44 protein-coding genes and 1 pseudogene are annotated in these 48,039 nt (G+C 72.8%); 23 read left to right on the forward strand and 22 right to left on the reverse strand.

What is annotated here, in order from left to right; genetic code table 11:
• Positions 1–129: 129 nt before the first annotated feature.
• The gene (locus ACWFR1_RS31995) at positions 130–741 is read right to left on the reverse strand and encodes a DNA-binding protein (RefSeq protein ID WP_453557396.1); all 612 of its coding nucleotides are present in this window, start codon (positions 739–741) and stop codon (positions 130–132) included.
• A gap of 108 nt (positions 742–849) precedes the next feature.
• Between ACWFR1_RS31995 and ACWFR1_RS32000 the strand changes: the two genes are divergently transcribed.
• Both ACWFR1_RS32000 and ACWFR1_RS32005 read left to right on the forward strand, forming a co-directional pair.
• On the forward strand, positions 850–1,293 hold the full coding sequence (locus tag ACWFR1_RS32000) for a hypothetical protein (protein WP_453557398.1): 444 nt from the start codon (positions 850–852) through the stop codon (positions 1,291–1,293).
• Between the two features lie 32 nt (positions 1,294–1,325).
• Positions 1,326–2,471, forward strand: coding sequence for a serine/threonine-protein kinase (locus ACWFR1_RS32005; protein ID WP_453557400.1), 1,146 nt, complete (start codon positions 1,326–1,328; stop codon positions 2,469–2,471).
• Positions 2,472–2,489: 18 nt separating this feature from the next.
• On the opposite strand, the gene ACWFR1_RS32010 is transcribed toward ACWFR1_RS32005, so the two are convergent.
• A complete protein-coding gene (locus ACWFR1_RS32010) occupies positions 2,490–4,655 on the reverse strand; it encodes a putative bifunctional diguanylate cyclase/phosphodiesterase (protein ID WP_453557402.1) in 2,166 nt (721 codons plus the stop codon).
• On the reverse strand, positions 4,652–5,464 hold the full coding sequence (locus ACWFR1_RS32015) for an SAM-dependent methyltransferase (protein ID WP_453557404.1): 813 nt from the start codon (positions 5,462–5,464) through the stop codon (positions 4,652–4,654). The genes ACWFR1_RS32010 and ACWFR1_RS32015 overlap by 4 nt, the downstream gene beginning before the upstream one ends.
• Before the next feature lie 586 nt (positions 5,465–6,050).
• On the opposite strand from ACWFR1_RS32015, the gene ACWFR1_RS32020 reads away from it, so the two are divergent.
• The 3 genes from ACWFR1_RS32020 to ACWFR1_RS32030 all read left to right on the forward strand — a co-directional run bounded on the left by ACWFR1_RS32020 (position 6,051) and on the right by ACWFR1_RS32030 (position 8,180).
• Positions 6,051–6,662, forward strand: coding sequence for a hypothetical protein (locus ACWFR1_RS32020; protein WP_453557406.1), 612 nt, complete (start codon positions 6,051–6,053; stop codon positions 6,660–6,662).
• Positions 6,663–6,684: 22 nt separating this feature from the next.
• Positions 6,685–7,449 carry a bestrophin-like domain gene (locus ACWFR1_RS32025; RefSeq protein ID WP_453557408.1) on the forward strand — a complete coding sequence of 255 codons (765 nt, stop codon included), beginning with the start codon at positions 6,685–6,687 and terminating at the stop codon, positions 7,447–7,449.
• A 167-nt stretch (positions 7,450–7,616) separates the two neighbouring features.
• The gene (locus ACWFR1_RS32030; RefSeq protein WP_453557410.1) at positions 7,617–8,180 is read left to right on the forward strand and encodes a hypothetical protein; all 564 of its coding nucleotides are present in this window, start codon (positions 7,617–7,619) and stop codon (positions 8,178–8,180) included.
• Between the two features lie 107 nt (positions 8,181–8,287).
• Here the strand turns inward: ACWFR1_RS32030 and ACWFR1_RS32035 are convergent, their stop codons facing one another.
• Positions 8,288–8,773: a hypothetical protein gene (locus ACWFR1_RS32035; protein ID WP_453557412.1), complete on the reverse strand. Its 486-nt coding sequence runs from the start codon at positions 8,771–8,773 to the stop codon at positions 8,288–8,290.
• Between the two features lie 417 nt (positions 8,774–9,190).
• On the opposite strand from ACWFR1_RS32035, the gene ACWFR1_RS32040 reads away from it, so the two are divergent.
• Positions 9,191–9,853, forward strand: a complete 663-nt coding sequence (locus ACWFR1_RS32040) for a class F sortase (RefSeq protein ID WP_453557414.1) — start codon at positions 9,191–9,193, stop codon at positions 9,851–9,853.
• Between the two features lie 64 nt (positions 9,854–9,917).
• Here the strand turns inward: ACWFR1_RS32040 and ACWFR1_RS32045 are convergent, their stop codons facing one another.
• Entirely contained in the window at positions 9,918–10,793 is an 876-nt protein-coding gene (locus tag ACWFR1_RS32045; protein ID WP_453557416.1) for a polysaccharide deacetylase family protein, read from the reverse strand.
• A gap of 105 nt (positions 10,794–10,898) precedes the next feature.
• Between ACWFR1_RS32045 and ACWFR1_RS32050 the strand changes: the two genes are divergently transcribed.
• Complete coding sequence (locus ACWFR1_RS32050) at positions 10,899–11,360, forward strand: universal stress protein (RefSeq protein WP_453557418.1); 462 nt, start codon at positions 10,899–10,901, stop codon at positions 11,358–11,360.
• Between the two features lie 30 nt (positions 11,361–11,390).
• Here ACWFR1_RS32050 and ACWFR1_RS32055 read toward each other — a convergent pair whose 3' ends face one another.
• Positions 11,391–12,617, reverse strand: coding sequence for a CapA family protein (locus tag ACWFR1_RS32055; RefSeq protein WP_453557420.1), 1,227 nt, complete (start codon positions 12,615–12,617; stop codon positions 11,391–11,393).
• A 260-nt stretch (positions 12,618–12,877) separates the two neighbouring features.
• Between ACWFR1_RS32055 and ACWFR1_RS32060 the strand changes: the two genes are divergently transcribed.
• The 3 genes from ACWFR1_RS32060 to ACWFR1_RS32070 all read left to right on the forward strand — a co-directional run bounded on the left by ACWFR1_RS32060 (position 12,878) and on the right by ACWFR1_RS32070 (position 14,577).
• Positions 12,878–13,435, forward strand: coding sequence for a sigma-70 family RNA polymerase sigma factor (locus ACWFR1_RS32060; protein ID WP_453557422.1), 558 nt, complete (start codon positions 12,878–12,880; stop codon positions 13,433–13,435).
• Positions 13,436–13,439: 4 nt separating this feature from the next.
• Entirely contained in the window at positions 13,440–13,874 is a 435-nt protein-coding gene (locus ACWFR1_RS32065) for a PaaI family thioesterase (RefSeq protein ID WP_453557424.1), read from the forward strand.
• A gap of 190 nt (positions 13,875–14,064) precedes the next feature.
• The gene (locus ACWFR1_RS32070) at positions 14,065–14,577 is read left to right on the forward strand and encodes a hypothetical protein (RefSeq protein ID WP_453557426.1); all 513 of its coding nucleotides are present in this window, start codon (positions 14,065–14,067) and stop codon (positions 14,575–14,577) included.
• Here the strand turns inward: ACWFR1_RS32070 and ACWFR1_RS32075 are convergent.
• The 8 genes from ACWFR1_RS32075 to ACWFR1_RS32110 form a co-directional block, all read right to left on the reverse strand.
• Positions 14,569–15,774: a sensor histidine kinase gene (locus tag ACWFR1_RS32075; RefSeq protein WP_453557428.1), complete on the reverse strand. Its 1,206-nt coding sequence runs from the start codon at positions 15,772–15,774 to the stop codon at positions 14,569–14,571. The two genes, ACWFR1_RS32070 and ACWFR1_RS32075, sit on opposite strands and share 9 nt — an antisense overlap.
• On the reverse strand, positions 15,771–17,657 hold the full coding sequence (locus ACWFR1_RS32080) for a sodium/solute symporter (RefSeq protein ID WP_453557430.1): 1,887 nt from the start codon (positions 17,655–17,657) through the stop codon (positions 15,771–15,773). Before ACWFR1_RS32080 ends, ACWFR1_RS32075 begins: the two co-directional genes overlap by 4 nt.
• 10 nt (positions 17,658–17,667) lie before the next feature.
• Positions 17,668–18,054, reverse strand: coding sequence for a hypothetical protein (locus ACWFR1_RS32085; RefSeq protein ID WP_453557432.1), 387 nt, complete (start codon positions 18,052–18,054; stop codon positions 17,668–17,670).
• 113 nt (positions 18,055–18,167) lie between these two features.
• Positions 18,168–18,926 (reverse strand): LytR/AlgR family response regulator transcription factor, encoded by a 759-nt coding sequence (locus tag ACWFR1_RS32090; RefSeq protein ID WP_453557434.1) that lies wholly within the window; start codon positions 18,924–18,926, stop codon positions 18,168–18,170.
• A gap of 63 nt (positions 18,927–18,989) precedes the next feature.
• Positions 18,990–19,862 carry an Fpg/Nei family DNA glycosylase gene (locus ACWFR1_RS32095; RefSeq protein WP_453557436.1) on the reverse strand — a complete coding sequence of 291 codons (873 nt, stop codon included), beginning with the start codon at positions 19,860–19,862 and terminating at the stop codon, positions 18,990–18,992.
• Between the two features lie 192 nt (positions 19,863–20,054).
• Complete coding sequence (locus ACWFR1_RS32100) at positions 20,055–21,428, reverse strand: wax ester/triacylglycerol synthase family O-acyltransferase (protein ID WP_453557438.1); 1,374 nt, start codon at positions 21,426–21,428, stop codon at positions 20,055–20,057.
• A gap of 178 nt (positions 21,429–21,606) precedes the next feature.
• Positions 21,607–23,586, reverse strand: coding sequence for a SpoIIE family protein phosphatase (locus tag ACWFR1_RS32105; protein ID WP_453557477.1), 1,980 nt, complete (start codon positions 23,584–23,586; stop codon positions 21,607–21,609).
• A gap of 257 nt (positions 23,587–23,843) precedes the next feature.
• Positions 23,844–25,061 (reverse strand): DUF6777 domain-containing protein, encoded by a 1,218-nt coding sequence (locus ACWFR1_RS32110; RefSeq protein ID WP_453557440.1) that lies wholly within the window; start codon positions 25,059–25,061, stop codon positions 23,844–23,846.
• Between the two features lie 227 nt (positions 25,062–25,288).
• Between ACWFR1_RS32110 and ACWFR1_RS32115 the strand changes: the two genes are divergently transcribed.
• The 3 genes from ACWFR1_RS32115 to ACWFR1_RS32125 are packed head-to-tail and all read left to right on the forward strand — an operon-like array spanning position 25,289 to position 28,177.
• Positions 25,289–26,194, forward strand: a complete 906-nt coding sequence (locus ACWFR1_RS32115; RefSeq protein WP_453557479.1) for a YndJ family protein — start codon at positions 25,289–25,291, stop codon at positions 26,192–26,194.
• Positions 26,191–26,748 carry a DUF1990 family protein gene (locus ACWFR1_RS32120; RefSeq protein ID WP_453557442.1) on the forward strand — a complete coding sequence of 186 codons (558 nt, stop codon included), beginning with the start codon at positions 26,191–26,193 and terminating at the stop codon, positions 26,746–26,748. The genes ACWFR1_RS32115 and ACWFR1_RS32120 overlap by 4 nt, the downstream gene beginning before the upstream one ends.
• Before the next feature lie 22 nt (positions 26,749–26,770).
• Positions 26,771–28,177 (forward strand): lipase maturation factor family protein, encoded by a 1,407-nt coding sequence (locus ACWFR1_RS32125; protein ID WP_453557444.1) that lies wholly within the window; start codon positions 26,771–26,773, stop codon positions 28,175–28,177.
• 67 nt (positions 28,178–28,244) lie between these two features.
• On the opposite strand, the gene ACWFR1_RS32130 is transcribed toward ACWFR1_RS32125, so the two are convergent.
• From ACWFR1_RS32130 to ACWFR1_RS32140, 3 genes are all read right to left on the reverse strand, one after another.
• The gene (locus ACWFR1_RS32130; protein ID WP_453557446.1) at positions 28,245–28,415 is read right to left on the reverse strand and encodes a hypothetical protein; all 171 of its coding nucleotides are present in this window, start codon (positions 28,413–28,415) and stop codon (positions 28,245–28,247) included.
• Positions 28,416–28,762: 347 nt separating this feature from the next.
• A complete protein-coding gene (locus ACWFR1_RS32135) occupies positions 28,763–30,247 on the reverse strand; it encodes an SDR family NAD(P)-dependent oxidoreductase (protein WP_453557448.1) in 1,485 nt (494 codons plus the stop codon).
• A 66-nt stretch (positions 30,248–30,313) separates the two neighbouring features.
• Complete coding sequence (locus ACWFR1_RS32140; protein WP_453557481.1) at positions 30,314–31,027, reverse strand: (2Fe-2S)-binding protein; 714 nt, start codon at positions 31,025–31,027, stop codon at positions 30,314–30,316.
• Between the two features lie 257 nt (positions 31,028–31,284).
• Here ACWFR1_RS32140 and ACWFR1_RS32145 point away from each other — a divergent pair, with 257 nt between their 5' ends.
• Entirely contained in the window at positions 31,285–32,250 is a 966-nt protein-coding gene (locus tag ACWFR1_RS32145; protein ID WP_453557450.1) for a DMT family transporter, read from the forward strand.
• On the opposite strand, the gene ACWFR1_RS32150 is transcribed toward ACWFR1_RS32145, so the two are convergent.
• The 3 genes from ACWFR1_RS32150 to panD all read right to left on the reverse strand — a co-directional run bounded on the left by ACWFR1_RS32150 (position 32,131) and on the right by panD (position 34,727).
• Entirely contained in the window at positions 32,131–33,510 is a 1,380-nt protein-coding gene (locus tag ACWFR1_RS32150) for a transglycosylase family protein (protein ID WP_453557452.1), read from the reverse strand. The genes ACWFR1_RS32145 and ACWFR1_RS32150 overlap by 120 nt on opposite strands.
• A 427-nt stretch (positions 33,511–33,937) precedes the next feature.
• A complete protein-coding gene (locus ACWFR1_RS32155; protein WP_453557454.1) occupies positions 33,938–34,282 on the reverse strand; it encodes a GNAT family N-acetyltransferase in 345 nt (114 codons plus the stop codon).
• A gap of 19 nt (positions 34,283–34,301) precedes the next feature.
• On the reverse strand, positions 34,302–34,727 hold the full coding sequence (panD, locus tag ACWFR1_RS32160) for an aspartate 1-decarboxylase (protein WP_453557456.1): 426 nt from the start codon (positions 34,725–34,727) through the stop codon (positions 34,302–34,304).
• A 931-nt stretch (positions 34,728–35,658) separates the two neighbouring features.
• On the opposite strand from panD, the gene ACWFR1_RS32165 reads away from it, so the two are divergent.
• Both ACWFR1_RS32165 and ACWFR1_RS32170 read left to right on the forward strand, forming a co-directional pair.
• Positions 35,659–36,501, forward strand: a complete 843-nt coding sequence (locus tag ACWFR1_RS32165; protein ID WP_453557458.1) for a PP2C family protein-serine/threonine phosphatase — start codon at positions 35,659–35,661, stop codon at positions 36,499–36,501.
• Between the two features lie 169 nt (positions 36,502–36,670).
• A complete protein-coding gene (locus ACWFR1_RS32170; RefSeq protein WP_453557460.1) occupies positions 36,671–37,636 on the forward strand; it encodes an MASE1 domain-containing protein in 966 nt (321 codons plus the stop codon).
• A gap of 123 nt (positions 37,637–37,759) precedes the next feature.
• Here the strand turns inward: ACWFR1_RS32170 and ACWFR1_RS32175 are convergent.
• Positions 37,760–38,006, reverse strand: a pseudogene (locus ACWFR1_RS32175) (hypothetical protein); the annotation flags it as partial.
• 36 nt (positions 38,007–38,042) lie between these two features.
• Positions 38,043–38,615, reverse strand: coding sequence for a M4 family metallopeptidase (locus ACWFR1_RS32180; RefSeq protein ID WP_453557462.1), 573 nt, complete (start codon positions 38,613–38,615; stop codon positions 38,043–38,045).
• 736 nt (positions 38,616–39,351) lie between these two features.
• Between ACWFR1_RS32180 and rhaI the strand changes: the two genes are divergently transcribed.
• The 7 genes from rhaI (at position 39,352) to ACWFR1_RS32215 (ending at position 47,951) form a co-directional block, all read left to right on the forward strand.
• Positions 39,352–40,518: an L-rhamnose isomerase gene (gene rhaI, locus ACWFR1_RS32185; RefSeq protein WP_453557464.1), complete on the forward strand. Its 1,167-nt coding sequence runs from the start codon at positions 39,352–39,354 to the stop codon at positions 40,516–40,518.
• A gap of 61 nt (positions 40,519–40,579) precedes the next feature.
• A complete protein-coding gene (locus ACWFR1_RS32190; RefSeq protein WP_453557465.1) occupies positions 40,580–42,619 on the forward strand; it encodes a bifunctional aldolase/short-chain dehydrogenase in 2,040 nt (679 codons plus the stop codon).
• Positions 42,620–42,816: 197 nt separating this feature from the next.
• Positions 42,817–44,316: a rhamnulokinase gene (locus ACWFR1_RS32195; RefSeq protein ID WP_453557467.1), complete on the forward strand. Its 1,500-nt coding sequence runs from the start codon at positions 42,817–42,819 to the stop codon at positions 44,314–44,316.
• Complete coding sequence (locus ACWFR1_RS32200) at positions 44,316–45,071, forward strand: (Fe-S)-binding protein (protein WP_453557469.1); 756 nt, start codon at positions 44,316–44,318, stop codon at positions 45,069–45,071. Before ACWFR1_RS32195 ends, ACWFR1_RS32200 begins: the two co-directional genes overlap by 1 nt.
• A complete protein-coding gene (locus ACWFR1_RS32205; protein ID WP_453557471.1) occupies positions 45,068–46,531 on the forward strand; it encodes a LutB/LldF family L-lactate oxidation iron-sulfur protein in 1,464 nt (487 codons plus the stop codon). The genes ACWFR1_RS32200 and ACWFR1_RS32205 overlap by 4 nt, the downstream gene beginning before the upstream one ends.
• Complete coding sequence (locus ACWFR1_RS32210; protein ID WP_453557473.1) at positions 46,528–47,169, forward strand: LutC/YkgG family protein; 642 nt, start codon at positions 46,528–46,530, stop codon at positions 47,167–47,169. The genes ACWFR1_RS32205 and ACWFR1_RS32210 overlap by 4 nt, the downstream gene beginning before the upstream one ends.
• Before the next feature lie 95 nt (positions 47,170–47,264).
• Positions 47,265–47,951 (forward strand): response regulator, encoded by a 687-nt coding sequence (locus ACWFR1_RS32215; protein WP_453557475.1) that lies wholly within the window; start codon positions 47,265–47,267, stop codon positions 47,949–47,951.
• The last annotated feature ends 88 nt before the right edge of the window (positions 47,952–48,039 follow it).

A 48,039-nucleotide genomic window follows, 5' to 3' on the forward strand; every position in this document is an offset into this window, starting at 1 on the left:
AAGGCGCCACATGGTCGTCGATGAACACGTACAGTGCCGCCAGAAGGGCGTCCAGGTTTGTCTTCACACACTGACCAACGGGCGCCCTTCGCCATGGTCGCGACCAGCACGAACATCGGACTCATTCATCTAGTGTCCCGGGCCCGGGCCGTCCGGGCCCCGGACCGGGCCCCGGACCAGTGCGACGGCCTCGTCCGTGCGGCCCGCGCCGCAGACGCGGAGGACTTCGGCGAGGCCCGGGTGGTCCGCGTCGAGGAGCGCGGCAGCGGCGAGGATGTCGACGGCGCTCGCGCGGGTGGTGAGCAGATCGCGCAGGCGCAGGGCGAAGCGCAGGTCGGAGTCGGAGTCGGGGTCGGAGTCAGGGGCGGGGGCGGCCGAGGGGGTGCCACCCGCGCGGGACTGGGTCACGGCGGCGCCCATCGAGTCCTGGCCGGGGGTCCTGCTCGCGCGGATCTCCGCGAGGGCCCGAAGGGCGTCCCCGGCCGGTACGGCTCCGGCGCGCACCTCCTGGGCGAGGTGGAGAACGGCCGAGAGGCGGGCCGCCGCGTCGGGGTTGGCGATCCGGGCGCGCTGACCCCGCATGACGAGGCTGAGCATGGCGGGCGAGATCCCCAGGGTCTCCGCGAGCCCGGACTGATTCATTCCGAATCGGCCACAGAGGTCCCGGCAGAGCTCGCCGAGCGGAGCCCCGTACCACTGGCGCTGGAGCTCCTGGTTTCGGGCGATGGCGGTCGCGTCCATACGAGGACGCTAGGCCGCCGAATTGACACTTGTCAAAGGGAGTTTTCATGTGTCAATCTCCCGTCGTAAGGCACGACCCCACCGCACCCTCACTGATGGGACGTCACCATGCCCTGGAAGCACACCACTTCGCTCGTCGCCGTCGCCGCCGTCGCCGTTCTCGGGCTGACCGCCTGCCAGTCCGAGGGAGCCGACGCCAAGGGCACCCCCTCCGCCACCGCCTCCACCCAGGCTCCGGGCGACGGCGCCGGCTCCGCGACCCCGGACGCCCCCGTCACCGACGGGGTGAAGAAGCCGGACGACCTGCCCGCGGGCCTGCCCCTGCCGTCCGCGGAACTGACGTCCGTCACCGGGAGCACCGGCGCCTACGTCCTGACATTCACCGCCAAGGACCCGCAGGCCGTCGTCGCCGAGTACCGCAAGGCCCTGGAAGGCGCCCAGTACACGGTGGTGGACGTCGCCGGCGTCTTCTCCGCCACCTCGGACAAGACCTCCGTGTCGGTCGCCACCAGCGGTGACACCGTCGTCCTCACGCTGGCCACCCTCTCCTGACCCGCCCGCGTCGCGGAGGTACTGTGCGGCGCATGGAAGCAGGGGGGATGCTCGCCGGGCGGTACCGGCTCGTGGCGCCGGTGGCGCGCGGGGCGCAGGGGACGGTCTGGCGGGCCGTCGACACGCACGGCGGCACGGACGTGGCCGTGAAGGTGTCCGGGGGCGCGGACCTGGAGTCACTGCTGCGGCTCGTCTGCGAGCAGTCGGTACGCCTCGGCCATCCGCACGTCCTGGCCGCCGTCGACTGGTTCGTCCGCGAGGGCGAGGCCTGGCTGGTGCTGCCGCTCGTGCGCGGCGGAACCCTCGCCGGCCTCCTCGCCGACTACGGCGAACTTCCGCCGGAATGCGGTCTGCTGATTGCCCATCAGCTCATGGACGCGCTCGTCGCCGTCCACGGGGCGGGGCTCGTGCACCGCGACGTGAAGCCGTCCAACCTGCTGCTCGCGGCGAGCGGGACGGGTCGCCCGCATCTGTACGTGAGCGACTTCGGCGTGGCCCGGGTGCTGCCCCATCTGCGGCTCACCTCGACCTCGTTCGTCGCGGGCACCCCGGACTACCTGGCTCCGGAGGTCCGGGCCGGAGCGGGGAGCGGTCCGGCGCAGGACGTCTACGCGGCGGGGCTCGTGCTCCGGGAACTCGGGGCGCCTGCGGCGCTCGTGGCCGCGATGACCGCCGGGGCTCCCGGGGACCGGCCCACGGCTGCGGAGGCCCGGGACGAACTGGCCCGCTGCCGGGCCGCCCTGGGGCCGGAGCGATGGCCGGTCCTGTGGGAGGGCGAACCCTTCCTCGTACCGGACCAGTTCACGGACGGTCCGGTGGACCCGGCCCCGGCCCACGCACCGCCCGCGGCGCGCCGCCAGGGGCCGTTGGTCCTCGGGGCGGCCGTCCTGGGCGCCGTGGTGCTCACCGCCGCCGCGATGACCACGCTCTCGGCCCTCGACGCGGACGCCGGCTCCGGAGGCTCTCCGGCCGTCTCCTCCCCGGCCCCGGTCCGTACGGTTCCGGCCCGTGCAGAGGCGGGGCCGCCGGACCCGTCCGGACCCGGCGTCTTCACGCCCTGCACCGCGGACGAGGCGCTGGCGGTCGCCTTCAGCCCCGAGGGATACCTCCTGGTCTGCGACCAGGTCCCCGGTACCCCTCGGTACGAGTGGACCCCGCAGCTCTCCGAGGAGGACTGAGGTCCCACCGGGCCGGGCTCAGACCGCGTCCGCCAGGAGCAGCGAGTGGATGCGGTCCGGGGCGCCCGGGCGGGCGTAGTACCAGCCCTGCGCGGTGTCGCAGCCGAGGTCGCGGAGCTGGCGGGCCTGGGCGCCCGTCTCCACGCCCTCGACCGTGACGGCGAGCTCCAGGCTGTGCGCCAGGGAGACGATCCCCTCGACGATCTTGAGGTCGACCGGGTCCACCGGGTGCTGCTGCATGCCCCGGGTGAAGGACCGGTCGAGCTTCAGGACGCTCACCGGCAGCCGGCGGAGGTTGGCGAGGTTCGAGTAGCCGGTGCCGAAGTCGTCGAGCGCGATGTCGACGCCCATCTCGGCGAGCTGCCGCAGCGGCTTCAGCAGGTCCTCGTCGGCGCCGATCAGGGCCGACTCCGTGACCTCCAGGCAGAGCGCGCCCGGTTCGAGCCCCGACCGCTCCAGGACGTCGACGGTGTCGGCGACGAGGCGCGGGTGGTGCAGCTGGGTCGGGGACAGGTTGACGTTGATCCGCAGCGGGCCGCCGTCGGCATGCCGGGCCTGCCAGAAGCGGGCCTGGCGCACGGCCTCCTGGAGCACCCAGCGGCCGAGCGGCACGATGAGACCGGTGTCCTCGGCGAGCGGGATGAACTGGTCGGGACCGAGCACCCCGTGCTGCGGGTGGCACCAGCGGACCAGTGCCTCCGCGCCGTGCACGCTGCCGTCGCCGAGGTGGACGAGCGGCTGGTACTCGATGAAGAACTCGCCGCGCTCCAGGGCCGCGGGCAGCGCCGTCGTCAGGCCGTGCCGGGTGATGGCGCGGGCGTCGGCCTCGGGGTCGGCGAGCTCGAAGCGGTTGCCGCCCGCGGACTTGGCCCGGTACATGGTGATGTCGGCGCTGCGCAGCACCTCCGCCGGGGTCCGCTCCCCCGCCGGTCCCTCGACCACGCCGAGGCTGCCGCGGACGGTCAGCTCGCGGCCGTCGATGCGCAAGGGGGTGGAGAGGGCGCCGAGGATGCGGTCGGCGAGTTCGGTGACGTCCTGTTCGCCGTGGCACCCGGTGGTGAGGGCGACGAACTCGTCCCCGCCGAGCCGGGCCACCATCTCGCCGGAGCCGGTGACGCAGCTCTGCAGCCGGTCGGCGACCTCGACGAGCAGCCGGTCGCCGGTGGAGTGGCCGAGGCTGTCGTTGATGACCTTGAAGCCGTCGAGGTCGAGGTAGCAGAGGCCGAAGCGGGAGTTGTCGCCGGGCGCGAGCGCCTTCTCCAGGCGTTCGAAGAACAGGGTCCGGTTCGGCAGCCCGGTGAGCGCGTCGTGGGTGGCCTCGTACCGCAGGCGCAGGTGGAGGAGCCGCCGTTCGGTGGTGTCCTCCATCAGGGCGAGCTGGTACTGGGGCCGGCCCTCGGCGTCGCGGAGGAGCGAGACGGTGAGGTTCGTCCAGAGAACCGTTCCGTCGCCGCGGTAGTACGGCTTCTCGACCCGGTAGGACTCCCGCTCGCCCCGGACGAGTTCGTCGTACAGCTTCCAGACGTGCGGGCCGTCCTCCGGGTGGACCCACTCGCTGACGTTCCGGCTGCGGACCTGGCCCTCCATGCCGCCGAACATGCGGGTGAGGGTCTCGTTGACCTCCAGGACGTTGCCGTCGAGGTCGGCGATGCCGATGCCGATGGCCGCCCCGTCGAAGACCGCGCGGAAGCGGCTCTCGGTGGAGTGGAGGGCGATCTCGGCGGCGCTGCGGGCGGCGAGCGCGGAGCGGGCGATCGCCTCCTGTTCGGCGCGGGTCCGCTCGCGCAGGGCCTGCGCGTAGCCGGTGGCCATGGCGTGCTGGAGCCGGGCGCAGCGGGCCCGGAGCTCTTCGGCCGGGACGTCCGACTCAGTACCGCAGTACAGGACCAGGTACGAGTCGACGACGCCGAGGCTGCGCCCGAGCGCGTCGGGGTCCGTGCAGTGGGCGGCGACGAGGGCCGCGCCGGCCCGCTGGGCCGGCGCCGTGTCGAAGGGCCGGGCGTGCAGCGCGTCGCACAGGGTGCGGGCCAGCGGCAGCAGGTGCCCCTCGAACTCGGCGCGGGTCAGCGAGGTGGCCGTCACCGGGAAGATCGCGCGGCTCCAGATGGTGACGAACCGCCTGAGTCTGTCCTCCGGACCGTCCGCCTCGGCGACGGAACCGGTGGGCTGCGACGGGACCTTCACGCCTTGCGCCCCACACCTGCGAAACCGGAGAAGGCGTAGGGATCCTCCTCCTCGACCGGGCTGTCCGGTCGCCAGGCCGGCATCGGGACGAGGCCGGGTTCGACCATCTCGGTGCCGTCGAAGAAGCGCGCGATCTCGGCGCCCGACCGCATCACCAGGGGGTTGCGGATGTTCCGGTAGACACCGACGGCGCCGCCCGACCGCTCCTCCGTGAGCGGGATGCCCTCGTAGGAGGCGTGGGTGACGACGAGGAGGCTGCCGGGCGCGAGGGCGTCGATCAGCTCGGCGACGGCCTCGTACGGCCGGTCCTGGTCCTCCAGGAAGTGGAGGACGGCGACGAGGAGCAGGGCCACCGGCCGGTCCAGGTCGAGGAGTCGCGACACCTCGGGGCTGTGGAGGATGTCGGCGGGCTTGCGCAGGTCCGCGGCGACGACGGCGGCGGCCTCGTCCCCCTTGAGGACGGCGTGACTGTGGGCCACGGCGACCGGGTCGTGGTCGACGTAGACGACGCGCGCGGTGGGGTCGGCGGCCCGGGCGACCTCGTGCACGTTGCCGAAGGTGGGTATGCCGGAGCCGATGTCGAGGAACTGGGTGACGTCGTTGTCAACGGCGTGGCGGACGGCGCGCCTCATGAAGGCACGGTTCGCCTGCATGATCTTGGGAAGGCCAGGCATGAACTCCATGGCCTTGCGCGCCGCTTCCCGGTCCACTTCGAAATTGTGCGAGCCGCCCAGATAGAAGTCGTACATACGGGACACGCTCGGCACCGAAATGTCGATACCCGGCGGAGCCCAGGCGGGACGCTCCATCAATGTCTCCAACAAGTCGCCATGGGGGATGCGGCCATGTGTTCGCGGCCGGTGTTCGAGGTGAGGCTACTGATCGCCCGCCGAGAGAGCGAGTAGAAACGGAAATTAGCGGTCCGTTCTTGGTCACACGTGATTGGCACATGCTCGTGGAGCGCAGAGTTCACGCCTTCAGCGCGTGCAAATTCACGTGCATATGAGTGTGCGTCGACTTCCCGGCCCGACTCCGCCGCACCTTACGGGGGCTCAGGCCCTTGGCGCACCTTGGTCGTCGCCCCTGTCGACGACGCGGGACGCCCTGCCGGGCGACGCCCCGAGAGGGCGACAACCGGCCACTTCTTCCAACGGAACCCCGTCGAAGTCCCGTCGGGGTCCCCACGGGACCCCTCGGGGCCCCTCGGCACCCCGACTACGTCAGGTCGGAGTCCGGCCGAAGCCGAGAGCACTCCCCGCGGCGAATCGCACGGCTCGGCGATACCCGGGCATTGCGCCGAATCCGCCTCCGGACCGGCGAAACGTCAAACCACGCGTCGGGAGAACCCCACCATCCGGCGAATCCCCGCCGTTTCCGCCCCGGTTCACCGCGTCCGTGATCAAGCTCGACGGCGTGTCTCTGCACGGATCACTCCTCGCGCGGTCGCTGGCGGCCCTCGGACTCGTGTGGCTGCTCGCCACGCCCGTCCCCGCCGCCGCCGACTCCTGCGCCTACGCCACGACCGGCCCCGGCGGTTCGCACACCTCGGTGGCGGTCATCGGGCCTGGCGCGTGCTCGCCCACTCCCGCGCCGCCACCGCCACCACCGCCCACGACACCAGCGCCTCGGCCCACGACGCCGAAGCCGCCGCCCCCGACCGTCCCGGCGCCACCACCGCCTCCCGTACGGACGACGACGCCGCCGCCTCCCCCGGTGGCCACTCCCGCACCGCGCCCGGAGCCCGCCTCCCCGCTACCGGCCACCCCGGTCCCACCGGATCGCACTCCGGCGCCCGCGCCCCCGGCGTCACCCGCCGCCCCGGCGCCCGCGCCCCCACCGACGGCGCGGCCCCGGCCCCCGGCCGCCCACGGCCCCGTCGCCCTCCCCCACTACCGCCGCGCCGCGCGGCCCCAGCCGAAGGGCGGCACGTCCGTCGTCACGATGACGCTGGTGATCATCGCCCCCGCAGTACTCGCGACCGCGATCCTGCGCCCCCGATCCCGCTGAGCTCCGCCGGAAGGTATCTCCTATGTCCGAATGGCTCGTCCTCACCCTGGCGATGGCCGCCGCCGTCGCCGTCGTCCTCACCATCGTCGTCATCAACAACCGCCGGATCCCGGAGGACGACGACCCCAGCGAGACCCCCGACGTCATCGAGTACATGACGATGATGATCGGCGTGATCTACGCGATCGTCCTGGGTCTCGCCATCGCCGGCGTCTGGGAGGCCCGGGGCGCCGCCCAGGAGACCGTGCGGCAGGAGGCGCAGGCGATGCACGAGATCTCGGCCCGCGTCGAGGTCTACCCCCTGGAGGTCCGCGACAGGATCCGCGCCGACGTCGACGCGTACGTCGCGTACGTCGTCGACGACGAGTGGACGCACATGTCCGAGGAGGGCGAACTGAGCGAGGAGGGCACCGCCCTCCTGGAGAAGGTGCGCCGGAGCGTCACCGACTACCAGCCCGCCAACGACTTCGAGGGCCAGGCCTACCAGCCGCTGGTCGACCAGGTCGCCGCCGCCGACGACGCCCGGGGGGCGCGCGGGCAGAGCGCGGGGGCGACCATGCCGGGGGTGGTCTGGTTCGGTCTGATCATCGGCGCCCTCGTCACCGTCGGCCTGATCTTCACGCTCCAGATCCGCAGGACGGGACGGGAGTTGCTGCTCGCCGGACTCTTCAGCGTGCTGATCGCGTTCCTGCTGTTCCTGATCTGGGACTTCGACGCGCCGTTCGGCCGCGGCATCTCGGCCACCGCCACGCCGTTCACCGATCTGTTCCCGCAGGTCACGGGGTGAGTCACGGCGTCCGAGTGGGCCGCACGGGGGACATGAGTGCCCCATTCGCACGCCTGGGATCGCGGCTGTGGTAGTGCGCTCCTAGCGTTTCGGGCATCGAGGTGCACGCAGGCCCTTTCGCGGAAATCCCGTTTCGCGGCTGCCCCTCGGAACCCGGAGGATTCACCATGCGCGCGATACGTGCCGCGTCCACTGCCCTGCTGGGGGCGGCCGCCCTCGCCCTGGCCGCCCCCGCCACCGTCGCCCTCGCGGCGGAGGGTGCCCCCGCCACCAATCCGCGGGCACCGGGAGCGAAGGCACCGGGCGATTTCGTCGTGTCGCCCTCGGTCGTCGCCCCGGGCGGCCGGGTGACGTTGAGCGCCCCCGGCTGCGCCAGTACGGCGACGGCCTCGGCCGGCATCTTCGACACCGTCACCATCGCACCGAACTCGGCGGCGACCGCCACCGTGGACTGGGACGCCCGGCGCGGTGCGGTGTACACGGTGTCGTTCAACTGCACCGGTGGTGTGCAGGACACCGTGGATCTGACCATCAGCGGTACGTCCACGGCCACTCCGACCATCAGCGCCACGCTGCTCACCCCTCCGCGCGGTGTCCAGGGCGGTCTGGGCGGCTCGGTGGACGAGGTGGACACCGGAGCGCTCGCGGCCGGTACGGCCCTGGTTCTGGCCGCCGCCACCGGCGTCGTGTACGTGGTCCGTCGCCGCTCCGGCGACTCCCGCCGCCACTGAGCGGGGGCGGGGTGGGACGGGGTGTCCGCGGACGCCCGTCGCCCCCGGGTCCTGGTGGGGACTCGGGGGCGACGGGCGAAGCGGGCCGGACCGGGAGGTTCGACCGGTCAGACTCCCGCGCCGGTCATACGGCGGCGGCGGGCGATGAAGAGTCCGCCGCCGAGCGCGGCGGCGGCGACCAGGCTGCCGCCGACGGCCATCTCGGTGGAGCTGGGTGCGAGCGAGCCGCCGAGACCGCCCTGCGCGCCACGACCCGCGAGGACGCGGAACGGGTGCGTGACCACCCGCGTGTTGTCGCTGCACTTGACGGCCAGGTTGTAGCTGCCCGGGGTGGCGTTGTTGTGGACGCGGGCGATGGCGCTGGAGAGCCCGTTGGAGTTGACGGAGAGGTTGGTCTCCGGGAAAGCGTTGGACGTGACCGTGCCGCCGTGGCCGCAACCCTTGGCGGTGATCGTGATCGTCGACCCCGCGTGGACGTCGAACGGGTTGACCTGGACGTTGCTCGGCCCGTTGGTGGCGGCGGCGAGAGGGGCAGCGAGCCCGACCGCCGCGAACGCGGTGGCGGCCACCGCCAGAGTGCGTGCAGCACGCATGGTTGAACCTCCAGTGGAAGACGCCCCAAAGCGGTGCTCCGGGAAATTCGACGAGTACGCCTTCCATGACGAACCATCACAAGCCGGAGCGAGCCGTGCATGTCGGCACTGGTCCACCCCGGTGAGGCGACACGCCCGGAAATGACCCCGCGCACCGGATGGAACCGCAGGTCACAGCGGTCCAGGGTGGTTATCTGACGAATACTCGGATGGGCCAGCCCCTTGTCACCCGGCTGTCCGCACGGGGAGCTCGGCGACCCCCCGGCGTGCGCTCGGCACTCCGTGACGACCGGTTCCCGGCCGCCCGTCCGCGCCCCCTGCACCCGTCCGGCGGCTGCCCCCACCCGTTCGCCGCGTCCGGGGCGACGGTCCGCCGAGGCGCCCTTACCGTTCTGACGACGCCACGAAGGGAGAACCATGCCTCCGAAGGACTTCCGCGTCTTCGAGCGCAGGAGACGCCAACCCTGGGGCGTCCTGGCCCTCGCCATGCTGTCCGGACTCGCCATGATGCGCAACGGGGTCGACGTCGCCCTCGGACCGCCCCAACCCGCCGCGGCCGCCCGGCCCGTGGCGCGGCCGGTCGTCCCGCCGCCGGCGGAGGCGACCGCCGGTCTGGAGCCGCTGCCCTTCGCGCCGGCCTCACGGATCAGGATCCCCGCGATCCGGGTCGCCGCCCCGATCATGGACGTGGGCCTGGACGCGGACGGCTGGGTGGCGGCCCCGCCCCCGCAGGACGCCAACCTCGCCGGCTGGTACCAGAACGGCATCTCCCCCGGCCAGAGCGGGACTTCGGTCGTCGTCGGCCATGTCGACAACGAGCGGGGCCCGGCCGTCTTCTACGGCCTGGGGTCGCTGGAGAAGGGTCAGCACGTCGAGGTCGAGCGGTACGACGGCCGCGTCGCGGTCTTCGAGATCTACGGGGTCGAGGTCTACGCCAAGAACGACTTCCCCGGTGTGCGGGTCTACGCCGACACCGGGCAGCCCGAACTCCGGGTCATCACCTGCGGCGGCGGCTACACACGGGCACGCGGCTACGACGGGAACGTCGTCGTGTACGCCCGCATGGTCGGCTCCCGCTGACGGTCGCGGTACGCGAAGGGCCCCGGCACCCACCCGTGCCGGGGCCCTTCGCGGACGACCGCCGTCAGCGCCTCGGCACGGTGATGTGGTAGCCGGCGTCGAGGAGTTCGGGCAGATAGCGGCGGAGCGCGGCCACGCTCCGCGAGCGGTCGCCGCCCGCGTCGTGGGAGAGGACGACGGCGCCGGGGGCGGCGCCGTCGAGGACGCGGCGGACGATCGTGTCCGTGCCCGGCTCCTTCCAGTCGAGGGTGTCGACGGTCCAGGCGAGCGGCTCCATGCCCAGCGCGGCGCCGATCTCGAACGAATGCCGGTTCCAGGCCCCGTAGGGGGCGCGGTACCAGAGGGGCGCGGCACCGAGGGTCCGCTCGACGACCTCGCTGGTGGAGCCGAGCTCGTCGCGGATCCGGGAGGGCCGCAGCTTGGGGATGAGGGGGTGGGACCACGAGTGGTTGCCGACGACGTGGCCGTCGGCGGCCATCTCCCGCAGCAGGTCCGGGTTCTCGACGGCCATCTCGCCGCAGACGAAGAACATCGCCCGGCAGTCGTAGCGGCGCAGGGTCTCCAGGATGCCGGGGGTGTAGCGGGGGTCCGGGCCGTCGTCGAAGGACAGCACCATCGACCGGCCGACCCCGGACATGCTGAGGAAGGGCCGCTGGCGCACCGGCGGCACCGCGCGCCGGAAGGCCGGGGGCGCGTACGCCGTCATCGGCTGGAGCCGGTACGAGGTCGGGCGCGGCCCGCCCGCCCGCGCGGCCTGCGGTCCGGCGGCCGGGCCGGCGCCGGGCCCCGTGCGCCCCGGACCCGGAGCTCCCTGGGGCGCGGGGGCGGCGCCCGCGGGCCGTTCGGGGGCGGTGAGCCGGTCGGCCGCGAGGTATCCGACGGTGGCCGTGGCACCGAGGGCCGCGGCGAGGCGCAGCACCGCCCGACGCCCGCTGGGCATCTCATCCTTTTTCATGACCAATAGTTCGTACGGCCGAGGGTCCAGCCGGCTCATCGACACCAGCCACCTGTCCGAAAACACCCGATGAGCCGATAGCCTCGCGAGGTGACCGCACAGCAGCCCACCCGGTTCGAACGGGGCACCGACGGCCCGAAGGTGATCATGGCCGGAGTCGACGGCTCCGCCTCCTCCCTGCGCGCGGCGGCGTACGCGGCCGGGCTCGCCCGGCGGCAGAACGCCCTGCTGGCGCTCGTCTACGTGCAGCCGGTGTACCCGGCGGGCGCCGCCCTCGGCGCACCCGTGGCGGGGACGACCGAGGAGATCGCCGACGACCTCGTCGCGGAGATCCGCGCCTCCGCGGAGAGGGTGCGGGACCTGTGGCAGGTGCGCTGGGAGTTCCGCACCTTCAAGGGCGACGCCTACGCGGGCCTGGTCCGGGCCGCGGAGGAGCTGACGGCGGACGCGGTGGTGGTGGGCGCGTCGGAGTCGGCGGGGCACCGGTTCGTCGGCTCGGTGGCCGTGCGCCTGGTGAAGGCGGGCCGCTGGCCGGTCACCGTCGTGCCGTGACCGGCCGCCGTCCTCGTACCGGAGACCGTCCTACTTCCCCATCGTCAGGCCGTCCTTGTCGGCGCCCCGGCTGAGCACGACCTGCCGGATCGTCTCGCGGATCGAGGTGTGGCGCGGATCGCCGTCGCCCGCCGCGCCGAGGTTGACGACCCGGCCCCGGCCCGTGTCGAACCACTGGGGGACGAACTCGGCCTTGGTGACCTCCCACCGCGCGCCCGGCGCCTTGGGCGGGGCGAAGGTGAAGCGGCCGAGGGTGCCCTGGTTGCCCCGGGGGTCGAAGGCGCCCTCGTGGTTGATCATGTCCCCGGCGATCTGGTCGCCCATCCCGTAGACGACCCAGGTGCCGTTGACCTTCTCGTAGGCCTGCGGAACATGAGCGTGTGTGCCGATGACGAGATCGATGTCGGGGCGTCCGCCGCTGGTGGCGGCGGTGAGCGCGCGGCCGAGGGAGCGCTGCCGCGCGTCGGGGTCGGTCTGCCACTCGGTGCCCCAGTGGACGCTGACGACGACCACGTCGGCGCCGGCCGCGCGGGCGGCGCGCGCGTCGGCGATCACCTTGCCCTCGTCGAGCAGCTGGACCGCCCAGGGCTGCCCCTCGGGCAGCGGGTAGCCGTTGGTGTCGTAGGTGTAGGCGAGCTGGGCGACCGTGGCGCCGCCGGCCTTCATCAGCGTGGGCCGTGCGGCCTCCTCGGCGGTACGGGCGGAGCCGGCGTGCCGGATCCCGGCCTTGTCCAGGGCGTCGAGGGTGCGGCGGAGCCCGGCGGCGCCGTCGTCGAGGGTGTGGTTCGAGGCGGTGGAGCAGGAGTCGTAGCCGGTGGCCTTGAGGGCGGCGGCGACCTCGGGCGGCGACTTGAAGGCGGGGTAGCCGGTGTAGGGACCGCCCTCCTTCCCGTACACGGTCTCCATGTGGCAGATGGCCAGGTCGGCGGGGGCGACGACGCTCTTCGCCCCGGCGAGCATGGGGGCGAAGTCGTAGCCGTCGCCGCCGGCGTCCTGGGCCGCGCGGCGGATGATCGAGTCGTGCGGGAGGACGTCACCGGAGGCGACCAGGGTGAATCCGGCGGGCGCCGAGGCACCGCCGGGGGCGGCGGACGGGACGGTAGCCGGCGGCGCGGTCCCTCCGCCGGCGGGCTGTCCGGCCGAGAGACCGGGCGCGGGGGTGCCGCCGCCCGGGGCGCTCCCCTCGGCGCAGCCCGTGGCCGCCGCGAGGAGGAGGGCGGCGACCGCCACCGCGGCCGGTCTGGTGCGTGAGGTCATCTGCGGCACTCCACTCAACTCTTGTTATGAACATCTGTTCTGAAGAATTGATCCCGCAGGAAAGCCTCAGTCAAGGGTCAAGGCCGTAGAAGCACCCGAACCACGCTGAAACGGACGCAACAGCTCCGCCTGACCGTTCGCCGTACCATTCGCCGCTCGGTGCGACCGTTCGTCGCATGCCGATGTCCCTTCCCTGTCCCTCACCTTCCGGATGCGTTCGTATACCGCCCAGACGACGAGCCGAGGGAGAGGCGGGGAGCATGACGACGGCGACGACCGACGCACGGAACCTGGAGCAGCTGCAACGGGACCACGGCCCGGCACTGCTCTCCTTCCTGCTCGGGCTGACCTACGGGGACCGGCAGCGCGCCGAGGACCTCGCCCAGGAGACCCTCGTACGGGCCTGGCTCCACCCCGAGGCCTTCGAGGGCCCCTACGCGTCGATGCGGCCCTGGCTCTTCACCGTGGCCCGCCGCCTGGCCATCGACGCCCGCCGCTCACGCCTGTCCCGGCCCGCCGAGATCGGCGACGGCGTCCTCGCGGTGACGCCCGACCCCGCCGACGCCACCGCCTCCGCCGAGGCCGCGCTCGACGTACGGGCCGCCGTCCGCGAACTGAGCCCCGAACACCGCGCGGTACTCGTCCGGCTCTACTTCCACGGCCTGACCGTCAACGAGGCCGCCGTGGACCTCGGCATCCCCGCCGGAACCGTCAAGTCCCGCTCCCACTATGCCCTGAGGCAGCTCGGCCGGTCTCTTCCCGGCTACCGCCCGCGCCGCGCGGGCGTTGCCCGGCCGCGCGCCGCGGCCCCACAATGACCCCGTGACGCAGACTCCCACCGCCGCGGCGCTGACCACCGCCGCCGCCGAGAAGATCCTCGCCGACAACTTCGCCCCCTGGGTGCTCGACCTGGGGCTCTCGGTCGACTCCGTCGACGGGGCCGGGGCCGTGCTCCGGCTCCCCTGGTCCGGCCGGCTCGCCCGGGAGGGCGGCGGCCTCTCCGGCCAGGCCCTGATGGCCGCGGCCGACACGGCGACGGTCATCGCGGTCGCCGCGGCCCGCGGCGGTTTCGTCCCGATGACCACCGTCCAGCAGTCCATCACCTTCCAGCGGGCGGTCGTCGGCAGCGACGTCCTGGTGCGGGCCCGGCTCACCAAGACGGGCAAGCGGATGGCCTTCGCCGACATCACGATGACCGCCGACGGCACGGAGGAGACCGCGGCCCACGCCACCGCCGTGTACGCGCTCCTCGGCTGAACCTGCCGCGCCCCCGGACCACTCCCGCCCCGTACGCCCCACACGGCAACACTCGCCCCACCGGCACCGATCCGGCCGGGAAACGTATCCGAAACCACACGGGCTAGTTGAGCAAAGCGGGACCCTCGGAGGCCCTTCACGGTGAAGGCTCTCCCCCGGGACGTACGGGTCCCGACCCCGGGAGAAGAAGGTGGGAGCGTTGCTGCCCGAGAGCACGAACGGCACCGGCGGCACGAGCGGCGGCGGACTCGCCGTCCCGATGGCCTGGCTGTGCGCCGAGTACCGGGCCGACGAGGTGCTGCGGGCCGCCGCGCTCGTGGCGCCCGGCTCGCTGGAGTACCGGGCCGGCCTCCAGGCCCTGGCCCTCACCGACCACCTGTCGGAGGACCCGGACCCCGCGCCGGCCGAGGCCCTGCTGCGCCGCACCGCCTACGACCGGCCCTGGCCGTCCTGGGTCGAGGAGCGTCTCGCCGCGCGCCTCGCCGCGGAGGGGGACGGGCCCGACCTCGCCCTCGCCCACACCGCCTGGCGCGGGCTGCGCGACACCTGGGTGCGCGCCGCCGACCTGGACGACCCGGCCGCCGACGACACCGGCTCGGCGGCGGAAGCCTCCGGGTCACCGGTCGACGAGAGGGTCCAGGTCTGGGTGCCCGCCTGGAAGCTGGGCCTGCCGCTGGCCCATCTGTCGCTCTACCTACGCTGAACGGTGAACTCCGGGACGGTACTTGGGAATCCTTACCGTCACCTTCATGCCCGCGCCGACGCCGGTCTCGATGACGAGACCGTGCTCCGGCCCGTACACCTGGCGCAGCCGCTCGTCCACATTGGACAGACCGATGCCGGAGCCCGTCGGGTGCTCGCCGCGCAGGACGGCCCGGAGCAGCTCCGGGTCCATGCCGACACCGTCGTCCTCGACGGTCACGACGGCCTCGGCGCCCGCGTCCCGGGCGGCGATCGTCACCCGGCAGCCGCGCTCCCGCTCCTGGAGTCCGTGCTTGACGGCGTTCTCCACCAGGGGCTGGAGACAGAGGAAGGGCAGCGTCACCGGCAACACCTCGGGGGCGATCTGCAGCGTCACCTTCAGCCGGTCCCCGAACCGTGCTCCGGCGAGGGCCAAGTACTGCTCGATGGAGCGCAGTTCATCGGCGAGATGGGCGAAGTCGCCGTGCCTGCGGAAGGAGTAGCGGGTGAAGTCGGCGAACTCCAGGAGGAGTTCCCTGGCCCGCTCGGGGTCGGTGCGGACGAACGACGCGATGGCGGCGAGGGAGTTGAAGATGAAGTGCGGCGAGATCTGGGCACGCAGGGCCCTGATCTCGGCCTCCACGATCCGGGTCCGCGAGCGGTCGAGCTCGGCCAGCTCCAGCTGGACGGAGACCCAGCGGGCCACCTCGGTCGCGGCTCGGACCAGGACGGCCGACTCCCGTGAGCCGTAGGCGACGAGCGCGCCGAGGACCCCGTCCTCGCCGGTGAGCGGGGCGATCACCGCCCAGCGCAGCGGGCACGCCGGATCGTCGCATTCGGTGTGCGCGGACCGGCTGCGTCCCGTGTCGAGGGTGTCGGCGGCCAGCGCGGGGACGTGCGCCCGGTGATGGTCCTCGCCCGGTCCGTCCCAGGCGAGGACCGCGCCGCGCTCGGTGAGGCAGAGCGCCTCGGTGCCGAGCAGCGAGCGGAGCGTGCTCGCCGCCTTGCGGGCGGTCTCCTCGGTGAGGCCGGCGCGCAGCGGCGGCGCGGCGAGCGAGGCGGTGTGCAGGGTGTGGAAGGTGGCCCGCTCGACGGGGGTGCCGAGGTCGGGGTCGGCGGTGCGGCCCCCGCGCCGGGCGGCGAACCGCCCGAGGACGAAGCCCACCGCGAGCAGCACGGCCCCCGCGGCGGCCGCGGCGGCGAGGGCGATGCCGGTCACGGGCGTACCTCCGGGGACGGGTCGGTGCCGGTCGCCGTACAGGCCTTCCGGGACGGGTCGGTGGTGCCGGTCGCCGTACAGGCCTTCCGGGACGGGTCGGTGGTGCCGGTCGTCGTACGGGCCTTCCGATACGGGTCGGTGGTGCCGGTCACCGTGCGGGCCTCCTGGGAGGGGAGGGAGCCGGTGAACTCCTCCGGCAGGTGGAGCCGGGCGAGGAGCGCCGGGGTGCCGGGCGGGATCCGGCCGGGAGTGGCGAGCGAGACGAGGACCATCGTCAGGAAGCCGAGGGGGACCGACCAGACGGCGGGCCAGGCCATCAGGGTGTGGGGCCAGCCCTCGGGGGCGAGTCCGGCCCGGGTCGCCATCACGGCCGCGAGAGCCGAGCCGCCGCCGAGCAGGAGCCCGGCCATGGCGCCGGGCGGCGTGAGCCGCCGCCACCAGATGCCGAGGACGAGCAGCGGGCAGAAGGAGGAGGCGGAGACCGCGAAGGCGAGACCGACGGCGTCGGCGACCGGCACCTTGGAGGCGACCACGCCGACGCCGAGCGGGACGGCGGTGGCCAGCAGGGTCGCGAGGCGGAAGTGGCGTACGCCCCGGGACGGCAGCACGTCCTGGGTGAGGACGCCGGCGACGGACATGGTGAGCCCGGAGGCGGTGGAGAGGAAGGCGGCGAAGGCGCCGCCCGCCAGGAGCGCGCCGAGGAGCTCGCCCGCGGATCCGCCGAGGATCCGCTCGGGCAGCACGAGCACGGCCGCGTCGGCGGAGCCGGTGAGCGCGAGTTCGGGGGCGTAGATCCGGCCGAGGGCTCCGTACAGCGGCGGCAGCAGGTAGAAGGTACCGACGAGACCGAGCACGACGAGGGTGGTGCGGCGGGCCGCTCGGCCGTGGGGGCTCGTGTAGAAGCGGACGGCGACGTGCGGCAGGCCCATGGTGCCGAGGAAGGTCGCGAGGATCAGTCCGTACGTGGCGTACAGCTGGTGCCCGTCGTGTCCCCCGGCGAGCGGCTGCGACCAGCCGAGGGGGTCGGTGCCACTGGCCGCCCTCTCGGGGAGGACCGCACCGGGGGCGAAGGCGAGTTCGGTGCCGGCGAGGACGTGGTGGGTGCCGGGGGCGAGGGTGACGGTCCGGTGGTCGTGGGAGATGTCGTCGACGCGGCCGGTGACGGTGAGGGCGAGGGGGGCGTCGAGCCGGATCCGTATGGTGTCGGCGACCCGGACGACGGTGTGCTCGCGGAGGACGGCGGGGGCGTCGAAGCGGGCCCGGGGCGCCCCGTCCCCGTACCAGGCGGCGAGGAGGAAGAGGACGGGGACGAGCAGGGCGGTGAGTTTCAGCCAGTACTGGAAGGCCTGGACGAAGGTGATGCTCCGCATCCCGCCGGCGGCGACCGTGCCGGTGACGACGAGGGCGACGAGCAGCCCGCCGACCCAGTCGGGGGCGCCGGTGAGGATCTCCAGGGTGAGCCCGGCGCCCTGGAGCTGTGGCAGCAGGTAGAGCCAGCCGATGCCGACGACGAAGAGGCTGGCGAGGCGGCGGGCCTGCGGGGACTCGAGCCGGGCCTCGGCGAAGTCGGAGAGCGTGTACGCGCCGGAGCGGCGCAGCGGGGCCGCGACGAGGACGAGCAGGACGAGGTATCCGGCGGTGTAGCCGACCGGGTACCAGAGCATCGCGGGGCCCTGCACGAGGACGAGTCCGGCGATGCCGAGGAAGGAGGCGGCGGAGAGGTACTCGCCGCTGATGGCGGCGGCGTTGAGGCCCGGCCGGACGGTCCGCGAGGCGACGTAGAAGTCGGAGGTGGTGCGGGATATCCGCAGGCCGAGGGCGCCGATGAGGACGGTCGCGAGGACGACGGCGGTGACGGCCGCGACGGCGTAGGTCTGGTTCACGCGGGACCGGTCACCGTTCGACGAGGCCGGTGAAGTCGCGCTCGTTGCGCTCGGCGCGGCGGACGTACCAGTGGGCGATGCCCCAGACGACGGGGTACACCCCGACGCCGAGCGCGGCCCAGACGAGGGCCTCGGGCGCGGGCAGCGCGAGGAGCAGGGGCAGCGAGCCGACGAGCAGGGAGAGCGCGCCGAGCGCGGTGAGCGCGGCGCGCAGCTGGCTGCGCATCAGGGAGCGGACGTAGGTGTGGCCGAGGGTGGTCTGCTCGTCGATCTCCGAGCGGGCCGGGGCGTGCGCGGCGGATCGCCCGGCGGGGCCGGGGACGGCGCCGGTGCCGTGGGCGGTGGCGTACGTGACGGTCTCGCGCCGGGGTCTGCGCGGCGCTGGGTGCTCGGACATCGGCGTCCGCTCCGGCATCTCTCGGCGGCTGCCCGGACGGGCAGGCGGGCCGTGGGGCCCGGGACGCGTGGAGTCTACGCAGCACTCCCGGGCGGCGACAGACCTGCGGGTGATCAGCCCCCGGCCCGGCGCATCAGCAGGTCACGGAGGTGACGGGCGTGGCGGCGGCTGACGGCGAGGTCGGTGCCGCCGAGCCGTACCGAGGTGCTCGCGCCGTCGAGCCGGAGTTCGTCGATCCGGGCGAGGGCCACGAGATGGCTGCGGTGGATGCGGACGAAGCCCCGGGCGGCCCACCGCTCCTCGAGCGTGGAGAGCGGGATGCGGACGAGGTGGCTGCCGTGGTCGGTGTGGAGGCGGGCGTAGTCGCCGTGGGCCTCCACGTACGCGATGTCGTCGACGGCGACGAAACGGGTGACCCCGCCGAGTTCGACGGGGATCTGTTCGGGGGCGGCGGGGCCCGCGGACACGGCCGGGGCAGTGGCGTGGACCAGGTCGTGGACGCGGCGGACGGCCTCGGCGAGGCGTTCGCGGCGGACGGGCTTGAGGACGTAGTCGACGGCCTTGAGGTCGAAGGCCTGGAGGGCGAAACCCTCGTGGGCGGTGACGAAGACGACGAGCGGCGGGCGGGCGAAGCCGGCGAGCAGCCGGGCGACGTCGAGCCCGGTGAGGCCGGGCATGTGGATGTCGAGGAAGACGACGTCGACGGCGTCGTCCCCGTCGGGCCCCGTCTCCAGGGCGCGTCCGATCCTGCGCAGGGCCGCGGTCGCGTCGCCCGCGCCTTCGGCGGTGCGGACGCGCGGGTCGGCGCGGAGCAGGTAGAGCAGCTCGCCGAGGGCGGGCTCCTCGTCGTCGACGGCCAGGACGCGCAGCATGCGCGGGAGTCTATGTGAGGGCGCGCGGGGATCTGTTCGAGGAGTCGCGGGGATCCAGGGGATCTATTTGAGGAGTTTCGACAGGCGGCGGTCGGCGAGCGGCTTGCCGCCGGTCTGGCAGGTGGGGCAGTACTGGAGGGAGGAGTCGCTGAAGGAGACCTCGCGGATGGTGTCCCCGCAGACGGGGCAGGGCTCGCCCGTCCGGCCGTGGACGCGCAGGCCGCTCTTCTTCTCGGCCTTGAGCCTGCCCGCGGCGAGTCCGTGGGAGCGCTCGACGGCCTCGCGGAGGGTGGTCCGCATCGCCGTCCAGAGGGCGGTGGTCTCCTCCGGGGTGAGGTTCTGGGTGGGTTTGAAGGGCGACATCCTGGCGGCGTGGAGGATCTCGTCGCTGTAGGCGTTGCCGATGCCCGCGATGAGTCCCTGGTCGCGCAGGGCGCCCTTGATCTGCCGTCGTTCGCCGGCGAGGAGCGCGGCGAAGGCCTCGGGGCCGAAGTCCTCGGCGAGCGGGTCGGGGCCGAGCCGGGCTACGCCGGGCACCTCGGCCGGGTCGTGGACGAGGTGGACGGCGAGGCGTTTGGTGGTGCCGGCCTCGGTGAGGTCGAAGCCGTCGCCTCCGGTGAGGGCGGTACGCAGGGCCAGCGGGCCCTTGCCGGGTTTCGGCGGCCCGGAGGGCAGGGGGTCCTGCCAGCGGAGCCAGCCGGCGCGGGCCAGGTGGATCAGGAGGTGGAGTTCGCCCGCGGCGCCGCTGGTGGTGAGGTCGAGGAACTTCCCGTGCCGGCCGATCGCGGTGACCTCGGCGCCCTCGACGGCGGTGAGGGGCGGGTCGTACGTCTTGAGGACGCTGATCGCGACGGGCAGGACGCGGGCGATCTCCTTGCCCACCAGATGCGCGTCGAGGAACTCGCGCAGCGCTTCCACCTCGGGCAGTTCGGGCATGGCACCACCCTGCCGCACGGGTGGCGGGACCGCCCGCCGAGTGCTCCGATCCTGATCCGCCGGACACCACTCAGGGTGTGTGACGTGCGCGTACTGTTCGTCGAGGGCGACGAAGACCTCCGGTTCGGGGTGGCCGCCGCTCTGCGGGCCGCCGGGCACGACGCGCACGGCGTGACGGAGTGAGCCGTACGTCTACGGGGAGTCCGGCGACGGGTCCAGAAGGTCGAGTTCGGCCGTGAACGCGGCGCCGAGCGCGTCAAGGTCGGGGACCGCCTCACCGTCCGCGACCAGACCGATGTGGACGCTGCCTCCGTAGGGGGACATGGCGACGGCGAGGGACTGGCCGCGGGCGAGCGGCGCCATGGGGAAGAGGGCGCGCAGCGGCGCACCGCCGAGGGAGAGAGCGGAGCGGGGCAGCGGCACCTGGGTGACGAGGACATCGAAGAGGAGCCGGGCGGCGCCGGCCGCGAAGGGGGCGCCGAAGCGATGGGCGAGCGGAGGGAGCTGGTCGGCCAGGAGGGCGACGGCGCCCGCGCCCCTGAAGGGGCCCGCGGCCTTGTTCCGGTCCATCGCGTGCCGTACGGCGGTGAGCCGGGCCGCCGGATCGGGTTCGGTCACCGGCAGGTCGAGGAGGTAGCCGGAGAGGCTGTTTCCGGGGCCGGGTGCGGCGCCGGGGCGGCGGCGGGAGACGGGGACGAGGGCCCGGGGGTCGGCGTCGGGGAGCGGCAGGCCCCGCCCGTCGAACCAGCGGCGCAGGGCTCCGGCGGTGACGGCGAGGAGGACGTCGTTGGCGGTGCCGCCGGTGGTGCGGCGGATCCGGTGGACGCGGTCGATCGGCAGGGTCGCGGTCGCGATCCTGCGCGTACCGCTGGATTCGGCGGCGAGTGCGGAGCCGGGGCTCCCGTCGAGCCGGCCGGCGCGGACGACGGAGGCTCCGACGACCGAGGCACCGACCTCGACGGCCCGGCCGAGGTCGCCGAGCCGGCCCCTGGCCAGGTCGAGGAGACGGCCGGGGCCGGGCAGCCAGGAGCGCGGGGGTACGGGGCGGGGGCGGCGCGTACGGCGGTGCCCGGCGGCGATCTCGTCGAAGATGCCGGCGCCGATGGCGACGGCCCTCATGCCGTCGGCGAGGGCGTGGTGGAGCTTGACGAGGACGGCGAAGGAGCCGTCGGGGGCGCCGGTGAGCAGATACATCTCCCAGGGCGGCAGGCCGCGCTCGACGGGGCGCTCCATGAGTTCGGCGGCGAGCCGGGTGGTCTCGGCGGCGAAGTCGGCGCCGGGGAGGGTGATCTCGCGGACGTGGCGGCGTACGTCGAAGTCCGGGTCGGCGCTCCAGGCGGCCCCGCCGACGGGGATCAGGACGTCGCGCACGCGCATCCGGAGCCTGGGGACGGCGGCGGCGCGGCGGGCGAGCAGGTCGAGGACGTCCACTGGAGGCTCGTGGCCGGGGTCCGCGGGGACGGGTCCGAAGTGGGCGAGGGCCCCGAGGTGCAGGGGGTGGGTGGGGGACTCCAGATGCCAGAAGGCCAGGTCCAGGGGGGCCAGTAGCTCGCTGCTGCTGCTCACGGGTGTCCTCACGTCCTGCGCGGAGAGGCGGGAGGGTGAAGTCAATCGCGTACCGACAGTTACGGTCAAGTACGATCAGTTCACCCTCAGTTAACAAGGGCAGTTAGCCAGCTCTGCAACAAGGTCAGTCAACGCGTAACGAGGTCAAGTCAACACGTACCAAGGTCAGTCAACGCGTTCAGTTCGGCACGGTGAACTCGCACCAGACGCACTTGCCGCCGCCGCGCGACTCGACGCCCCACGCGTCGGAGATCCGCTCGACCAGGAGCAGGCCGCGGCCGGAGACGCCCGCCTCCCCCGCCTCGCGGCGCCGGGGCAGCGCGCTGGAGCGGTCCTCGACCTCCACGCGCATCCGCCGCTCGAGCCCGCTCAGGACCCGCAGGGTCACGATCGCGCCGCCGTCGGTGTGCATCAGCGCGTTGGTCATCAGCTCGTCGGCGACCAGCTCGATCTCCTCCGCCCGCTCCCCCGCGCCCCAGGCCCGTACCGCGGCCCGGATCATGTGCCGGGCGGAGCTCAGCGCCTCGGGATCGCTCTGGGCCACGTGCTGCTGGAACCGGCCGGTCCCGTGCGGGGCGAAGGCCGCCTGGCGGCGCAGCAGCAGGATCGCCACGTCGTCCTCGCCGCCTCGGTCGGCGACCACGTCGCAGAGGTGGTCGGCGAGCTGCTGGAGGTCGGCGGGGCCGCGCCGCACGAGGGAGGTGAGCCACTGGAAGCCCTCGTCGAGGTCGGCGCCCGGCTTCTCCACGAGGCCGTCCGTGTAGAGCATCAGGGTCTGTCCGGGGTCGAGCTCCAGGGCGGTCACGGGGTAGTCGAGACGGCCGAACTCCGCGGAGAGCCCGAGCGGCAGCCCGCCCTCCACCGGGAGCCTGCGGCAGCGCCCGTCGATCTCCCTGACGAGTGGGTCGACATGGCCGGCGCGGACGATCTGGACGACGCCGGTACCGAGGTCGACCTCGGCGTAGGTGCAGGTGGCGAAGCGCTCGGTGTCGAGCTCGTGCAGGAAGACGGAGGCCCTGGCCATGACGGTGGCCGGGGGGTGCCCCTCGGCGGCGTAGGCGCGGAGCACGATCCGCAGCTGTCCCATCACGGCCGCCGCGTGGGTGTCATGCCCCTGGACGTCGCCGATGACGGCGCCGACCCGACCCCCGGGCAGCGGGATGATGTCGTACCAGTCGCCGCCGATGTCCCGGCCGAGCCGGGCCGAGCGGTAGCGGACGGCGGTCTGCGCGCCGGGCACCTCGGGGATCCTGCGCGGCAGCATCGCCTGCTGGAGCCCTTCGGCGAGGTCGTGCTCCTGCTCGTACAGCATGGCCCGCTGAAGGCTCTGGGCGATGCTGCTGCCGAGGGCGACGAGCAGCGTCCGCTCGTCCTCGCTGAAGCCGGTCTTGTCGCTGTAGAGGAGGCCGAGCGCGCCGATGGGCCGGGCCTGGGCGATGAGCGGCAGATAGGCGGCGGCGGTGATGCCGAGGCCGCTGATGTGCGGCCACAGCACCGGGAAGGAGTCGGCGAAGTCCCGGGCCGAGTCGATGAACCGGGGCCGCAGGGTCCGGATCACCTCGCTCATCGGGTACGGCTCGTCCACCCGGGTGAAGCGGGTGCCCGGCACGAAGGCGCCGTCGGGCCCCTCGGCGACGAGATGGATGCGGCCGGATTCGAGGAGGCCCATCACGAGGCTGGCCGCGCCGAAGTGTTCGAGGGCGTGCGAGTCGTTGAGCAGGTCGATGACGTCCTGCACGGTCCGGGCGTAGGCGAGGGCCGCCGTCGTGCCCTCGACGACACCGGCGCGCTGTCTGCGCCCCTCGTCGAGACCGAGCCGGGCGGCGGACTCGGTCAGCTCGTGGGTGGCGTCGCGGAGGATGCCCACGATCCGTACGGGACGGCCCGTGGCATCGCGCTCGACGAGCCCCTGGGTGTGCGTCCACTGGTGGACGCCGTCGCGGCGGCGGATGCGGAAGTACGCGCCGTACTGGTCGCTGCCCTCCTTGAGCGCCTGGGCGACAAGCGTGTCGAGGCGGCGGCCCTCGTCGGGCAGGACCCGGGAGCCGAGGGTCTCGGGACGGTCGTCGTACTCGGTGCGGTCCATGTCGAAGACGCCGAGGGCGGCGTCGTCCATGATCATCGTGCCGGTGAGCAGGTCCCAGTCGAAACCGCCCATCCGGAAGGCCGAGCCGTAGTCGTGCAGGATCCGGGCTCCGGTGGGCGGCCGGTCCTCCAGCGCCGCCGGATCGACCGGATCCGCCGAATCGACCGGATCGACGGCATCCGCTGGATCGACCGGATCCACCGGCTCCCCCCGCCCATGGCGGAGACGCTCGACCGCCTCCCCGCCCCCGCTGCCCGCGTTCATGGGGCCACGCTAGGCGCAGCCCCGCCCCCGCGCACCACGAAGATCCCTTTCACCCCTTGGCCCTCTCATCCTTCGAAGGTCTCGGGCTGCTCCTGCCCCGTGTCGGGTGGGACGAGCTCCTCGGGCGGCAGTTCCCCTTCCGGGCCGTCGGGCGGCAAGACGGGGGGCTCGGCGTACGGGTCGGCATACGGATCCGCGTACGGGTCGGAGGGCGGTTCCTCGTACGGGTCGGCGTACGGGTCGGAGCTCGGCTCCTCGTACGGGTCGGGGGCCGGCTGCTCGTACGGGTCGGGGTCCGCGGGCGTCGGGGCGGTTCCCGTGCCACCGCTCCCGGACGGGTCCGGGACCGTGAGGGCCGGGCCCGTCGGGTCCGTCGGCCTCGGCGGGACGGGTGTGGCAGGCGTGGACGTGTCGGGCCGCCCGGGATCAGGGCTCGGGGGGCTCGGGGGATCCGGCGTGCCGGTCCCGGTCAGGTGGCACTCGTCCGGGTCGCAGTCCGGTTCCACGGCCGGCTTCCGGTCCTCGGCCCCGTCGCTGCCGGTCCGCCGCTCGATCCAGCTGCTGTCGGCGGCGTTCACGATGACGAGGCTGGTGACGACGGTGCTGGTCGGCCGGACGACGATCACGTGCTCGGGGTCGAAGTCGTCCCAGGGTTCGCCCTGGTGGACGCCGCTCTGGACCGAGACCGGGCTCCGGAGCGGGTTGCCGCAGGCGCAGCGGACGCGCGGGGACCCGTACTGGTCGACGAGGACCGCCGTACCGGACTGGAGGACGGCTTGGAAGGCGGTGGCGCGGCCGCCCCGGTAGCCGTGGTTGGTGACCCGGGTGTCGGCGCGCAGGACGACCGGGGTCAGGCCGCGCAGCCAGCCGGAGACGTTCGTCTCGGGGATGCCCGCGGCCTCGGCGAAGGCGCGCGTTCTGCCCTGGTCGCCGGAGAGGAAGGAGACCTGCTGCTCGACGTCGCAGCTGGCCTCCGCCCGGGTGCCGCCGTAGAGGCCAGGGGTGGAGCCGGTGATCTCGCGGACCCGCTGGACGGAGGCGGCCTCCGGGTCCCGCTCCGGGGAGACCGTACGACCGGCGATCCGGGCGCTGGACGCGGTGAAGGGGTCGGGCCCCTTGGCGGCGAGCGGCTGGAGGTGGACCTCCTGGGCGGCGGCCTCGGGCTGCTCGCCGTGACTGCCGCCCGGCTCTCCGGAGGAGCAGCCGGCGACGAGGAGAGCCGAGGCGAGCGTCGCGGTGATCGCGGTGGGTGTTCGCCGCGTCCGGCGCAGAGGTGTGCGCACCTGGTTCTCCCGTTTTCTCTCTCCGGGGCCCGGCGCCCGGTTCCGGCCAGTCCCTCATGTCTGTCGCAGCGCACGGGCCCCCGCAAGCGGAGGAAGGCCGACCGGGGCGGCCGACACCCGGCCGGCCGAACGCCGCCCCGGACCGTCACTTGAACACGTTCAAGAAAGGCCCTACGCTCGGCTCGTCAGTTGAACGCGTTCAAGTCGGGGGGTGTCCGGTGACCGCGCTGTCCGTCGTGGTGAACCCGGTCGTGATGATCGGGATGTTCTGGGTGGTGCCGACGGGGCTTGCGCTCCTTGACGGGCCGCGGCCCCCGGGCCTCGATCCGCTCCGGCGCGCCTGGCCGCTGCTCGCCGCCCCCGGAGCGCTGGCCCTGTGGCTGCCCCGCTCCGGAGTCTCGGCGGGGCTCGCCGCCGTCTACGCCCTCGCCACGGTGGCGCTCGCGCTCCAGGCCCCGGCCCGACTCATGCTCACGCGCTCCCCGCGCCCCCGGGAGATCGCCGTCCTCACCGCGCTCGCGGCCCCTTCCGTCGCCGGTCTGGCGCTCGTCGCCGAGCGGGCCTCGTACCCGCTCTTCGGCTTCGACCTGGACCTCCTCGCGCTGACCGTCCCGCACTTCCACTTCGCGGGCTTCGCCGCCGCCCTCGTCGCGGGTCTCGTCTGCCGCGCCGACGACGGCCCCACCGCCCGCTTCGCCGCGCTCAGCGTCCCGACGGGCACGCTGCTGGTCCTGGTCGGCTACTTCGTCGACGACTGGGCCGAGCTCGCGGGGGCGGTCGTGCTGACGGCCGGGATGGCGGCGGTCGCCGTCCTGACCCTGCGGGAGCGCCGCGAGCTCGCGACCGGCCGGCTCACGCGCGCGCTGCTCGCCGTCTCCGCCCTGGTCCTCGTCGTCACCATGCTGCTCGCGCTGAGCTGGGCGCTCGGCGAGGCCACGGGTCTGCCGCACCTCAGCCTGACGTGGATGGCCGCGACCCACGGCCTGGGCAACGCCCTCGGCTTCGCCGTCTGCGCCCTGCTCGCCCGGCGCCGCCTCCAGGCGGACCGGCCCGCAACGCCGTCGACGACGACACCGTCCCCCCTCCCGACCCGACTCCATCCCGCCCACCAGCGAACGGACCTCCCCGCATGAGCCGCCTCACGAGCAGCTTCTCCCACATCCCTCCCTCCCATCCCCGCCCGAGCCTCACGTACCGCGAGGTCGGCGCCACCCGCTCCCCGGAGGAGCTCCCCGAGGGCTACCACCACCTGCGGCAGAGCATGGTCGTCGGCCAGGGCCGTGCCGCCTTCGAGGCCGCCGGCGCCGCCGTCACCACCTGGCGGATGCACCGCTCCTCCGGGGCGACCGTCCGCAGTGAGGCCGACCGCGCCGAGCCCGGTGTCCACCTGGAGGTGTCGGTGGGGGTCGGCCGGGTCCGGCTCGGCGCCCCCTGCTCGGTGATCTGGACCGCGTACGAGGAGCAGCGGACCGGCTTCGCCTACGGCACCGTGACCGGGCACCCGGAGTGCGGCGAGGAGTCCTTCGTCGTCGAGCTGGCGCCCGACGGCACGGTCCGCTTCACGGTCACCGCGTTCAGCCGGCCCTGCGTCTGGTACACCCGGCTCGCCGGCCCGCTGATCCCCGTGCTCCAACGGACGTACGCCCGCCATCTCGGCCGGACCCTCCGACGTCTCGTCAGGTCGTGACCCGGGGCCGATACTGGAAGGGATGGAGTGGTTCACCGCGCCCGACCTCTGGCTCAGCCGGATCGCGTTCCAGCGGGGCCTCGCCGGGCTGTACTGCGTGGCGTTCCTGTCGGCCGCCCTCCAGTTCAGGGCACTGATCGGCGAACGCGGCATGCTCCCGGTGCCGGAGTACCTGCGCGGGACCCGGCCCCGCCAGACCCCCTCGCTCTTCCGCTGGCGCTACTCGGACCGGCTGTTCGCGGCCGTCGCGTGGACCGGGGCGGCGATCGCCCTGGCCATGGTGGCGGGCGCCGGTGACGCGGTGCCGCTGCCGGTGTCGATGCTCCTGTGGTTCGCGCTCTGGGCCCTGTACCTGTCGATCGTGAACGTGGGCCAGACCTGGTACTCCTTCGGCTGGGAGTCGCTGCTCCTGGAGACCGGCTTCCTCGCGGTCTTCCTCGGCAACGACGACACCGGGCCGCCCGTCCTCATCCTCTTCCTGCTGCGCTGGCTGCTCTTCCGCGTCGAGTTCGGCGCCGGTCTCATCAAGATCCGGGGCGACGCCTGCTGGCGGAAGCTCACCTGTCTCTACCACCACCACGAGACACAGCCGATGCCCGGGCCGCTGAGCTGGTTCTTCCACCACCTCCCGCGCCCGCTGCACCGGGTCGAGGTCGCGGCCAACCACGTCGTGCAGCTGTTCGTGCCGTTCCTGCTCTTCACACCGCAGCCGGTGGCCACGGTCGCCGCCTGCCTGATGATCGCGACACAGCTGTGGCTCGTACTCTCGGGCAACTTCGCCTGGCTGAACTGGATCACCATCGTGCTGGCGCTCTCCGTCGTGGACGCGTCCGCGCTCACCGGGGAGCATCCGCGGCCGGACCCGCCGCTCTGGTACGTGGTCGTGGTCGTCGCGGTGACCGCCTTCGTCCTGTTCCGGAGCTACCGCCCGGTGCGCAACCTGCTCTCCCGTAACCAGGCGATGAACCGCTCGTACGACCCGTTCCACCTGGTCAACACCTACGGCGCGTTCGGCACGGTCGGCCGGGTGCGGGACGAGATCGTCATCGAGGGCACCGACGACCCGGATCCGCACGTGGGCACGGTGTGGCGGGAGTACGGCTTCCGGGGGAAGCCCGGCGATCCCCGCCGTCTGCCGCGTCAGTTCGCCCCGTACCACCTCCGCCTGGACTGGCTGATGTGGTTCGCCGCCCTCTCCCCCGGCTACGCGCGCGAGTGGTTCGGGCCCTTCGTGGAGCGGCTGCTCGAAGGAGACCGCGACACGCTGCGGCTGCTCGCCCACAACCCGTTCCCCGACGCGCCGCCGACGCACGTCCGCGCCCGGCTGTACCGGTACCGGTACACCACCTGGCGCGAGCTGCGCGAGACGGGGGCGTGGTGGCACCGCACGCTGGTACGGGAGTACCTGCCGCCGGTCCGGCTCCGGTAGGGACGTCGGTGGGGACGTGCCGCTGCCCCCGGCCGCACGGCGGACGGGGGCAGCGGGTGGAGCGGGCTCAGTCGATGCTGGGCAGGATGTGGGGCTCCGCGAGGTCGTCCTCGTAGCCCGCCAGCCGGATCGGGGCCGCGTGGGCCCACACTTCGAGGCTTCCGAGCTCGCCGTTCCGGCGGGGCCGGTCCTGGGGTTCGGCCGGTCTCGGTTCCTGCTTCGTCAGTTCGGGTGTCACCGCGCACTCCTTTGTGTCGCGTACCTGTGGGGCCTTGGTGCCGTCGGTCGCGGTGGCGCCGTTCATCGGGCGGGACCGCGGCCTTGGTGGCAGGCCAGTCCCCGGACCAGCCGTGAGGATGGTGTGTCTCCTCGGTGGCCGACCGTGGACATCAGAGTAACCAAATGAGCGCGTCCGCGCTCTACCGGGCTCGGAAGTGTGATGCGATCGAGTGAACAAGACCGAAAGAGCGCCCTACCAGGAGGTAGAGCGCTCTTTCCAGAACGGAGCAGAACGGAACGGAGCAGAACAGAGCGGGACAGGACGGCCGGACGCCGAGGCTCCCGCCGGGGCGCCGGATCCGCCGTCTACCAGTTGGCGGGGGCGTAGTCCTTCAGGAAGCAGCCGTAGAGGTCCTCGCCGGCCTCGCCGCGCACGACCGGGTCGTAGACCCGGGCGGCGCCGTCGACCAGGTCGAGCGGGGCGTGGAATCCCTCCTCGGCGAGGCGCAGCTTGTCGAAGTGCGGACGCTCGTCGGTGATCCAGCCGGTGTCGACCGAGGTCATGAGGATGCCGTCGGTCTCGAACATCTCCTGGCCGCTGGTCCGCGTCACCATGTTCATCGCGGCCTTCGCCGCGTTGGTGTTCGGGTGCCCGGCGCCCTTGTAGCCGCGGCTGAAGACGCCCTCCATCGCCGAGACGTTGACGACGTAGGCGCGTCCGCTGGCCGCCTTCTTGGCGGCCTCGGCCATCGCCGGACGGAGCTTGCTGATCAGGATGAACGGCGCCGTGTAGTTGCACAGCTGCGTCTCGAGGAGCTCCACCGGGGAGATCTGCTCGATGCTCTGCACCCAGGTGTTGCTCTCGACGACGTCCGGCACCAGGCCGCCCGCGTCGATGGCGGTGCCGTCGAGGTGGCGGGCGATGCTGGCGTTCCCCGCGACCAGGGCGAGGTCGGCGACCTGCTGCGCCTCCAGGCCGCTCACCCCGACGGGCAGCGCGGCGGCCGCCCCGAGCTCGCCGACCGCACCGGAGTTGAAGGCGCCGATGACGTGGTGGGCCGGGAGCTCCCCCGCGGGCAGCGGGGCGCTCTCGCCGTCGACCAGGGCGGCGTAGGCGGAGGGCAGGCGGCGTACGGTCTGCGTCGCGTTGTTGATGAGGATGTCCAGCGGACCGTCCTCGGCCATCTGGTCGGCGAGGGCGACGGCCTGCGCCGGGTCACGCAGGTCGATGCCGACGACCTCCAGGCGGTGCATCCAGTCCGCGGAGTCGTCCATGGCCTTGAAGCGGCGGATGGCGTCCTTGGGGAAGCGCGTGGTGATCGTCGTGTGGGCGCCGTCGCGGAGCAGTCGCAGAGCGATGTACATGCCGATCTTGGCCCGGCCGCCGGTGAGCAGCGCGCGCTTGCCGGTGAGGTCGGCGCTCGCCTCGCGCTTGGCCCGGTTCAGGGCCGCGCACGGCTGGCAGAGCTGGTGGTAGAAGTAGTCGACCTCGACGAAGCGCGTCTTGCAGACGTAGCAGGAGCGCGGGCGCTGGAGTATCCCCGCGATCCGCCCCTCCTCCGTGACCGAGGAGGGCAGGATGCCCTCGGTCTCGTCGTCGATGCGCTGCGCGGAGCCGGTGGCCGTGGCCTCGGTGACCGCCTTGTCGTTGGCGGTCTTGGCGGCCCGGCGCTCCTGGCGGCGGCGCTGCTTCACCGTCCGGTAGATCCCGGCGGTGGCGCGCCGGACGACGATCGCGTCCGGGTGGTCGACGTCCAGCTTGTCGAGCTCGTCGAGGACGCTCAGGCAGACGGCCAGGCGCTCGGGGTCGACGCCCGGCCCGTAGTCCTGGTTTTCTTCGGTCACCGTCATGGCCTTCGGGTTCCTCGTTCGCTCGTACGTCGTCGCCGCCGCTCGCGGGCGCTCGAATAAGCAACTTTACGGAGCGGGGGGCCGCGCCTCCAAACCCGTTCGGGGTGCGTGGTCGAAGACACAGTCCCCGCAGAGGCCGCCGCCGGGGCAGCGGTAGTAGAGGCAGCAGCTCGCGCGGCGCAGCCGGGGGCCGCGGACCGTCCCGGCGAGGTCCGGGTGGTCGAGGAGCCCGGAGACCAGCGCGGCGGCCCGCTCGGCGACCTCGGGCCGGTCCTGGGCGCGGGCCCAGCGGGTGAGCTCGCGCAGCGCGCCGGCGAGGGCGGAGCCGGCGTTGCCCCAGAGCAGCCGGGGCGAGATCCGGCCGTCGCGGCGCAGCGCCGCGTGCAGCGGGACGAGGTGGGCCTCCTGGACGGCCTCGCGGAGGGCCTCGACGGTGGCGGGGCGGGTCGCGGAGCCGGACCACCACAGGTCGTCGGGGGAGGTCAGCGCCCCGTCCCAGTGCAGCTCGCCGGGGGCGAGGTCGGGGAAGTACCCGAACATCGCGGCCGGACCGAGGGCGGTCGACCAGAGCCGGGCCGCGAGCCCGAGGTGGGCGACGGAGGCCCCGACCCGTCGCTCGGGAGCGTGGAGCCGGGCGGCGACCCGGTCCACGCGCGCGGTGAGGGGCCCGTGCTCCCCCGCGTACAGGAAGGCGAGAGGGACGTGCGCCCCTCCGGTCTCCGGCGCGGCGGTCCGCAGCGCGAAGAACCCGCCCACCGCTCCACTCGCCACGAGATCCAGTTCCGATGCCACGCGCCTGCCCCCGCCTTCCCCGTCCATGGCCCCGCCCCGGTGGCGCGGCCTCCCCTCCCGCGATGATTCCTCATGATTCTTCCGCACCGGGACCGGGCGCCGGAATGATCCCGTTCCACCCCTTCCGACCTGCGCGGGTGTACATCCACGGTCGTACGCGTGGACCTTGTACTGCGTCGGCGGTACCCGCCAGGACGTTCCCTGGTACGACGCCGAAATCGCTCGGAAGAGAGATCGTGGAGGGTATGAGCCCCCTCCTGCTGTCCGTGCTCCTGTCCCTGGTCTCGGCGGTCGCCTACGCGGCCGCGGCGATCGTGCAGGAGCGGGTCGCGGCCTCCGCCGCAGGTCCCCGCTACGCGCCGCTGCGCAGCCCGGCCTGGTGGGTGTCCGTCCTGCTCAACGGTCTCGGCGCGACCCTGCACGTGGTCGCCCTCGCGTTCGGTCCGCTCAGCCTGGTCCAGCCGCTGGGCGCGCTCACGATCGTCTTCGCGCTGCCCATGGCGGCCCTCTTCGTCGGCCGCAGGGCCGGGCGGCGGGCCTGGCGCGGCGCTCTCATGGCCACGGTCGGCCTCGCCGGTCTGCTGAGTCTCACGAACGGCACCGACGCGCAGTCGCTCACCGACGGGGAGCGGTGGATGCTCGCGGCGGGCACGTCCGCCGTGGTGGCCGTCCTGTTCACGGCGGCGCACCTGGTGGGCCGGTCCGTACTGCGCAGCGTGGTCCTGGCCGCCGCGGCCGGCGTCTCCTTCGGCATGGCCTCGGTCTTCACCAAGTCCGTGGCCGAGGAGTGGACCTCCGGCGCCCCGCTCGCCGAGTGGACCGGTCTGCTCGTACTGTCCGGGCTCGCCGTGACCGGACTGCTGCTCTCGCAGGCCTCGTACCGGGGCGCGGGGCTCGCCGCGCCGCTCGCCACGGTCACCGTGGTGAACCCGGTGGTGGCGGCGGCCGTGGGCCTCACGCTCTTCGGCGAGAGCTTCCGTTACGGGGTGGCGGGCACCGTCGCCGCGCTGCTCTGCGGCGCGGTCGCGGCGGGCGGGCTCGTTCAGCTCACCCTGGACCGCATGACGGTCCCGCCGGAGGCCCTGTCGGTGTCAGATGGAGACGCCCCGCGCCCTGAGGTAGGCCAGCGGGTCGACGTCGGAGCCGTACCCGGGACCCGTCCGCACCTCGAAGTGGAGATGCGGTCCCGAGCTGTTGCCGGTCGACCCTGAGCGTCCGATGCGCTGTCCTCCCTGGACCCGCTGGCCCTCCCGGACGGTGAGCGCGGACAGGTGCGCGTACTGGCTGTAGCGGCCGTCGTCGTGGCGCAGGACGACCTGATAGCCGTACGCCCCGCCCCACCCCGCGGAGACGACCCGGGCGTCGGCGACGGCCTTGACCGAGGTCCCGGTGGGCACGGGGAAGTCCACTCCGGTGTGGTAGCCGCTGGACCACGAGGAGCCGCGGGTGCCGTAGCGGGTGCCGATGTCGGCGGCGATGGGAGCGGAGTAGCGGTCCTTGTCCGGCGCGGGGGCCGGGCGGGGCTTGGCCGCGGGCCTGCTGACGGGCTTCGCCTTCGGCTTCGCGACGGGCTTGGCGGCGGGAGTGCTGCGGGGAGCCGGGGCTTTGGTGGCGGCGGGCGGCTTCGAGGCGGGCCGCTTCGAGGGGGCGGCCTTGACCGGCGGAGTGACCTTCACCGGCGGGGTGGCCTTGACCGGCGGAGCCGTCTTGGTCGCCGGAGGGGCCGTCTTCGTCGCCGGAGGGACGGTTCTGACCGGCGCGGGTGTCTCGGCCGGCCGGGGTGGCGGCTTCGGCGCCGCCGTCTTCTTCGGTGCGGCGATGCGCAGGGTGAGCCGCTGGCCGGGGTGGATCAGGTCGGGGTCGTCGCCGACGACGGGCCGGTTCGACTCGTACAGCCGCTTCCAGCCGCCCTGGACCCGCTCCTCGCGGGCGATCTTCGAGAGGGAGTCGCCGGGCGTCACCGTGTACATCTCGCGGACCGTGGGCACGGTGGTCGGACCGGCGGCGGGCCTGGTGGCCTGCTCGGGTAAGGCGCGCTGTCCCGGCAGGGACGCGGTCCTCGGCGCGTTCCCGGCGGTGGAGGGGGACTCGCCGCCCCTGGCGAGGCCCGAGTCGGGGCCGCACGACGGCCAGGCGCCGGGACCCTGTCCCTTCAGGACGCGCTCGGCGATCGCGATCTGCTGGTCCTTGGAGGCGAGGTCGGCGCGCGGCGCGTAGTGCGTGCCGCCGTAGCTCTCCCAGGTGGACTGGCTGAACTGGAGGCCGCCGAAGTAGCCGTTCCCGGTGTTGATGCGCCAGTTGGAGGAGGACTCGCAGGCCGCGACCTTCTCCCAGACGTCCAGCGAGGCGGCCTGCACGGCTCCCGCGCCGATCAGCGGCAGCGCCATTCCGGCACCTCCCGCGGTGACGGTGAGCGACGCACGGTTGATGCGGCTCGGCTGGTGGCGGCGGTGACGTCCGCGTACGGCCATGGGCCCCCCTTGGAACACAGCGACAGCCGTCCAAGTTAGGGGTGGCGCACGCTCCGTGACAAGGGTTCGCGCGGAACCGTACGTCCCGTCCGTCACCTTCCCGTTGACGACGGGCGGAGCCCGGCGGGGCCCGGCTGGGGCTGAGGCTCGGGTTCCGGTACGGGTCCGCCGGGCTCGGGCACCGGGCTGGGCACGGGGTCCGGAGGCGTCGGTACGGGGCTGGGCGGGGGTACGGGGTTGGGCGGGGGTACCGGTGGCGGGGAGGGCACCGGGGGCGGGACGGGCGAGGGCTGCGGATCGGGGAAGGGGTGCGTCATCACGGACCTCTCGGTCGTCGGGATCCTCCCTTCCCAGGGTGACCCGGCGGACGGTCGCGCGCCCGCCGGGTCCGCCCTTCGGGGGTCCGGTCCGGGCCCCCGCCCAGAGGTCACCAGAGGTCGGGGGTGGCCTTGAGCTGGAGCTTCGCCGCGCGGACGACGTCGGCCGGGGGGACGGGGGCCTCGTCCGGGTGGCGCTCGGCCCACTTGGCGGCGTACGGGCAGAGCGGCACGACGGGGACGCCCTCGCCGGCGGCGATCGTGTAGAACTCGCGCACGAGGGCTCCGGCGATCCCCTTCCCCTCGTGCCCGTCCTCGACGATGGTGTGGACCGCCACGAGGGCATGGGGTGCGGCGTCGAGGACGAAGTAGACGATGACACCGACGAAGGTGTCCTCCTCGAACGCCTCCAGGCGCCCGTTCGTCCGGTCGTCGCGGATCTTCAGCTCGGCCATGCGGTGGCTCTCCCTCGGGTCAGGCCTGTGCGGGTACGGCGTGCGGGGCGCGGACGGTGTCGCTCCCGGGAACGGGCGCGGAGGCGTCCTCGCCGAGCTCCACGATGCGGTTGTCCGCGTCGACGTGCACGACGCGCGGCGTGAACGCGCGCGCCTCGGCGTCCTCGACCTGCGCGTAACTGATGAGGATCACGAGGTCGCCGGGGTGGACGAGGTGCGCGGCCGCGCCGTTGATCCCGATGACCCCGGAGCCGCGCTCCCCCTCGATGACGTACGTCTCCAGCCGGGCCCCGTTGTCGATGTCGACGATGTGCACGAGCTCACCGGGCAGCAGATCGGCCGCCTCCATCAGCTCGGCATCGACGGTGACGGACCCGACGTAGTGCAGGTCGGCCTGGGTCACGGTCGCCCGGTGGATCTTGGACTTGAACAGAGTGCGCAGCACTTTGGACTCCTCGAAGACGGCTCCCTGCCTGCTTTCTGCAGGTCAAGGGCGGTCTCGACCTTACACCGACACCCCCGTCCGATGTTTGTGAGGAACATCGCTCCGGTCGGGCTAGACGGCTTCCCACCTGGGCTTTCCCTTCGCACCGGTGCCTGTTGGGACGGCCGTCCCGGAACGCGCGGGGACTCATGCTGACCAGTTGCCGACTTACCTGATGAGCCATCAACCATGCGGGAGACCCCTCTGCACACATGGATGACGTGCGCCCACGCACCTCCGACCTGTCGGCACTGACCTCGCTCTGGCTCACGGAACACGGCCCCTTTGGCCATCAACCGGTCGACGCTAGACCGCTCCGGAAGTCGGCTCTCTGGTTGCCGCCCCCGCCCGAGGCCCCCTGGCAGCGCGGAACTCGCGAGCGAGGCGGGGCCAAGGCGCAAACGCCGGCCCGCCCTGGCCGAAGCCAAGGTCACGCGCCTCTGCGCACTTGCGTGCGTCGCTCCTCCCTTCGGTCCTCGCGTCGAGGCGTTCTCCGGCGCGGACCAGGCACTCTTCCGTCTCCTCGCCAGGGGCGACGTCGAGGAGTTTCGCGCCGTCGTCCACGCCGGCCGCGACACTCGCCCCCGGCTCACCTTCGACAAGAGCTGGGGAGGCCCCGTCTCCCGGGCGAGTCGCGCGGCGTCGGCCTGCTCGGTCCGGACAGAGTCAGGGGCGGGGCGATGCCTTCGATCTCGCCGAACCGCTGTTCGTTTCTGGCGGGTGTGGGGTGGCCCCGCTGGGATCCGCCGCGCTCTCCGCCGATGAGATGCGGACGCTGTCCCCTCCGGGCAGAGTAGGAAGGACCTGTTCGTACCGAGGTGGTCCCGTGTGGTCCCGCGTGCTGGAGACGGGACGGAGTGATGCGAGGATTGTCGTGACGTCGGAGTGATCGATGTTCCGCAGACGGCCGGCCGACAGCAGCGAGGACCTTCTGGTCCGGCTCGGGTCGCTGACCGCCAGGGCGCGGGAGTTGGCCGAGACGCAGCGTTCCCGTGTCGAGCTCGCCGTGGCCATTCAGCGCGGCATGCTGCCCTCGGACCTGCCCAGCTTTTCGGGCGCCCGGCTGGCTGTCCGCTATGAGCCCGCCAACCACGGGCTCAACGTCGGCGGTGACTGGTACGACGCTTTCTCCCTGCCCGGCGGGCAGATCGGCATGTCCATCGGTGACGTGCAGGGGCACAACATCGAGGCCGCCGCCTTCATGGGGCAGGTCCGCGTGGCACTGCGCGCGCTGGCCTCCGTCACCGGAGACCCGGGAGAGCTGCTCGGTCGCACCAACGACCTGCTGATCTCTCTGGGCGCTGACCTCTTCGCCACCTGCACCTTCCTGCGGCTCGACACCGCTGCCGGCACCCTGGAGTGCGCCCGGGCCGGTCACATCCCCTACATCTGGGCCACCACCGACGGCCGCTCCGGTATCGACGACAGCGAGGGCGGGCCTCCACTCGGTGTGCTGCGCGGCGTCGACTACCCGGCCACGCGCCACCGGCTCACCGCCGACGGTGTCTTCGTCCTCCTGACCGACGGGGTGGTGGAGGGGCCCTCGCTCCACGTCGACGAGGGTCTGGACCGGGTGACGCGGCTCGCCGGGATCACCGCCGTCGCCGGGCTGGACGTCGAGGCGCTCGCCACCGCCGTCATGAAGCTGGCGGCCACGGTGGGGCACGAGGACGACGCGGCCGTCCTGGTCGTCGGCCATGACGGCGGTCCGGCCCGGCCGGCGGCCGAGGAGTGAGGGGAGGGGGCTCGCCTCGGGCCGGGTCGGTCTTCGGACCCGCCCGGGCCCGTGCCGGACGGCGGCGCCCGACACGCAGGGGCCTTCCCGGTCGTGGCGGCCCGGCCGGTGTCTGATGGCTGACGTGTTGGATACTCGGCAGTTCCGGTCCACTACGGAGGCGGCTCTGATGTCGCTGGCCGTGGCGGTTTGCTACTACGCGGCCGGACGACTCGGCCTGATGGGCCGCCTCGTCGTCGAAGGCGTGGTGGTCACCCCCATCTGGCCGCCCACCGGCGTCGCTGTCGCCGCCCTGCTGCTGCTCGGCGCGCGGGTCTGGCCCGGGATCGCCCTCGGCTCCTTCCTCGTCATCGCCTCCCTCACCACTCCGGGGCCCACCACAGTGGTCACCGTGGTCGGCAACACCGTCGCGCCACTCTGCGCCTTCCTGCTGCTGCGACGGGCCGGCTTCCGGCTCGACATGGCACGGCTGCGGGACGGACTCTCCCTGGTCTTCCTCGGCGGGTTCGGCGCCATGCTGATCAGCGCGACCGCGGGGGTCGGACTGCAAGTGGCGAAGGGCTCCCTGGACAAGAGCGAGTTCTGGCCCGTCTGGCTGGCCTGGTGGGTGGGCGACACGATGGGGGTGCTGCTCGTCGCCCCGCTCCTGCTCGTCCTCACGGGGCCGGCCGGACGGTTCCGCGTACAGCGCTGGAAGGAGGCGGCCTTTCTGGGGCTGACGACCCTGATCCTCATGCCCATGGCCGTGCTCAGCCCGATGAGCATGCTCTTCCTCGTCTTCCCCCTGCTGATCTGGGCAGCGCTCCGCTTCCAGCTCGTCGGAAGCATGCTGTGCGCGCTCTTCGCCTCCGTGCTCGCCACCTTCGAGGCGACCTCCGGACGGGGCGCGTTCCTCCACCTCACGGACGTCGAGATCATGGCCAAGCTCCAGGCGTTCAACGGTTCCGCAGCCCTGACCGCCCTGCTTCTCGCCTCCATCATTACCGAGCAGCGTGCGACCCGCCGGTCGGTGCGCCGCGCCTGCCAGGAACTGGCGGAGGTCCTGGAACACCTCGCGGCGGGCGAGCCCTCACCGGGTCTACCCGGCACCGCCGAGACCCGGGCAGCCCCACCCGGCGGGCACCGGAATCCGTGATCCCCGCGCCGGAGCCGGCGCAGGGACCAGGAGCCGTACAACGACTGCAAGACATGGGAACTGTCCGGCGCTGACAAGCTGGTTCGTGATTGCGTTGGAGATGCACGTCCTGAGCTGGTTTTGTCAGGCGATGGTGTTGCGGTCCGGAGACGAGGCCGGCGATGGCCCGGTAGGTGTAGGGCAGGACCTCTCGCCGGTGGGTCCAGCGGGTCAGCTGCTTCCAGCGTTTGTGGTCGGCGAGCGCGTGCTCGACGGTGATGCGCTTCGACGAGTGCCGGTGCCGGGCCTCTTCTCTGGCGGCGTGCACCTGCGAGGAGGCGATCCTGTTGGGCTTTCCGAGCGGTGTGATCGCCTTACCGGGGTGGTCGCGTCGCACCGACCTGTCGAGCACCGACATCGCTCCGGTTCACGGAACACGGTCCCTTTGGCCATCGACAGGTCGACGCTCGACCGCTCCGGGAGTCGGCTCGCTGCCTGCCGCCCCGCCGAGGCCCCTCGGCAGCGTGGCACGGCCACGGGTTCTTCCACGAGCTGCCGGGATAGAGGTAGAAGCCCGGGTCCCGTGGCTTGAAGGACAGTGTCCGTACGATGCCCCGGGGTGCGCGTGGGCCGCGCTCGGGATCGCGGCGGGGTCGATGCGCCGTTCGCTCATTTCGTCGACGTCGGGCGGGAGCGGCAGGTAGTCCCGGTCGGCACTCCGGCCGTCGGTCATGTCACGCAGCGCGCACTCCTCGGGTGCGGTCACCGGGCAGAGGTCCTCGCCGAGGAGACCGGCGGTCGGGGCGTCCATCGGGGTGCCGGACCCGGTGACGTCGACGGCGTTCCCGGAGTAGTCCGAGACGGCCTCGTTGATCGCTCCGGACTGCTGGAGGTAGATCAGACCTCCGAAGTGGTCGGTGACGCCGTGGGTCATCTCGTGGCCCACCACGTCCAGGTCGGCGGCGAAGGACCGTCCGTTGGACGAACGGCCGTAGACCATCCTCGTGCCTCCTGCGGGGAGGACTCGGAGCGCGAGGACTCGGAGGGCGAGCCCTCGTCCTTCAGGCCGGTGATATGGCTGGGAGTACGGGAATGGCGGCCGGCGACGATGTCCGGCAGTGGTTCGCCGGCTGCGGCAGGCACACTGGCGAGTGCGAGGGGCATGGCGAGCGCGGCGGCCATGCCGGCCCCCGTGAGGCGTCCGAGACGCATAGCTGTACGGCCTCCAGGTCGGAACGGTTGCCGCACGCCAGGCATGCGCCGCTACCCGGCCATTACCTGCGGCTTCCTCGCGGAAGGGCACCGAGGCCCGACTGGCGATGTAGGCGCCGTTCCGGAGGGTGGTGACCCGCTGGCAGAGGTCGAAGATCTCCTCCAGGCGGTGCGAGAGTCACCCGAGATGAAATGTTTCATTTGAGTTGCCCTGGAAGCTCACCCCCTCCACCCCGCCGGTCAAGAGCCGGTCCGGCCGCACCGCACTGCCGCAGGAGCCGCCCGGACGGGTTGAACGGCCTTGAACTGCGCGGAAATCAGCATTTCTAGACTGACAGGCGGTGAATAACACGATGCAGTGACGTGACAGGACCGCGCCACGTAGCCCGTCCGGCGCCTTGACGAGCACCTCGCCGCCAACTAGCTTCCCTCTCGAAATGAATCGATTCACTCAGCTGATCGTTTCCGCGTCGTCCGACCCTTCCGCAGGGCTCTCCCGTGCTCCCAGCCACCCCGAGGTGACCATGCCTGACATCGCTGCCGTGAAGGCCGTACTTGCCGCCCAGCGGATCGAGACACCCTCCTGGGGGTACGGAAACTCCGGCACCCGCTTCAAGGTGTTCGCGCAGGAGGGCGTGCCCCGGACTCCGTACGAGAAACTGGACGACGCGGCGCAGGTGCACGCGTTCACGGGTGTCGCCCCGAAGGTGTCCCTGCACATTCCGTGGGACCGGGTCGAGGACTACGCGGCGCTCGGCGCGTACGCGAAGGAGCGGGGCCTGGAGCTGGGTGCGATCAACTCCAACACCTTCCAGGACGACGCCTACCGGCTGGGCAGCGTCTGCCACCCGGACGCCGGCGTACGCCGCAAGGCCGTGGAGCATCTCCTCGAGTGCGTCGACATCATGGACGCCACCGGCTCCACGGACCTGAAGCTGTGGTTCGCCGACGGTACGAACTACCCCGGCCAGGACGACATCGTCGCCCGCCAGGACCGGCTGGCCGAGGCGCTGGCCGAGGTGTACGAGCGGCTCGGGGACGACCAGCGGATGCTGCTGGAGTACAAGTTCTTCGAGCCGGCCTTCTACACCACCGACGTACCGGACTGGGGGACGTCGTACGCCCACTGCCTCAAGCTGGGGCAGAAGGCGCGGGTCGTCGTGGACACCGGCCACCACGCGCCGGGCACGAACATCGAGTTCATCGTGGCGTTCCTCCTGCGGGAGGGAAAGCTCGGCGGCTTCGACTTCAACTCGCGCTTCTACGCGGACGACGACCTGATGGTCGGCTCGGCCGACCCGTTCCAGCTGTTCCGGATCATGCACGAGGTCGCGAAGAACGACGGCCTGCGCCCCGAGACGAACGTGGCGTTCATGCTCGACCAGTGCCACAACATCGAGGCGAAGATCCCGGCCGTGATCCGCTCCGTGATGAACGTCCAGGAGGCCACCGCCAAGGCGCTCCTCGTCGACCTCGACGCACTGGCCGCCGCGCAGCGCGAAGGTGACGTACTCGCCGCGAACGCCGTCCTGATGGACGCCTACAACTCCGACGTACGCCCCCTGCTGCGCGAACTGCGCGAGGAGCAGGGTTATCACCCCGACCCCGTCGCCGCGTACGCCGCCTCGGGGTGGCAGGGCCGGATCGCGGCCGATCGCGTCGGCGGCGAGCAGGCCGGCTGGGGAGCCTGACCGCACCCGTCCGCGAGTCCTTCCACGTCATCAGCCCGCACAACCAAGAGGAAGAGTCATCATGGCCCTCCACCCCGCCGTCGACGCACTGCTGGGGCGCTCGAACCGTCTCGGATCCGACCCGCGCAACACCAACTACGCGGGTGGCAACACCTCCGCCAAGGGCACCACGACCGACCCCGTCACCGGCCGGGACGTGGACCTGCTGTGGGTCAAGGGTTCCGGCGGCGACCTCGGCACGTTGACCGGGGACGGCCTCGCCGTGCTGCGCCTGGACCGGCTGCGCGCGCTCAGGTCCGTCTACCCGGGCGTGGAGCGCGAGGACGAGATGGTCGCCGCGTTCGACCACTGCTCCTATGGGAAGGGCGGGGCGGCCCCGTCCATCGACACGGCCATGCACGGCCTGGTCGAGGCGGCCCACGTCGACCACCTCCACCCGGACTCCGGCATCGCGCTCGCCTGCGCCGCCGACGGGGAGAAGCTGACGGCGGAGTGCTTCGGCGACACCGTGGTGTGGGTGCCCTGGCGCCGGCCCGGCTTCCAGCTGGGCCTCGACATCGCCGCCGTCAAGGACGCGAACCCGCGGGCGATCGGCTGCGTCCTCGGCGGGCACGGCGTCACCGCCTGGGGCGACACCGCGGAGGAGTGCGAGCGCAACTCCCTGGACATCATCCGCACCGCCGAGGCGTTCCTCGCCGAGCGCGGCCGCCCCGAGCCCTTCGGCCCCGTCGTCGAGGGGTACGAGCCGCTGCCCGAGGAGGCGCGCCGGGCGCGGGCGGCCGCGCTCGCACCCGTGATCCGTTCCCTGGCTTCGCGGGACCGGCCGCAGGTCGGTCACTTCACCGACACGGACGTCGTCCTGGACTTCCTGTCCGGCGCCGAGCACCCGCGCCTCGCGGCCCTGGGCACCTCGTGCCCTGATCACTTCCTGCGCACCAAGGTCCGGCCGCTGGTCCTCGACCTGCCGCCCACGGCTTCGACGGAGGAGGCGGTGGCGCGGCTGAGGGAGCTGCACGCCACCTACCGCGAGGAGTACGCGGCCTACTACGCGCGGCACGCCACCGCCGACTCCCCCGCGATGCGCGGCGCGGACCCGGCGATCGTGCTGGTCCCAGGCGTCGGGATGTTCTCCTTCGGCAAGGACAAGCAGACCGCCCGGGTCGCGGGCGAGTTCTACGTCAACGCGATCAACGTGATGCGCGGCGCCGAGGCGGTCTCCTCCTACGCTCCCATCGAGGAGTCGGAGAAGTTCCGCATCGAGTACTGGGACCTTGAGGAGGCCAAGCTCCAGCGGATGCCCAAGCCGAAGCCGCTGGCCACGCGCGTCGCTCTGGTGACCGGCGCGGGCTCCGGCATCGGCAAGGCCATCGCCCGTCGGCTGGTCGCCGAGGGCGCCTGCGTCGTGGTCGCCGACCTCAACGGCGAGAACGCGGCAGAGGTGGCGAAGGAGCTCGGCGGTCCTGACAAGGCCGTGGCGGTCACGGTCGACGTGACCTCCGAGTCGCGGATCGCCGCCGCGTTCCAGGAGGCCGCCCTCGCCTTCGGCGGCGTCGACCTCGTCGTCAACAACGCCGGCATCTCCATCTCCAAGCCCCTCCTGGAAACCACCGCGCGGGACTGGGACCTCCAGCACGACATCATGGCCCGCGGCTCCTTCCTCGTCTCCCGCGAGGCCGCCCGCATCATGATCGAGCAGGGCCTCGGCGGCGACATCGTCTACATCGCCTCCAAGAACGCCGTCTTCGCCGGCCCCGACAACATCGCGTACTCCGCCACGAAGGCCGACCAGGCCCATCAGGTACGGCTCCTCGCCGCCGAGTTGGGCGAGCACGGCATCCGCGTCAACGGCGTCAACCCTGACGGCGTCGTCCGCGGCTCCGGCATCTTCGCCGCGGGCTGGGGCGCCCAGCGCGCCGCCACCTACGGCATCGAGGAGAACAAGCTCGGCGAGTTCTACGCCCAGCGCACCCTCCTCAAGCGCGAGGTCCTCCCCGAGCACGTCGCGAGCGCCGTCTTCGCCCTCACCGGCGGCGACCTCACCCACACCACCGGCCTCCACATCCCCGTCGACGCGGGCGTGGCGGCGGCCTTCCTGCGCTGACGGCGCACCCGATCCGCCCTGATGCCGGTCGTCCGAGGCGCCGGCATCAGGGTGTACGACCGGCGGACCGCTGGGCAGGAGACCGTCGGGGTCTGCCACGCGCCGCGCTGTTCCCCGGCGGGTCGACCGGTCCGCTGCCTCTTTCCCCCGACGACGAACCACCCCGACGAACCACCCGCCCCGCGGAGGAAGCCCACGTGACCACCACTCCCCCGTCCTCCGCCTTCGCCTCCGCGTTCGCCGCCGTCGATCTCGGCGCCACCAGCGGCCGCGTGATCCTGGGCCGGGTCGGCCCGGACAACCTCGACCTCACCGAGGCGCACCGCTTCCCCAACACGCCCGTCCGCCTGCCCGACGGGCTGCGCTGGGACGTCCTCGCCCTCTTCCAGGGCGTCCTCGACGGACTGCGCGAAGCCGCCCGGGCCGGCGGAGTCGACTCGATCGGCGTGGACACCTGGGCCGTGGACTACGGACTCCTCGACGCCGACGGCGCCCTGCTCGGCCACCCGTACCACTACCGCGACGACCGGACCGACGGGATCGCCGAACGCGTCCGGGCCGCGGTCGGCCGCGAGGAGCTGTACGGCATCACCGGCCTCCAGCACCTCCCCTTCAACACGGTCTTCCAGCTCGCCTCCACGGAGGGAACCGTCCAGCGGGACGTCGCCCGCACCCTCCTGCTCATCCCCGACCTGCTGGTCCACTGGCTGACCGGCTCGATCGGCGCGGAGGAGACCAACGCCTCCACCACGGGCCTCTTCGACGCGCGCACCGGCACCTGGTCCAAGGAGCTCCTGAACCGGCTCTCTCTCGACCCCGGCCTCCTCCCGCCGCTGCGTTCCCCCGGCGACCCGGCGGGCACGCTGCTCCCGCACGTCGCCGCGTACACCGGGCTCGACGCCCGCACGCCGGTGACGACGGTCGCCTCGCACGACACCGCCTCCGCGGTGGTCGCCGTCCCGGCCACGGAGCCGAACTTCGCGTACATCTCCTGCGGTACGTGGTCGCTGGCCGGCCTGGAGCTGGACGCCCCGGTCCTGACCGAGGAGTCCCGGGCGGCGAACTTCACCAACGAGCGCGGCATCGACGGCACCATCCGCTACCTGCGCAACATCATGGGCATGTGGCTCCTGGAGGAGTGCCGCCGCACCTGGGACACGCAGGGCCTGCCCACGCGCATCCCGGCGCTGCTCGCCGACGCCGCCCGCGCCACCCCGTTCGCGTCACTCGTCGATCCGGACGCCCCCGAGTTCCTCGCCCCCGGCGACATGCCGACCCGCATCCGGGACCACTGCGCCCGCACGGACCAGCGCGTCCCCGGCAGCCCGGGCGCCGTGGTCCGCTGCATCCTGGAGAGCCTGGCCCTCGCCCACCGCCGTACGCTGCGGCAGGCGGCCGAGCTCGCCGGCCGCGACATCACCCACGTCCACCTCGTCGGCGGAGGCTCGCGCAACGACCTGCTGTGCCGGCTCACCGCCGACGCCACCGGACTGCCCGTCATCGCCGGCCCGACGGAGGCCACCGCGCTCGGCAACATCCTCGTGCAGGCCCGGGCCGCCGGACTGGTCGGCGACCTCGCCGCCATGCGCGGGCTCATCGCCTCCACCCAGCACCTGCGGCACTACACTCCCCGGGGCGACTGCGCCGCCTGGGACGCGGCCGCGGCCCGCCTCGACTCCGCCGTGAGGACCTCCTGATGCGTGTCGCCCTCTTCGCCACCTGCGTCAACGACGCGGTCTACCCGTCCACGGCCGTCGCCACTGTCAAGGTGCTCGAACGGCTCGGCGTGGACGTCGACTTCCCGGCCGCGCAGACCTGCTGCGGGCAGCCCCAGTACAACACCGGCTACCGCCGCGAGACCGAACCCCTGGTCCACCGCATGGTCCGCGCCTTCGAAGGCTACGCGTACGTGGTCACGCCGTCCGGCTCCTGTGTGGCCATGGTCCGCGACAACTACCCGAGGATCGGCCGGAAGGCACAGGCCGAAGGCCGCGGCGACACACTGACGGAAGCCTCCGACTCCCTCGTCCCCCGGACCTACGAACTGACGGAGTTCCTCGTCGACGTCCTCGGCGTGACCGATGTCGGCGCGTACTTCCCGCACACGGTCACCTACCACCCCTCCTGCCACGGCCTGCGCGTGCTCGGCCTGGGCGAACGCCCACGCCGTCTCCTGGAGGCGGTGAAGGGACTCGAGTTGGTGGAGCTGCCGGGCGCGGAGGAGTGCTGCGGCTTCGGCGGCACCTTCGCCGTGAAGAACCCGGACGTGTCGGCGGCGATGGGCGCCGACAAGATCCGCAACTCCCTGTCCACCGGCGCCGAGGTCCTGTGCGGCGCCGACAACTCCTGCCTGATGCACCTGGGCGGGATGCTGCGCCGCCAGGACGCCACGCAGCGCGCCCTGCACATCGCCGAGATCCTGGCGAGCACGGAAGAGGAGCCCTTCGTATGAGCGGGACCTTCGTCGGGATGCCGGCCTTCCCGAAGGCCGCGCGTGAGGCCGTACGCAACGACACCCTGCGGGCGAACCTCCGCCACGCCACGCACACCATCCGCGACAAGCGCGCGGTGGCCGTGGCCGAACTCGCGGACTGGGCCGAGCTCCGCGAGGCCGGAAAGCAGATCAAGGACCGCACGCTCAGCGGCCTGGACGGCTATCTCGTCCAGCTGGAGGAGTCGGTCACCGCCGCGGGCGGCACCGTCCACTGGGCGGCGGACGCGGCCGAGGCCAACCGGATCGTCGCCGACCTGGTGAAGGCCACCGGCGGCAGTGACACGGACAAGCGTGAGGTCGTCAAGGTCAAGTCGATGGCCACGCAGGAGATCGGCCTCAACGAACACCTGGAGGCCGAGGGCATCCGCGCCTACGAGACCGACCTCGCCGAGCTGATCGTGCAGCTCGGCGAGGACCGTCCCTCGCACATCCTCGTCCCGGCCATCCACCGCAACCGCGGCGAGATCCGCGACATCTTCCGCTCCGAGATGGGCAAGTGGGGCCGGGAGGCACCCGACGGCCTCACCGACAGCCCCGCCGAACTCGCCGAGGCGGCCCGGCTCCACCTCCGGGAGAAGTTCCTGCGCGCCAAGGTCGGCATCTCCGGTGCCAACTTCATGGTCGCCGAGACCGGCACCCTCGTGGTCGTCGAGTCCGAGGGCAACGGCCGCATGTGTCTCACCCTCCCCGAGACGCTGATCTCCGTCGTCGGCATCGAGAAGGTCGTCCCCACGTGGCGGGACCTGGAGGTCTTCCTCCAGACGCTCCCCCGCTCCTCGACCGCCGAGCGCATGAACCCGTACACCTCGATGTGGACCGGCACCACCGACGAGGACGGCCCGCGGAACTTCCACCTGGTCCTCCTCGACAACGGGCGCACCGACACCCTCGCCGACGAGGTCGGCCGGCAGGCCCTTCGCTGCATCCGCTGCTCCGCCTGCCTCAACGTCTGCCCGGTGTACGAGCGGGCCGGCGGCCACGCGTACGGCTCCGTCTACCCCGGCCCCATCGGCGCCATCCTCACCCCGCAGCTCCGTGGCACCGCGAGCGAGGTCGACGCCTCCCTGCCGTACGCCTCCTCGCTCTGCGGCGCCTGTTACGACGTCTGCCCGGTCGCCATCGACATCCCCGAAGTCCTCGTCCACCTCCGCGAACAGGTCGCCGACCAGGGCGGGCCGGGCCACCGGCTGGAGAAGGCCGCCGTCAAAGCGGCGGGCTGGGTTCTCGACCACCCCGGCGTCCTCGCGGCGGGCGAGCGCGTCGCGTCGAAGACCCGCGCGCTCCACCCGAAGAAGCTGCCCGGTCCGGGCGCCCGCCAGTGGACGGAGAGCCGCGACCTGCCCGAGATGCCCGCGGAACCGTTCCGCGACTGGTGGAAGAAGAACCGCGCGGAAGACAGCACAGGAGACCGTCCATGAGCCAGAACTCCCGCGAACGGGTCCTCGGCCGCATCCGCCGGGCTCTCGCCGACGCGCCCGTCGCTCCCGAGCCCGCGCGCGACTACCTCACCACCCACACCCCCGACGACCTCACCGCGGTCCTCGATCTCCTCCACGAGAACCTCGCCGACTACCGGGCGATCGTGCACCGCGCCACGGAGAGCGAACTCCCTTCACTCATCGCGTGGTTGCTGGAGCAGCACGCTGCGGGTTCCGTCGCCGTCCCGCCGGGGCTGCCCGCCGCCTGGCTGTCCGGCACCACGGCGGAGCAGCGCCACGACGAGGGCGCGCTCCTCACCCCCGACGACCTCGACGCCACCGACGCGGTCGTCACCGGCTGCGCCCTCGCCGTCGCCGAGACCGGCACGATCGTCCTGGACGGCGGACCCGGCCAGGGCCGCCGTGCCCTCACCCTCGTCCCCGATGTGCACATCTGTGTCGTACGCACCGCCGACCAGGTCGTCGCCTCCGTCCCGCAGGCGCTGCCCCGTCTCGACCCGGCCCGCCCCCAGACCTGGATCTCCGGCCCCTCCGCCACCAGCGACATCGAACTCGACCGGGTCGAAGGTGTGCACGGTCCCCGCGTGCTGCTCGTCGTACTGGTCACCGAGGCATGAGGCCCCGGTCCTCGCATCTCGGTGCCCACGAAGCCGCCGTATGACGGACAATCCTTGTGGGGGCCGAAACGAACCCACCGACCGCAGGGGGCGCCATGTCCGATCTGCCGGCAGCCGGCACACCCACGCGGGTCTTCCTCGTCGACGACCACGAGGTCGTCCGCCGGGGCCTTCGTGACCTGATCGACGACGAGCCCGACCTGGACGTGGTCGGCGAGGCGGCGTCTGCGGAGCAGGCACTGGCCAGGGGGCCCGCCCTGCGGCCGGACGTGGCGGTCCTCGACGTGCGCCTGCCCGACGGGAACGGCATCTCCGTGTGCCGGGAGCTGCGGTCCCGGATGCCGGACGTCGCGTGCCTGATGCTGACGTCGTTCGACGACGAGGACGCTCTTCTCGACGCGATCATGGCGGGGGCGGCCGGGTACGTCCTGAAGCAGATCAAGGGGTCGGATCTGGTGGCGGCGGTACGGACCGTCGCCACCGGGCAGTCGATGCTCGATCCGGCCACCACCGCCCGGCTGATGCGCTCGCTGCGCGACCCCGAGGCAGCCAAGCCGCCGGATGACGAGCGGCTCGCGGTGCTGTCCGACCGGGAGCGGTCGGTACTCGACCTCATCGGCGAGGGTCTCACCAACCGGCAGATCGCCAAGCGGCTCTATCTGTCGGAGAAGACCGTCAAGAACCACATCTCCCGGCTGCTCGGCAAACTCGGCGTGGAACGCCGCGTACAGGCGGCCGTCATCGCCGCGCAGGTCCACGAGCACGACACCGAGGAGATCTAGAAGCCTTCATTCCCGCTCGGTCGGTCACTCCCGCTCGGTCGGGAGGGGGATCCGCCACTCGAGGACCGTTCCGCTGCCCGGCGCCGCC

Source organism: Streptomyces sp. NPDC055103 (assembly GCF_053607625.1).

Excerpts from the sequence above, each read along its gene's own strand:
- ACWFR1_RS31995 (WP_453557396.1), bottom strand. The coding sequence starts at position 741 with ATGGACGCGACCGCCATCGCCCGAAACCAGGAGCTCCAGCGCCAGTGG.
- ACWFR1_RS32000 (WP_453557398.1), top strand. The coding sequence starts at position 850 with ATGCCCTGGAAGCACACCACTTCGCTCGTCGCCGTCGCCGCCGTCGCC.
- ACWFR1_RS32005 (WP_453557400.1), top strand. The coding sequence starts at position 1,326 with ATGGAAGCAGGGGGGATGCTCGCCGGGCGGTACCGGCTCGTGGCGCCG.
- ACWFR1_RS32015 (WP_453557404.1), bottom strand. The coding sequence starts at position 5,464 with ATGGAGCGTCCCGCCTGGGCTCCGCCGGGTATCGACATTTCGGTGCCG.
- ACWFR1_RS32025 (WP_453557408.1), top strand. The coding sequence starts at position 6,685 with ATGTCCGAATGGCTCGTCCTCACCCTGGCGATGGCCGCCGCCGTCGCC.
- ACWFR1_RS32030 (WP_453557410.1), top strand. The coding sequence starts at position 7,617 with ATGCGCGCGATACGTGCCGCGTCCACTGCCCTGCTGGGGGCGGCCGCC.
- ACWFR1_RS32035 (WP_453557412.1), bottom strand. The coding sequence starts at position 8,773 with ATGCGTGCTGCACGCACTCTGGCGGTGGCCGCCACCGCGTTCGCGGCG.
- ACWFR1_RS32040 (WP_453557414.1), top strand. The coding sequence starts at position 9,191 with ATGCCTCCGAAGGACTTCCGCGTCTTCGAGCGCAGGAGACGCCAACCC.
- ACWFR1_RS32045 (WP_453557416.1), bottom strand. The coding sequence starts at position 10,793 with ATGCCCAGCGGGCGTCGGGCGGTGCTGCGCCTCGCCGCGGCCCTCGGT.
- ACWFR1_RS32055 (WP_453557420.1), bottom strand. The coding sequence starts at position 12,617 with ATGACCTCACGCACCAGACCGGCCGCGGTGGCGGTCGCCGCCCTCCTC.
- ACWFR1_RS32060 (WP_453557422.1), top strand. The coding sequence starts at position 12,878 with ATGACGACGGCGACGACCGACGCACGGAACCTGGAGCAGCTGCAACGG.
- ACWFR1_RS32085 (WP_453557432.1), bottom strand. The coding sequence starts at position 18,054 with ATGTCCGAGCACCCAGCGCCGCGCAGACCCCGGCGCGAGACCGTCACG.
- ACWFR1_RS32090 (WP_453557434.1), bottom strand. The coding sequence starts at position 18,926 with ATGCTGCGCGTCCTGGCCGTCGACGACGAGGAGCCCGCCCTCGGCGAG.
- ACWFR1_RS32095 (WP_453557436.1), bottom strand. The coding sequence starts at position 19,862 with ATGCCCGAACTGCCCGAGGTGGAAGCGCTGCGCGAGTTCCTCGACGCG.
- ACWFR1_RS32105 (WP_453557477.1), bottom strand. The coding sequence starts at position 23,586 with ATGGGCGGTTTCGACTGGGACCTGCTCACCGGCACGATGATCATGGAC.
- ACWFR1_RS32120 (WP_453557442.1), top strand. The coding sequence starts at position 26,191 with ATGAGCCGCCTCACGAGCAGCTTCTCCCACATCCCTCCCTCCCATCCC.
- ACWFR1_RS32125 (WP_453557444.1), top strand. The coding sequence starts at position 26,771 with ATGGAGTGGTTCACCGCGCCCGACCTCTGGCTCAGCCGGATCGCGTTC.
- ACWFR1_RS32135 (WP_453557448.1), bottom strand. The coding sequence starts at position 30,247 with ATGACGGTGACCGAAGAAAACCAGGACTACGGGCCGGGCGTCGACCCC.
- ACWFR1_RS32145 (WP_453557450.1), top strand. The coding sequence starts at position 31,285 with ATGAGCCCCCTCCTGCTGTCCGTGCTCCTGTCCCTGGTCTCGGCGGTC.
- ACWFR1_RS32150 (WP_453557452.1), bottom strand. The coding sequence starts at position 33,510 with ATGGCCGTACGCGGACGTCACCGCCGCCACCAGCCGAGCCGCATCAAC.
- ACWFR1_RS32155 (WP_453557454.1), bottom strand. The coding sequence starts at position 34,282 with ATGGCCGAGCTGAAGATCCGCGACGACCGGACGAACGGGCGCCTGGAG.
- ACWFR1_RS32165 (WP_453557458.1), top strand. The coding sequence starts at position 35,659 with ATGTTCCGCAGACGGCCGGCCGACAGCAGCGAGGACCTTCTGGTCCGG.
- ACWFR1_RS32170 (WP_453557460.1), top strand. The coding sequence starts at position 36,671 with ATGTCGCTGGCCGTGGCGGTTTGCTACTACGCGGCCGGACGACTCGGC.
- ACWFR1_RS32180 (WP_453557462.1), bottom strand. The coding sequence starts at position 38,615 with ATGGTCTACGGCCGTTCGTCCAACGGACGGTCCTTCGCCGCCGACCTG.
- rhaI (WP_453557464.1), top strand. The coding sequence starts at position 39,352 with ATGCCTGACATCGCTGCCGTGAAGGCCGTACTTGCCGCCCAGCGGATC.
- ACWFR1_RS32190 (WP_453557465.1), top strand. The coding sequence starts at position 40,580 with ATGGCCCTCCACCCCGCCGTCGACGCACTGCTGGGGCGCTCGAACCGT.
- ACWFR1_RS32200 (WP_453557469.1), top strand. The coding sequence starts at position 44,316 with ATGCGTGTCGCCCTCTTCGCCACCTGCGTCAACGACGCGGTCTACCCG.
- ACWFR1_RS32205 (WP_453557471.1), top strand. The coding sequence starts at position 45,068 with ATGAGCGGGACCTTCGTCGGGATGCCGGCCTTCCCGAAGGCCGCGCGT.
- ACWFR1_RS32210 (WP_453557473.1), top strand. The coding sequence starts at position 46,528 with ATGAGCCAGAACTCCCGCGAACGGGTCCTCGGCCGCATCCGCCGGGCT.
- ACWFR1_RS32215 (WP_453557475.1), top strand. The coding sequence starts at position 47,265 with ATGTCCGATCTGCCGGCAGCCGGCACACCCACGCGGGTCTTCCTCGTC.